Origin of the sequence: Vibrio sp. 10N.222.54.E6, from assembly GCF_041473955.1 — a bacterium.
GTDB lineage: Bacteria > Pseudomonadota > Gammaproteobacteria > Enterobacterales > Vibrionaceae > Vibrio > Vibrio tasmaniensis_A.
The window spans coordinates 212,389-270,059 of record NZ_JBFRTD010000017.1 but is presented as its reverse complement, the minus strand read 5'-3'; the positions used below and the strand labels follow the sequence as shown (position 1 = coordinate 270,059).

The 57,671-nt window shown below is 43.7% G+C and carries 51 protein-coding genes (1 of these 51 running past the window's edge); 31 read left to right on the top strand and 20 right to left on the bottom strand.

The window, feature by feature from the left end; genetic code table 11:
• Positions 1-667 precede the first annotated feature (667 nt).
• Positions 668-862 carry a hypothetical protein gene (locus AB4513_RS11730; protein ID WP_009846501.1) on the top strand — a complete coding sequence of 65 codons (195 nt, stop codon included), beginning with the start codon at positions 668-670 and terminating at the stop codon, positions 860-862.
• A 229-nt stretch (positions 863-1,091) separates the two neighbouring features.
• A complete protein-coding gene (locus tag AB4513_RS11725) occupies positions 1,092-1,442 on the top strand; it encodes a hypothetical protein (RefSeq protein WP_009846499.1) in 351 nt (116 codons plus the stop codon).
• A 244-nt stretch (positions 1,443-1,686) separates the two neighbouring features.
• Here the strand turns inward: AB4513_RS11725 and AB4513_RS11720 are convergent, their stop codons facing one another.
• Together AB4513_RS11720 and AB4513_RS11715 are read right to left on the bottom strand one after the other, a co-directional pair.
• Positions 1,687-2,502, bottom strand: coding sequence for a tetratricopeptide repeat protein (locus AB4513_RS11720; RefSeq protein WP_009846498.1), 816 nt, complete (start codon positions 2,500-2,502; stop codon positions 1,687-1,689).
• A 160-nt stretch (positions 2,503-2,662) separates the two neighbouring features.
• Positions 2,663-2,956 carry a hypothetical protein gene (locus AB4513_RS11715; RefSeq protein ID WP_009846497.1) on the bottom strand — a complete coding sequence of 98 codons (294 nt, stop codon included), beginning with the start codon at positions 2,954-2,956 and terminating at the stop codon, positions 2,663-2,665.
• Positions 2,957-3,259: 303 nt separating this feature from the next.
• On the opposite strand from AB4513_RS11715, the gene AB4513_RS11710 reads away from it, so the two are divergent.
• Positions 3,260-4,243: a DUF3187 family protein gene (locus tag AB4513_RS11710; protein WP_009846496.1), complete on the top strand. Its 984-nt coding sequence runs from the start codon at positions 3,260-3,262 to the stop codon at positions 4,241-4,243.
• Positions 4,244-4,361: 118 nt separating this feature from the next.
• On the opposite strand, the gene AB4513_RS11705 is transcribed toward AB4513_RS11710, so the two are convergent.
• Positions 4,362-5,105 carry a sporulation protein gene (locus AB4513_RS11705; RefSeq protein WP_009846495.1) on the bottom strand — a complete coding sequence of 248 codons (744 nt, stop codon included), beginning with the start codon at positions 5,103-5,105 and terminating at the stop codon, positions 4,362-4,364.
• A gap of 181 nt (positions 5,106-5,286) precedes the next feature.
• Between AB4513_RS11705 and hutC the strand changes: the two genes are divergently transcribed.
• From hutC to AB4513_RS11670, 7 genes are all read left to right on the top strand, one after another.
• Positions 5,287-6,000: a histidine utilization repressor gene (gene hutC / locus AB4513_RS11700; protein WP_009846494.1), complete on the top strand. Its 714-nt coding sequence runs from the start codon at positions 5,287-5,289 to the stop codon at positions 5,998-6,000.
• Between the two features lie 113 nt (positions 6,001-6,113).
• Entirely contained in the window at positions 6,114-7,364 is a 1,251-nt protein-coding gene (hutI, locus tag AB4513_RS11695; protein WP_009846493.1) for an imidazolonepropionase, read from the top strand.
• Positions 7,351-8,415 (top strand): formimidoylglutamase, encoded by a 1,065-nt coding sequence (gene hutG / locus AB4513_RS11690; protein WP_009846492.1) that lies wholly within the window; start codon positions 7,351-7,353, stop codon positions 8,413-8,415. The genes hutI and hutG overlap by 14 nt, the downstream gene beginning before the upstream one ends.
• A 78-nt stretch (positions 8,416-8,493) precedes the next feature.
• Positions 8,494-10,188 carry a urocanate hydratase gene (gene hutU, locus AB4513_RS11685; RefSeq protein WP_009846491.1) on the top strand — a complete coding sequence of 565 codons (1,695 nt, stop codon included), beginning with the start codon at positions 8,494-8,496 and terminating at the stop codon, positions 10,186-10,188.
• A 14-nt stretch (positions 10,189-10,202) separates the two neighbouring features.
• Complete coding sequence (gene hutH / locus AB4513_RS11680; RefSeq protein WP_032555189.1) at positions 10,203-11,735, top strand: histidine ammonia-lyase; 1,533 nt, start codon at positions 10,203-10,205, stop codon at positions 11,733-11,735.
• 124 nt (positions 11,736-11,859) lie between these two features.
• Complete coding sequence (locus AB4513_RS11675) at positions 11,860-12,909, top strand: histidine ammonia-lyase (RefSeq protein WP_102257341.1); 1,050 nt, start codon at positions 11,860-11,862, stop codon at positions 12,907-12,909.
• A 169-nt stretch (positions 12,910-13,078) separates the two neighbouring features.
• Positions 13,079-13,804 carry a DUF3581 domain-containing protein gene (locus AB4513_RS11670; RefSeq protein WP_009846488.1) on the top strand — a complete coding sequence of 242 codons (726 nt, stop codon included), beginning with the start codon at positions 13,079-13,081 and terminating at the stop codon, positions 13,802-13,804.
• 138 nt (positions 13,805-13,942) lie between these two features.
• Here the strand turns inward: AB4513_RS11670 and AB4513_RS11665 are convergent, their stop codons facing one another.
• Both AB4513_RS11665 and AB4513_RS11660 read right to left on the bottom strand, forming a co-directional pair.
• The gene (locus AB4513_RS11665; RefSeq protein WP_009846487.1) at positions 13,943-14,404 is read right to left on the bottom strand and encodes an isoprenylcysteine carboxylmethyltransferase family protein; all 462 of its coding nucleotides are present in this window, start codon (positions 14,402-14,404) and stop codon (positions 13,943-13,945) included.
• Between the two features lie 66 nt (positions 14,405-14,470).
• The gene (locus AB4513_RS11660; protein WP_009846486.1) at positions 14,471-17,506 is read right to left on the bottom strand and encodes an FAD-binding and (Fe-S)-binding domain-containing protein; all 3,036 of its coding nucleotides are present in this window, start codon (positions 17,504-17,506) and stop codon (positions 14,471-14,473) included.
• A gap of 219 nt (positions 17,507-17,725) precedes the next feature.
• Here AB4513_RS11660 and AB4513_RS11655 point away from each other — a divergent pair, with 219 nt between their 5' ends.
• The 7 genes from AB4513_RS11655 to AB4513_RS11625 all read left to right on the top strand — a co-directional run bounded on the left by AB4513_RS11655 (position 17,726) and on the right by AB4513_RS11625 (position 23,871).
• Positions 17,726-18,409 (top strand): DUF3334 family protein, encoded by a 684-nt coding sequence (locus AB4513_RS11655; RefSeq protein ID WP_009846485.1) that lies wholly within the window; start codon positions 17,726-17,728, stop codon positions 18,407-18,409.
• A gap of 220 nt (positions 18,410-18,629) precedes the next feature.
• Positions 18,630-19,319 (top strand): DUF2786 domain-containing protein, encoded by a 690-nt coding sequence (locus tag AB4513_RS11650; RefSeq protein WP_009846484.1) that lies wholly within the window; start codon positions 18,630-18,632, stop codon positions 19,317-19,319.
• A 105-nt stretch (positions 19,320-19,424) separates the two neighbouring features.
• Positions 19,425-20,093: an OmpA family protein gene (locus AB4513_RS11645; RefSeq protein ID WP_009846483.1), complete on the top strand. Its 669-nt coding sequence runs from the start codon at positions 19,425-19,427 to the stop codon at positions 20,091-20,093.
• A 156-nt stretch (positions 20,094-20,249) separates the two neighbouring features.
• The gene (locus tag AB4513_RS11640; protein ID WP_009846482.1) at positions 20,250-21,350 is read left to right on the top strand and encodes a tetratricopeptide repeat protein; all 1,101 of its coding nucleotides are present in this window, start codon (positions 20,250-20,252) and stop codon (positions 21,348-21,350) included.
• A 165-nt stretch (positions 21,351-21,515) separates the two neighbouring features.
• On the top strand, positions 21,516-21,704 hold the full coding sequence (locus tag AB4513_RS11635) for a hypothetical protein (protein WP_048659540.1): 189 nt from the start codon (positions 21,516-21,518) through the stop codon (positions 21,702-21,704).
• Positions 21,705-22,089: 385 nt separating this feature from the next.
• On the top strand, positions 22,090-22,497 hold the full coding sequence (locus AB4513_RS11630; RefSeq protein ID WP_009846480.1) for a SulA-like leucine-rich domain-containing protein: 408 nt from the start codon (positions 22,090-22,092) through the stop codon (positions 22,495-22,497).
• 270 nt (positions 22,498-22,767) lie between these two features.
• The gene (locus AB4513_RS11625) at positions 22,768-23,871 is read left to right on the top strand and encodes a phosphoribosylaminoimidazolesuccinocarboxamide synthase (RefSeq protein WP_009846479.1); all 1,104 of its coding nucleotides are present in this window, start codon (positions 22,768-22,770) and stop codon (positions 23,869-23,871) included.
• 174 nt (positions 23,872-24,045) lie between these two features.
• On the opposite strand, the gene AB4513_RS11620 is transcribed toward AB4513_RS11625, so the two are convergent.
• Together AB4513_RS11620 and AB4513_RS11615 are read right to left on the bottom strand one after the other, a co-directional pair.
• On the bottom strand, positions 24,046-24,423 hold the full coding sequence (locus tag AB4513_RS11620; protein WP_009846478.1) for a hypothetical protein: 378 nt from the start codon (positions 24,421-24,423) through the stop codon (positions 24,046-24,048).
• A gap of 203 nt (positions 24,424-24,626) precedes the next feature.
• Complete coding sequence (locus AB4513_RS11615) at positions 24,627-27,011, bottom strand: helicase-related protein (protein WP_009846477.1); 2,385 nt, start codon at positions 27,009-27,011, stop codon at positions 24,627-24,629.
• Between the two features lie 184 nt (positions 27,012-27,195).
• On the opposite strand from AB4513_RS11615, the gene AB4513_RS11610 reads away from it, so the two are divergent.
• From AB4513_RS11610 to AB4513_RS11600, 3 genes are all read left to right on the top strand, one after another.
• Positions 27,196-28,884, top strand: coding sequence for an NAD-dependent malic enzyme (locus tag AB4513_RS11610; protein WP_009846476.1), 1,689 nt, complete (start codon positions 27,196-27,198; stop codon positions 28,882-28,884).
• A gap of 171 nt (positions 28,885-29,055) precedes the next feature.
• The gene (locus tag AB4513_RS11605) at positions 29,056-29,892 is read left to right on the top strand and encodes an ElyC/SanA/YdcF family protein (protein ID WP_102257342.1); all 837 of its coding nucleotides are present in this window, start codon (positions 29,056-29,058) and stop codon (positions 29,890-29,892) included.
• Between the two features lie 198 nt (positions 29,893-30,090).
• Positions 30,091-31,461: a DASS family sodium-coupled anion symporter gene (locus tag AB4513_RS11600; RefSeq protein ID WP_009846474.1), complete on the top strand. Its 1,371-nt coding sequence runs from the start codon at positions 30,091-30,093 to the stop codon at positions 31,459-31,461.
• A gap of 314 nt (positions 31,462-31,775) precedes the next feature.
• On the opposite strand, the gene AB4513_RS11595 is transcribed toward AB4513_RS11600, so the two are convergent.
• Positions 31,776-33,071: a GGDEF domain-containing protein gene (locus AB4513_RS11595; protein ID WP_102257343.1), complete on the bottom strand. Its 1,296-nt coding sequence runs from the start codon at positions 33,069-33,071 to the stop codon at positions 31,776-31,778.
• 302 nt (positions 33,072-33,373) lie between these two features.
• Between AB4513_RS11595 and AB4513_RS11590 the strand changes: the two genes are divergently transcribed.
• Positions 33,374-34,198: a DUF2797 domain-containing protein gene (locus tag AB4513_RS11590; RefSeq protein ID WP_102257344.1), complete on the top strand. Its 825-nt coding sequence runs from the start codon at positions 33,374-33,376 to the stop codon at positions 34,196-34,198.
• Between the two features lie 151 nt (positions 34,199-34,349).
• Here the strand turns inward: AB4513_RS11590 and AB4513_RS11585 are convergent, their stop codons facing one another.
• Positions 34,350-35,600: a diguanylate cyclase gene (locus tag AB4513_RS11585; RefSeq protein ID WP_372071046.1), complete on the bottom strand. Its 1,251-nt coding sequence runs from the start codon at positions 35,598-35,600 to the stop codon at positions 34,350-34,352.
• Positions 35,601-35,847: 247 nt separating this feature from the next.
• The gene (locus tag AB4513_RS11580; protein ID WP_102257346.1) at positions 35,848-36,732 is read right to left on the bottom strand and encodes a LysR family transcriptional regulator; all 885 of its coding nucleotides are present in this window, start codon (positions 36,730-36,732) and stop codon (positions 35,848-35,850) included.
• Positions 36,733-36,971: 239 nt separating this feature from the next.
• On the opposite strand from AB4513_RS11580, the gene AB4513_RS11575 reads away from it, so the two are divergent.
• Positions 36,972-37,643, top strand: a complete 672-nt coding sequence (locus AB4513_RS11575) for a type 1 glutamine amidotransferase domain-containing protein (RefSeq protein WP_009846469.1) — start codon at positions 36,972-36,974, stop codon at positions 37,641-37,643.
• A gap of 193 nt (positions 37,644-37,836) precedes the next feature.
• On the opposite strand, the gene AB4513_RS11570 is transcribed toward AB4513_RS11575, so the two are convergent.
• The 3 genes from AB4513_RS11570 to AB4513_RS11560 form a co-directional block, all read right to left on the bottom strand.
• Complete coding sequence (locus tag AB4513_RS11570) at positions 37,837-39,072, bottom strand: cysteine desulfurase-like protein (protein ID WP_009846468.1); 1,236 nt, start codon at positions 39,070-39,072, stop codon at positions 37,837-37,839.
• Positions 39,056-39,712, bottom strand: a complete 657-nt coding sequence (locus AB4513_RS11565) for a 2OG-Fe dioxygenase family protein (RefSeq protein ID WP_009846467.1) — start codon at positions 39,710-39,712, stop codon at positions 39,056-39,058. Before AB4513_RS11565 ends, AB4513_RS11570 begins: the two co-directional genes overlap by 17 nt.
• A gap of 799 nt (positions 39,713-40,511) precedes the next feature.
• A complete protein-coding gene (locus tag AB4513_RS11560; RefSeq protein WP_371727407.1) occupies positions 40,512-40,661 on the bottom strand; it encodes a DNA circularization N-terminal domain-containing protein in 150 nt (49 codons plus the stop codon).
• 429 nt (positions 40,662-41,090) lie between these two features.
• Here AB4513_RS11560 and AB4513_RS11555 point away from each other — a divergent pair, with 429 nt between their 5' ends.
• Both AB4513_RS11555 and AB4513_RS11550 read left to right on the top strand, forming a co-directional pair.
• A complete protein-coding gene (locus tag AB4513_RS11555; RefSeq protein WP_009846464.1) occupies positions 41,091-42,455 on the top strand; it encodes an MBOAT family protein in 1,365 nt (454 codons plus the stop codon).
• A 14-nt stretch (positions 42,456-42,469) separates the two neighbouring features.
• Positions 42,470-43,558, top strand: a complete 1,089-nt coding sequence (locus tag AB4513_RS11550) for an alginate O-acetyltransferase AlgX-related protein (protein WP_009846463.1) — start codon at positions 42,470-42,472, stop codon at positions 43,556-43,558.
• A gap of 52 nt (positions 43,559-43,610) precedes the next feature.
• On the opposite strand, the gene AB4513_RS11545 is transcribed toward AB4513_RS11550, so the two are convergent.
• Positions 43,611-43,703, bottom strand: a complete 93-nt coding sequence (locus AB4513_RS11545; protein ID WP_232281805.1) for a winged helix-turn-helix domain-containing protein — start codon at positions 43,701-43,703, stop codon at positions 43,611-43,613.
• Between the two features lie 650 nt (positions 43,704-44,353).
• Between AB4513_RS11545 and trxB the strand changes: the two genes are divergently transcribed.
• The 3 genes from trxB (at position 44,354) to cydC (ending at position 48,973) form a co-directional block, all read left to right on the top strand.
• Positions 44,354-45,313 (top strand): thioredoxin-disulfide reductase, encoded by a 960-nt coding sequence (gene trxB, locus AB4513_RS11540; protein ID WP_004733400.1) that lies wholly within the window; start codon positions 44,354-44,356, stop codon positions 45,311-45,313.
• A gap of 161 nt (positions 45,314-45,474) precedes the next feature.
• The gene (gene cydD / locus AB4513_RS11535) at positions 45,475-47,259 is read left to right on the top strand and encodes a heme ABC transporter permease/ATP-binding protein CydD (protein ID WP_009846461.1); all 1,785 of its coding nucleotides are present in this window, start codon (positions 45,475-45,477) and stop codon (positions 47,257-47,259) included.
• Positions 47,252-48,973 (top strand): heme ABC transporter ATP-binding protein/permease CydC, encoded by a 1,722-nt coding sequence (cydC, locus tag AB4513_RS11530; protein ID WP_009846460.1) that lies wholly within the window; start codon positions 47,252-47,254, stop codon positions 48,971-48,973. Before cydD ends, cydC begins: the two co-directional genes overlap by 8 nt.
• Before the next feature lie 154 nt (positions 48,974-49,127).
• On the opposite strand, the gene AB4513_RS11525 is transcribed toward cydC, so the two are convergent.
• Positions 49,128-49,994: a LysR family transcriptional regulator gene (locus AB4513_RS11525; RefSeq protein ID WP_009846459.1), complete on the bottom strand. Its 867-nt coding sequence runs from the start codon at positions 49,992-49,994 to the stop codon at positions 49,128-49,130.
• Positions 49,995-50,136: 142 nt separating this feature from the next.
• Between AB4513_RS11525 and AB4513_RS11520 the strand changes: the two genes are divergently transcribed.
• Entirely contained in the window at positions 50,137-50,511 is a 375-nt protein-coding gene (locus AB4513_RS11520; protein WP_009846458.1) for a nuclear transport factor 2 family protein, read from the top strand.
• 171 nt (positions 50,512-50,682) lie between these two features.
• Here AB4513_RS11520 and proX read toward each other — a convergent pair whose 3' ends face one another.
• From proX to proV, 3 genes are read right to left on the bottom strand one after another with little or no spacing between them, the layout of a single operon-like run.
• Positions 50,683-51,690, bottom strand: coding sequence for a glycine betaine/L-proline ABC transporter substrate-binding protein ProX (gene proX / locus AB4513_RS11515; protein ID WP_009846457.1), 1,008 nt, complete (start codon positions 51,688-51,690; stop codon positions 50,683-50,685).
• Positions 51,683-52,777, bottom strand: a complete 1,095-nt coding sequence (gene proW / locus AB4513_RS11510) for a glycine betaine/L-proline ABC transporter permease ProW (protein ID WP_009846456.1) — start codon at positions 52,775-52,777, stop codon at positions 51,683-51,685. Before proW ends, proX begins: the two co-directional genes overlap by 8 nt.
• Before the next feature lie 3 nt (positions 52,778-52,780).
• Positions 52,781-53,968, bottom strand: coding sequence for a glycine betaine/L-proline ABC transporter ATP-binding protein ProV (gene proV, locus AB4513_RS11505; protein ID WP_009846455.1), 1,188 nt, complete (start codon positions 53,966-53,968; stop codon positions 52,781-52,783).
• A 680-nt stretch (positions 53,969-54,648) separates the two neighbouring features.
• Between proV and AB4513_RS11500 the strand changes: the two genes are divergently transcribed.
• Positions 54,649-55,386, top strand: coding sequence for an HAD-IIB family hydrolase (locus tag AB4513_RS11500; RefSeq protein WP_009846454.1), 738 nt, complete (start codon positions 54,649-54,651; stop codon positions 55,384-55,386).
• Between the two features lie 38 nt (positions 55,387-55,424).
• On the opposite strand, the gene AB4513_RS11495 is transcribed toward AB4513_RS11500, so the two are convergent.
• Positions 55,425-55,637, bottom strand: coding sequence for a TIGR02450 family Trp-rich protein (locus AB4513_RS11495; RefSeq protein ID WP_009846453.1), 213 nt, complete (start codon positions 55,635-55,637; stop codon positions 55,425-55,427).
• 190 nt (positions 55,638-55,827) lie between these two features.
• Here AB4513_RS11495 and AB4513_RS11490 point away from each other — a divergent pair, with 190 nt between their 5' ends.
• Both AB4513_RS11490 and AB4513_RS11485 read left to right on the top strand, forming a co-directional pair.
• Entirely contained in the window at positions 55,828-56,103 is a 276-nt protein-coding gene (locus AB4513_RS11490) for a nitrogenase-stabilizing/protective protein NifW (RefSeq protein ID WP_009846452.1), read from the top strand.
• 152 nt (positions 56,104-56,255) lie between these two features.
• On the top strand, positions 56,256-57,380 hold the full coding sequence (locus AB4513_RS11485; RefSeq protein WP_029223162.1) for a M14-type cytosolic carboxypeptidase: 1,125 nt from the start codon (positions 56,256-56,258) through the stop codon (positions 57,378-57,380).
• A 164-nt stretch (positions 57,381-57,544) separates the two neighbouring features.
• On the opposite strand, the gene AB4513_RS11480 is transcribed toward AB4513_RS11485, so the two are convergent.
• On the bottom strand, positions 57,545-57,671 hold the 3' end of the coding sequence (locus AB4513_RS11480; RefSeq protein WP_009846450.1) for a hypothetical protein. 230 nt of this gene lie beyond the right edge of the window; 127 of the gene's 357 nt are visible here — the last part of the coding sequence; its start codon lies off the right edge, out of view — the gene reads right to left on this strand; its stop codon occupies positions 57,545-57,547.

The following is a 57,671-nucleotide window of genomic DNA, read 5'->3' as shown; positions in this document are numbered from 1 at the left end:
GTCCAGCTACACTCTTCTTGATAGTGATAATATCGACTTTCACAAAGCTGTTTATCTACAATCGCTTGTATCTCACATTGGTAAGTCACTTCTTGAAGCAATGAAGAACCTAAAGGAAGTGAGAGAGACTGATGCAAGTAAGCATGGTTTATCAACTCAATCAGAATGGAGTCGGTTTTTCCAGTTTATCTACTCCCCAGACTCGAAGAATAGGATTCTGAGCTTGGTTATTTACCTAATTAGTCTTATTGCTCTTATCACCGTTTCCAAATCGGAGAGTGATACAGTGTTATATGAATTATTGCAGAATGTTACTTGGGACAAGGTACAAAGCTTCGCTTTTTTTAGCATCATATTAATAGTTACAATGTACGCGTTGGTGGTGCTACCAATTTCGTTTGTATATAAATATTTCGCTGTACCGATCCTGTTAAAGGCGTCATCGGTAGATACTCTTTCAAGATTCTTTATATCTGAGTTAAATCGGTATGCGTACCTTGAATGTCGTGCTAATCGGAGCTGCTGACAAACGACTAAGAGTTATTCCCCACGCTCGGTATTTTTGGTTTGGGTGTAGTCCAGTGTTTATGGTGTTCTGGTTAAGTGTCTTGGCAAACATGACTCACACCTTAATATAGTGTTAAGTATACAGGAGATATTTTGAATTATGAGTGATGGAATAGTGGGCAAAGCAAAATTTCGCTGCTCAAAGTGTGGGGAGTTTTACGAAGAAGAAGTTACTTCTTTTGAAGTTACTGGTGGTTCAAGTAGGCAGATGGGGGATGAGAATGAATACACCGCAATAATCTCTGAAGAATGTCATAACTGTGGTTCCAGCTATGAGGTAGAGATGAAGGTTTGATAATACCCTATAGGTATTATCAATTACACATCTGAAAAATCGAGTGGCGTTGCAGAACTCGAAGCTGATTATGAGCTTTATGATACACCAGTACACGATAGCTCTAGGGTCATGGGGGCTGCAGCTGGAGGTGCAATATTTGGAGCATCAATTGGAGGCCCATTTGGCGCTATTATAGGTGGCATTTTAGGAGGCTTAATTGGAGACTCTGTAGCGAAAGGGGATAAAAATGGATAAAGCCATATATATTCCATCGGCTATATTGGGAGCTATCTTGATCTTAATATATACATACAGGTGTCACAGAGCGAAACGCGAGTTCAATCAGGCTGTAATGGTAAACGCCATACTTCAATCCAGTGGTATCATATGCGGTTTTTTGCTCATTCTAGGAACGTTTAATGATGATGCTAAAAAACTACTAAATGAAATTGATCTATACATATTAATCGCTGGTTTTGCGGTGACTGCAGCTTCAGTGAAAGGAATCTACAAGGATATATTCCTATCCACTGTAATCAAACCTCAAGAATCTAAAGCATCGCTAAAGCGTCAAGAGGAGGTCAAAACGAATCAGTAAACATAGCAAACTATTCAAGATTGATTTGCAACGCTTTGCATTTTTACCATTCGTTTGTTAAAGCAAACAAGATGGTTACAGCTTAGCGTTACGCATCACGCTCAAAACCTAAGTTCGATATTGGCAATTCAGTGTCATGCCAGTGGTGGTGGCTATATGACCCGAAAAATTTTTATTTCGCGGGGTGTAGCCGCGTTTGCGACCTTATAGGCTGCAGAAGAACCTAGGTTACTGAATTTACTGACTAGCTAGACAATAAAGATAGATGATATTTTGCGTAACTATTACCTTTAGATGCTGACGATTGTAACAGCAATATTGCTTTTTCTTTATCAACAGCTCCACCCTGCCCTCTCAAATAAAGCAATGCTAAGCGCAACTCACCTTTAGCATCTTCTAATTGTACAGCTTGTTTATAATACCGCTTCGCTTGCTCGTAATCCTGACCCACACCGTAACCATATTCATAGAGATACCCTAAGTGAACAAAAGCTAGGCTGTAAAACTGATTAGAAGATTTTTCAAACCAATATTTAGCTTTAGTGAAGTTCGTAGGTGTCCCATGCCCACGCTCATACATTTGAGCCAAATTATTTTGAGCATACATGTGGTTCTGTTCCGCAGCCTGCTTATACAAAGAGAAAGCCATCTCATAATTACCAAGCGTTGGAGATTGGCTATCATAAGATAATGCTAAATTATATATAGCATCCAAATTACCCTGAGCTACAGCCTGCTTGTACCACTCTTGTGCTTTGGGGTAATCCCTTTCTATAAAGTGGTATATCCAACCTATATTATTCATGCACGCTGGGTTGCTCACTTCAGGTGAAGTTAGATGCCAATCCAACAAGCTATTCAACGCTTTAGGGTTGCTATAATAATCAGAAGCTTTGATATCTTTACTGCAGCTTTTTTCTTCAAAAGAATAAATGGGTTCATGTTCAGTGCTCAAAATACTCACAGATTTTGGGCTACTTACACAACCCATGACTTGCTGGGTTAGCAATACGATGACTCCGGCTTTAAAAATGCTCTCCAAACCTATAACTTTTCCCACGAACCACAACTCCAAATTAATTATTCAGCAACGATACTATTGATCTCATCAATCTCTGCCATTGTGCCGCAAAAGCTGAGGCTTATTCAATCGAAATGCCGAAGATTACGATTCAACTTGAGTATAATTTCGATATGCAAGACGGCTGCCTTTAGAACATTCAATTATTGTAATGTTGATAACCAAATTGCACTCCTCCCAAATCTAGCCCTACACTCGATCTCGTTAGATAGCATCTCAGATATAAACTTCTCAAAAGAGAACTGGCCCAACTTGGTGACAAATCACATCGCTCAGCAATAAGTTGCGCTGTCACTTCTTCACCCTGCTTTATCGAATTAAATACCTTTAATTGGGTCTTGCTTAACTTCACCCATTTCACCTGGTGCGGGGCAAGTCGCGCAGCAGCCACTAAAGCGTGACTCACCTCACCTTTTTGCTCAAAATTACCCATACTAATACTGTCCTCTGCAATTATGATCTAGATGGTTTTTACTTGTTGATCTAATAGATCATTTTCAATGTGAACGTTTTTTAAAAATCAGCAATAAGACAGTCTCGCCAGCAATTTTTTAGCCACGAATGATAGGTTTCATATGCTAGCGGTAACTTCCCTGCCCCTCCTCTTTCCAGTCAAGCTGTATCAACTCAACTATTTGTCCTATCTCTTGTGAGTACGCCCTTCCAACTTATCTCTTACAAACGAGTTATTTAGAACTAAGCTATATAGAGGCAACGGAATGCGAATGAGGTGCATATGGGAAAACAGGCTGTCTTTATATCGTTCATACCACCTTTATCATTACTAATAGCAACTGTTGTTTTTACTCCAACCGCATGGGCCAACAAAGATTACGGCCCGCTAATCAGTTATACCCAAGCACCATTGCAGTCAGTTCGTCTTACTCCAACGCTCCGCTCTGGCTTTCCGCTCGAAGAAAACAAGCTTGAAGTATTTGCTTCTTTAACCGCCGCGAGTATATGGGCTAACTCTCACGACTATCATTTAGACTATTATCAGAATCAACTTCAAACAGGGCTGAAATGGCAACTAACAACAGCATGGCAAATAGAGTTCAACTACCGCTGGTTATACGCCGCCAACAATCACCTTGATAAAGTCATCATCAATTACCACGATCTATTTGGCATCGACCAAGCAGGGCGGGAACGTAAAGACAGACACCAATTTGATGTTTACGCGCCAAGCCATGGCATCAATATCAGTGACTTCTCTGGCGACACGCTGACAAGTGCTTTCACACTCTACACTCAATACCAAATCATAGACCTTGAAAACCACGGACTATCTTTTGGTGTCTCCCTCTATCATAACAACGTCAGCCACGGTGCATTTAAGGGAAACAGCACCGAACAAAGCGCTCAACTCAACTATGCATACCAACTCGACATCAATACCTTCTATACAAGCTTAGGGTTAGCGAATCAGTCCAGTAGAGAAGCAGAGAATAGCTTTTCGCATAAGAAGACGACATGGTCATGGATGGGCGGCTATCAACTCACGCTATTTGAAAACCATGAATTGCATCTTGAATACCGTTGGTATGAAGGCGCAGAAGATGGTGACACTGAGTTTTCAGAAGCCGCGAATGAAATGATGTTTGGCTATCGCTATCTCATGCAACGCTCGGCAGTTGAGATATCCATAATCGAGAACATCTTCAATATGGACAACTCCACCGATGTTGCCTTTCAATTGTCCTATCGGCACCAGTGGTAAACCCATTTCAGGACTGGACAGATAGTAGAATCAAAAAAGCCGAACGGTTAAGTTCGGCTTTAGAAATCGTATTACCGTCTCTCTATTAATAGACAGAATGACTACTAACAGAGACCGACTACGCACTCATGATTCTTGAGACTGCGTTGCGAATGTCAGAATCGGCCGCGTTTGCAGGCATGCTGAATGAGATGTATTGGTCGCCACGGAAGCTCATTGAGCGATCGATTTCTGCTAAGCAGTGAACCATTGAGCCTTCAACGATGAATGATAGCTCGATCTCTTTGTTATTCATGAAACCGCCGCTACGAAATTCAATCTCTTGGTAACAGCCAGAGCGAGAAGTAAAGCTGTTGCCTTTCAAGAAGCCCTTCTCTACGTCTGCTTTCACCATTGCCATTCCCGATGCTTCCACGCCTTGGATGATTTTAGCAACTGTTGGCAATGGGTGTACGGAGATGAAGTCGCGGTCTTTAGGATCAATCGCAAAGCCGATATCTAGGTTGGTTTCAACCCACACATGACACTGATTCATTTGCGCGTTCAACGCGGTGACTGGCGTTTCATCATTTAACTTAAGACGGAATGGCACCAATTTGGTTTCACCCGGTTGGATCACGAAAGGCTCTACGGCTTGAATACGACCTAACGAAAATGTTTCGTAGCTGGTGCTACCTTCCGTTTCGACTTTTACTTCTGTGTTGAGAACCAAGTTGATCAGGTCGATTTGTTGCTCAACGTCGCCGCCAACAATGTGAACATTGCCAGACAACTCTCCACCTTGGAAAACTTCAATATTATCTAAGACGGTATCAACTTTTGCTGCACCGATGCCCAAGGAGGCCTTTAATTTCTTAAACATATTATTTCCCTTTCTAATTATCTGATTTACGAATAGTTATTGCGTGACAATTTGCGACACTTGCCTCACAGAATCAAGCAATTTGCCCCATCTATGTTGAATAAGGTCACATTGCCCGAGGAAATGTTGAAATCGTGAAAAATTCCGTTACTCTATTTGTATAGTCAAATAAGGTTTCATTATGTCGAAAGCGCCGCTCTACCTTCAGATAAAACAGTTCATAGACGACAATATCACCAGTGGTCACTGGCCAGTGGGTTACCAGATAACCACAGAACTCGAACTCACCGAGCAGTTCAATGTGAGCAGAATGACGGTGAATAAAGCCATTCGAGATCTGGTGTCTGAAGGCAAGCTCATCAGGAAGCCAAGACTGGGCACTTTTGTTTGTGAGCCTGACGAAAAAGCGCAATCTCCTCTGCTTGATATCAACAACATCGCGCAAGAGATCAAAGACCGTGGCCAAACGTATACTAGCCAAGTTATCAAACACAAGAGCATCAAGGCTGATGAAAGCACGGCTACACGGCTAGGTGTGATGATCAATGCCGAAGTATTCTATAGTGAAATCATCCACTTTGCTGACAACACACCGATTCAATTAGAAGCGCGCTGGGTGAACTCTCAAACCGCTCCAAAATACCTAGAGCAAGACTTTTCAACCTCGACACCCAATGAATACCTTTCAAAAAGCTGCCCGTTGAGTGCTATCGAACACACGGTTGAAGCCATTATTCCTGACTCTCAAATAAGAACGTCACTAAAGTTATCAGAATCAGAGCCTTGCCTTCTTTTGAATAGAAGAACATGGAGCAAAGAACGCCTCATCAGCTTTGCATTGCTCTACCATCCCGGCTCTAAGTACAAATTAAGCTCCAAGATACTTCTAGATTAAAGAACATCATCCTGATCGCCGATCACATTTTTGCAACATCAACTTGATTCGGGTCAGCGTTTAGCCTATTTATTTGTATATACATTTAATGTTTAGCAAAGATCTAGGTGATTATGAATTTGATCCTCAAAAACGCACGAGTGGTCTCCATGAGTTCGGGAACCGATGGTTATCAGCCCACTTCCCCTCAAAATATCGTTATCGAAAACGGTAAGATCGTGTCCATCTCTTGTTCAAACCACGAGGCACTTGCTTCTGAATTAGAACAAGTAAGTGTTGATGGTTCTTTGGATTACGTCACCTATGACTGCAAAAACAAACTCGTCACCCCTGGGTTAATTGATTGCCACACTCACCTTGTATTTGCAGGTAATCGTGCCAATGAATTTGAGCAGCGTTTGAATGGTGTGTCTTACACCGACATCGCCAAGCAAGGCGGCGGCATTCTGGCGACAGTAACCGCGACCCGCGCAGCGCAAGAATCCGAACTGGTTGAAATGGCTTTGCCTAGACTCGATGGCCTGCTAAGAAGTGGCGTAACCAGCATCGAAGTAAAATCTGGCTATGGTTTAACACTTGAAGATGAGCTCAAGATGTTACGCGCAGCTAAAGCGTTAGAGAATCATCGCCGAATTAAGATCACCACCACTCTCCTTGCAGCGCATGCTGTGCCACCTGAATATAAAGAACAACCAGACAGCTATATCGATCTGGTTTGCCAAGAGATCATTCCTAAAGCCGCAGAGCAAGGACTCGCCGATGCAGTTGACGTGTTCTGCGAATCTATCGGCTTCAATTTAGAACAAACCGAACGTGTATTTGCAGCAGCCAAAGAACACGGACTAGCGATTAAAGGCCACACAGAACAGCTTTCAAATATGGGCGGCAGTGCGCTCGCAGCTAAATACGGTGCACTCTCTGTCGATCATGTTGAGTACCTTGATGAAACCGGAGTCAAGGCACTAGCGGAATCAGGCACAGTTGCGACCTTGCTACCCGGAGCTTTCTATTTCCTAAAAGAGACTCAACAACCGCCCGTTGCCCTACTTCGTGAACACGACATTCCAATGGCAATCGCGACCGACCTAAACCCCGGCACTTCTCCCTTTGCTGATTTAACTCTAATGATGAACATGAGCTGCACCCTGTTTAGTACGACGCCTGAAGAGGCGCTGCGCGGTGTAACTTGTAACGCTGCGGCTGCCATTGGCGACTCACAAACTAAAGGCAAAATTGAAGTTGGTTATGCCGCTGATTTAGCTATCTGGAATATCGAGCACCCTGCCGATCTAAGCTATCAAGTCGGTGTTCCTCATCTTCATAAACGCATTGTTAATGGCGAGGTGTGTCATGACTCAATCTAATTCCAACGGCATTCAAAAGAACTCAGAAACCGTACATAACTTCGTGTGGACGGGACGTAATGATCTTGAAGATGGCGCACTAGGTACACGCGTTCATCACATTACCAAACAAGTTCAAAGTAGCGATTTAGGTAACGAGCTTACTGATAGCGCTATCGCCTTAGTTGGCTTTGCCAGCGATGCAGGCGTTGCAAGAAACAAAGGACGAGTGGGCGCAAGACAAGCACCCAACCTGATTCGTCAAGCGTTGGCTAATATGGCTTGGCACAGTGATACACACATCGCGGACCTTGGTGACATCGAATGTAACGATGGTCAACTCGAAGTCAGTCAAAAACAGTGTGCTTCTGTTATTGCTAATGCTTTATCAACCAACAAAGTGATTACCCTTGGCGGTGGTCACGAAGTTGCTTGGGCATCTTTCCAAGGCCTCGCGGAACATTTACATAAAGCAGAACGCCTTCATAAAACTGAACGTATTGATAAAGATCAGCCAATACACAAACCTAAGATCGGCATCGTTAACTTTGATGCTCACTTTGATCTTCGTGAATTTGAAAGCGAAATCGCCGATGTTAAACCGAGCTCAGGCACGCCTTTCAACCAGATAAGTGATTACTGCCATACACATCAATGGCCGTTTCATTACGCTTGTCTTGGCGTGAGTGCTGCTAGCAATACCAAAGCGCTGTTTAACAAAGCTGACCAACTGGGTGTTTGGTATGAACACGACCGCAACATGACCCAAGTTAACCAAGTCGCTCAACTGGTTACGTTGCAAAAATTCATCGCTGAATGTGATTACCTCTATCTCACCATTGATCTCGATGTATTCCCCGCAGCGACTGCGCCGGGCGTAAGTGCACCAGCGGCAAGAGGCGTGAGCTATGAAGCACTCGCTCCGTTTCTAGAACAGATTTTCAAACACAGTGAAAAACTCATTATCGCGGACATTGCGGAATACAACCCAGACTACGACATCGATGGCCAAACGGCTCGATTGGCGGCACGTTTGTGTTGGGATATAGCCAGTGCAATGGCCAGCGACTAATCCAGCTATACCGATAACTACAACTACAACTACAACTACAACTACAACGATATAACGTGAAACAGAAGGAATTCCAAAATGACGGAACACCACAACAGTGACCCTCGTCTCGACACGACTCGCGAAATTCGCGCACCTCATGGCACCACTTTGCGCGCTAAATCTTGGTTAACAGAAGCACCACTGCGTATGCTGATGAACAACCTAGACCCTGATGTGGCAGAACATCCACATGCACTGGTTGTGTATGGCGGTATCGGTCGCGCGGCACGTGATTGGAAATGTTATGACAAGATTGTTGAAGTATTAGAGCGTTTAGAAGACGACCAAACGTTGCTTGTTCAATCAGGTAAACCTGTGGGCGTGTTCCCGACACATAAAAACGCACCTCGCGTACTGATCGCTAACTCGAACCTTGTTCCACACTGGGCGAACTGGGAACACTTCAACGAGCTCGATAAAGAAGGCTTGATGATGTACGGCCAGATGACCGCAGGTAGCTGGATTTACATTGGCTCACAAGGCATCGTTCAAGGCACTTATGAAACGTTTGTCGCTATCGCGAAGAAGCACTTTCAAGGAGAAGCAAACGGCAAGTGGGTTCTAACGGGTGGTCTTGGCGGTATGGGCGGTGCTCAACCTCTCGCAGCGACTATGGCTGGCTTCTCGATGATTGCGGTTGAATGTGATGAATCACGAATCGATTACCGCTTGCGTACAGGCTATGTCGACAAAAAAGCCACCAGCATAGATGAAGCGATGGCAATGATTAAAGAATCAGACACACCAATCTCTGTTGGCCTACTCGGTAACGCAGCAGATGTATTCCCAGAGCTTGTTGAACGCAATATCACGCCTGACGTAGTGACTGACCAAACCTCTGCCCACGATCCGCTGAACGGCTACTTGCCGCAAGGTTGGACGATGGAGAAAGCAGCACAAGAACGTACTATTGATGAAGCAAAAGTGGTGAAAGCCGCTAAGCAATCTATGGCTATTCAAGTTCAAGCTATGCTAGATCTTCAGTACCGTGGCGCTGCGACCGTAGATTACGGCAACAACATTCGCCAAATGGCACTTGAAGAAGGAGTGGAAAACGCATTTGATTTCCCAGGTTTCGTTCCTGCTTATATTCGTCCTTTATTCTGCGAAGGCATCGGCCCGTTCCGTTGGGCTGCTCTTTCTGGCGACCCTGAAGACATCTACAAAACAGACCAAAAAGTAAAAGAATTGATTCCAGATAACCCGCATCTACACAACTGGCTAGATATGGCGCGTGAACGTATTCAGTTCCAAGGCCTACCAGCTCGTATTTGTTGGGTTGGCTTGAAAGATCGTGAACGTTTAGGACAAGCATTCAATGAAATGGTGAAAAATGGCGAACTGAAAGCACCAGTTGTTATCGGTCGTGACCACCTAGATTCGGGCTCAGTAGCAAGCCCGAACCGCGAAACAGAAGGCATGATGGATGGCTCTGATGCAGTTTCTGATTGGCCTCTTTTGAATGCCCTTCTGAACACAGCTGGTGGCGCAACATGGGTTTCTCTGCACCATGGCGGCGGCGTTGGCATGGGCTTCTCACAACACTCAGGTATGGTGATTTGTTGTGACGGTAGCGAAGATGCATCACAACGTATTGCTCGTGTACTTCACAATGATCCGGCTACTGGCGTTATGCGTCATGCTGATGCGGGTTACGATATTGCCAAGCAGTGTGCTAAAGAGCAGAAGCTTGATTTACCTATGCTAAACGAAGAACTTCGTCGCCTTTAATGTCTGGAGAAAACATGTTGAATTTATTACTTAAGCCAGGACTTCTAGGCCTGCCTGAACTGCGTAAGATTAGCCGTAGCCCTGTGAATTTATCTCTCGATCCTGCAGCGATTCCTGATATAGAAGCGAGCATGCACGTTGTCGAACAAGTGATTGCTGAAGATCGCACTGTGTATGGCATCAACACGGGTTTTGGCTTGTTAGCAAATACCAAAATCGCCCCTGAGGATTTAGAAGTACTACAGAAAAGTATCGTGCTTTCTCACGCGGCGGGCATTGGTAAATTCATGTCTGATGAAACTGTTCGCTTGATGATGGTGTTAAAGATTAACAGCTTGTCTCGCGGTTACTCTGGTATCCGCCTCAAAGTGATTAATGCCCTTATCGATCTTGTGAACGCACAGGTTTACCCATGTGTTCCACAAAAAGGATCTGTGGGTGCTTCAGGAGATCTTGCTCCCCTCGCCCACATGAGTACGGTACTGCTAGGTGAAGGCCAAGCACGCCACAACGGCAAGATCATCACTGGCTTAGAAGCAATGCAGATCGCAGGCTTGGAGCCAATAACACTCGCTCCGAAAGAAGGCTTAGCTCTGTTAAACGGCACACAAGCATCGACAGCATTTGCATTAGAAGGTCTGTTTGCAGCTGAAGACTTATTCGCGTCTGCAACCGTGTGTGGTGCAATGTCTGTAGAAGCCGCGCTAGGTAGCCGTCGTCCGTTTGACCCTCGTATACACCGCGTTCGTGGTCATCGTGGCCAAATGGATGCAGCACTTGCTTACCGCCATATGCTTGATCAAAAGAGTGAAATTGGCGAATCACACACTTGCTGTGAAAAGGTTCAAGACCCTTACTCACTGCGTTGCCAACCTCAAGTGATGGGTGCTTGTTTGCAGCAGATTCGTAACTCAGCAGAGACTTTAACGATTGAAGCGAATGCCGTATCCGACAACCCGCTTGTTTTCGCTGACGATGGCGACATCATTTCAGGTGGTAACTTCCACGCAGAGCCCGTCGCAATGGCAGCCGATAACCTTGCACTAGCGATAGCTGAAATCGGTAGCTTGTCAGAACGTAGAATGGCGCTGCTGATTGATAGCGCACTAAGCAAACTTCCACCTTTCTTGGTCGATAACGGCGGCGTGAACTCTGGCTTTATGATTGCTCAGGTTACCTCTGCAGCATTGGCAAGTGAGAACAAAACCTTGGCTCATCCGGCGTCAATAGACAGCCTACCTACTTCTGCCAACCAAGAAGACCACGTATCAATGGCCACCTTTGCCGCGCGTAGGCTTAGATACATGGCTGAAAACACCCGTGGGATATTGGCAGTAGAATATTTAGCAGCAGCACAAGGACTCGACTTCCGAGCGCCTAATCTATCTTCCCCTCGTGTGGAAGAAGCGAAGCAGATTTTGCGTGAGAAAGTGAGCTTCTACGATAAAGACAGATATTTTGCTCCAGATATTGAACAAGCTAACCTGTTACTCAAGTTATCCGTTCATAACCACCTAATGCCAGAAGGAACACTGTCAAGTTTTTAGTACTTTCCGTATACTGGGCTGTACTCTCGTTACAGCCCACTTGTCCATAAAAAATGAATACACTTATTGATAGGAGTGAGACTATCCGAAAAATCATCACTCACCGTCGGAAAGTTCATTACCAATGATAACAAAAAAATCCCCAATCCTGCTTACAACAGCCCTTATCAGCACCTTATTCTTAGCCGGCTGTGGATCAGACTCAAGCAATAAAGCACCAGCAAAACCAACGACTCCAACGACTCCAACGACTCCAACGACTCCAACGCTAACGAAAGTCGCGACCTATACCAGCATTAAAAACTGTTCAACAGCAGCTGAAGTGCCAAACTGTGCTTTTGAAAAAGGTATTTACATTCTGCCGATTGGTCCAAACATTACTCAAGTTCAGCAAGATGCCGTAAAACTGCAAGTCGAAAATTTGCTTAAATGGGCTCATGATGATGTAAGAAAACAGTTTAGCCAGAAAAAAATACTCATTGGCATTTCCGAAGAAGAGCCAAATCCATCAACAGCCCACGGTAAGTTCATTATTGCACTTGCACAAAACATCTATGCGAGCAGCCCTAATATCAATGGCTTAGAATTGATTTACACTACAAGATCGGGGATGGATGAAACACTAAGTACCACGACATATCAAAAGCTTATGCAAGTTTTCGATTACTACGTTGATGGTGACAACAATACAGCCGTAGGTGCCGAGTTAACTAAGAGCTACGAAGGCTTCAAGACTCTTGTTAATAAGAAAATAGGAACCGGTACACAAGCTCTAGGTTACCTAAAATATAACGAATGTAATTACGGTAACGGACAATTAGGTTCAGATCGTATTGATGGCACTCCGAGTAAATGTCTGGCCGATAATGGTACGAGCATTAATGACGAAGGCGATGAGATTTCAAACGGCAAGTTAGACTATACCCACACTATCAAAAAGAACCTCAACCCTGGTGCATTTTTGGGGTTAGTTTATGAATACAAAGTAAACCCTGCTAACGGTAAATACCCGAACGAGCTGAAAGACGCAAACCAACCAAAAGGTTTTACGGCAATTGGTAAAATTGCAAGTGGTGAAACAACAACCGCTAATTACCCATTTAACTACGCAAACCTTGCTTTTGCACCGATGAGTGATTACTTAGATAAGTGGTTCTTCCCTAATAAAAAATAAGCTTATATAAATAAAGGTCTAGATTTTCTAGACTTTTATTATTTTTACGGCACCAAAAGTCCCGCTCACCAATCTCCCTCCTTTTTCGGCCCTCGTAAACTGGATAGACCATTAAAACCAAGTTAGTTAGCTATAATCCCCGCCAGATTTGATGACTAATAGCGATACTATGTTTCTGATACCTTACTTTTCTACTGAAGACAATCAATTTCAATTCACTCGTGAACAAGCTAGCCACTTTGCTAAAAAAGTAGCCGCTGACTTCAACCCAATTCACGATGAAGACAACAAACGCTTCTGCGTGCCTGGCGATCTTTTGTTTGCAGTACTTCTGCAAAAAGAAGGCATCAGCCAAAAAATGCGTTTTGATTTTTCAGGTATGGTGGGTAACGGTATTGCGCTAAGCGTTGACAACAAGTGTGAGAAAGAAAGCTCACTGGTTGACGAGAAAGGCAAAGAGTACCTACACATGTCTTGTGAAGGTGAAAAGAGCCACGATCAAGCATTCATCGAACACGTAGTAACAAACTACGTTAAGTTCTCAGGCATGAACTTCCCACACATCATGGTTCCTCTTATGGAAGAACAACAAATGATGATCAACTGCCAACGTCCTCTTGTGATTTACGAGAGCATGGAAGTTGAATTTACTCGCCTAGACCTATCTCACCCAGAAGTTGAATTCTCTGGTGCGACTTTTGATGTTGAAGGCAAGCGTGGCATCGTGACACTGAACTTTGATTTCAAAGAAGACGGTGAAGTAGTCGGTAAAGGCGTAAAGCGCATGGTAGCAAGTGGTCTTAAGCCATACGACCAAGCTTCTGTAGACGACCTAGTAAACCGCTTCAACGAACGTAAAGAGATGTTTCTAGCTCAGTTCGCAGCTGCCGCTTAATCAGCACTCTTATTTACATCACTTGATGTAAATAACTAGAGACAAGATCAATAAAGCCCAGCTTGGTATCACAAGCTGGGCTTTTTTATTTCGATGACTAATGACATCAAGTCACTCAAGCCTGTATTCAAGTCAGAACTAAATCCAGCGCCTAACCTTTTGTTTGTAATCAACATATTCCGCACCGAATAATTGCTCTAGAGCGCGTTCTTCTGGCTTAATTTGGAACTGATTCATGTAGATTACGAATACAAAACTGAGTAAGACACTGAACAGGTTTTGGAAGAAGTAGCCAAAACAAAACAGTAGGATAAATAGCCCTAGATACATTGGGTTTCGCGTGTAGCCAAAGATTCCACTGTCCACAACTGCAGAAGCGGTGTCGACTTTGATCGGATTAACGGTGGTTTTCTGTTTGCGAAACTCCCATATGCCTGATATCCCAATAACACCACTCAAGACAATCCCGATACCGAGCACAACCATTCGATAAGGCATTGCCAATGTTCCTTGGCTCAACTGCTGAGCGCAGAAGTATGATGCTACGAATACAATAATGAACAGTGCAACGGGTGATACTTTTAATTCTAGAAAATTCATACTTTTCCTTATTAACATTCCTTTGTTAGTTTAGAAAAAAGCCCAGCAATTGCTGGGCTAAATGTATTAAAGAATTTTTGCTAGCGCTTGTAATGGGTGAGCAAGCTTCTCACCTTCAAAACGCTTCACTTGGCTACGGCAAGAATAACCCGTCACCAAACAACGATCTTTTGGTAAGTCCTGCATTTGAGGCTTCCAGCTTAAACCGTATATGTCTTTCGACATTTGTAACTTATCAACTTCATGCCCGAAGGTGCCCGCCATACCACAACAGCCAACCGGAACGCTGGTTAACGCAGCACCAAAGTGCTTGAAGATAGTGCCCCACTCTTTTTCAGCGTTCGGCATTTTGGTTTTCTCAGTACAGTGAGCAAACAAGTACCACATATCTTCACTTGCTGAACGTGCTTCGAACTCACCTAACGATGGCATTAACCATTCATGCACGGTAAGCACATCAAAGTCGCCACGTTTGTCACCTAAGATCTCTACGTATTCATCGCGGTAACAAAGCACAAGAGCCGGGTCCACACCCACCAAAGGAATACCGATATCCGCCACCATCGACAAGAAATCCGATGTTGATTTCGCTTCACGCGCAAAACGACTTAAGAAGCCTTTAATGTGCAGAGCTTTACCATTTGGCTTAAACGGCAGCAACACCGGAGTTTTACCAAGTTTTTGAGCCAGAGTGACGAAGTCTTCAATCACCTCCGCATCATAAAAGCTAGTGAACGGGTCTTGAACGATCAGCACATGCTGTTTCTTCTCTTCAGAAGACAAGCCTTCTAAGTACTGTAAGTCGAAGAGTTGCAGCTCTTTGCTCGCCAGACGATTTTTAAGTGTAGGTACCGACATCAAAGGAGCATCAACATAACCGACCGTCCTAGCCGTTGCCGTTTGTATCCACTTTTGACCCAATGCAGCGTTCACTACTTTTGGCGCTTTCGCCATCAGCGGCAGCATGGTTTCAATGTTAGCGACTAAATAGTCTTTTGCTGGGCGCTGGTAACGCGAATAGTAGATGTTTAAGAATCGAGAACGGAAACTTGGTACATCAACTTTAATAGGACACTGGCTCGCACACGCTTTACACGCCAAACAACCGTTCATCGCTTCATGAACTTCATGTGAGAAATCGTACTCATGGCGTTTGTTCATCGTGTTACGAACACGTTCCACCATGGTTTTAATCGGAGTATTGTCCTTCAGCGCTTCTTGCTCTAAATCGAGAATATCGACGCCTTGTTCCGTTAACTGACGCAACCATTCACGAACCAAGCCTGCACGGCCCTTTGGTGAATGACGACGGTCAGCCGTGACTTTCATCGAAGGACACATTGGCGAACTCGTATCGTAGTTGAAACACAAGCCGTTACCATTACATTCCATCGCTTGCTTGAAGCTATCACGGACTTGTACGTCGATCTGACGATCGTAGAAACCACGCTTGGTATCAGTGACTTTCACCAACTCAGCATCGCTTTCTAACGGCGTACAGATCTTGCCTGGGTTCATCTTGTTATGCGGGTCAAATGCCGCTTTAACTCGTCTTAATTCGGTAAACAGCTCTTCACCAAAGAAGTCAGGACCATACTCAGAACGGAAGCCTTTACCGTGTTCACCCCACATCAAGCCGCCGTATTTAGCCACCAGCTTAACCACTTCATCAGAGACTTCATGCATCAATGCTTCTTGCATCGGATCACACAAATCTAAAGCAGGACGAACGTGCAGTACGCCCGCATCCACGTGACCAAACATGCCGTAGTTCAACTCTTTTGAATCGAGTAATACTCTAAATTCAGAGATGAAGTCGGCCAAGTTTTCTGGTGGTACACAGGTATCTTCAGCAAAAGCGACTGGCTTAGCTCGGCCTTTCGCCGCACCTAATAGGCCTACCGCTTTCTTACGCATGTTGTAGATTCGGCCAATGCTCGCCAAATCACTGCACACTTGGAAGCCAATCACACCGGCTTCTTCAGTTTCTACCATGCTTTCAAGCTGTGCGGTCAGCGCTTGAACTTGTTGTTCAACTTCCGCTTCATCTTGGCCTGCAAACTCAACCATGTTGATGCCAAGCATCTCTTTATTTGGAACATCCATCAGCAAATCGCTCACGGTGTGCCAAACAATGTCTTGTTTCGCTAGGTTCAATACTCTTGAGTCAACGGTTTCAACAGACAGCGCTTTCGCTTCTACCATGAACGGCGCATTACGCAGTGCAGAATCGAACGTATTGTATTTCACGTTAACCAACGTTCGTGCTTTTGGAATCGGCGTGAGGTTCAGCTTTGCTTCAGTGATGAATGCTAATGAACCTTCTGCACCACATAGAACACGAGTCAGGTCAAAGCTATCGTCTTCTTCGTTGATTGCGTTCTTTAAATCGTAACCAGTTAAGAAGCGGTTCAATGGTGGGAATTTATTAAGAATTTGAGCGCGCTTATCTCGACAAACGGCTTCAGTTACTGCAAGGGCATGGTGAGCAAATTCACCTTCAGCAGGTAAGCCGTGTGATAAATCGGATTCGAGACATGAACCATCTGCGAAGACCGCTTGCAGCGACAACACATGGTCAGACGTTTTACCGTACTTCAATGACCCTTGGCCCGAAGCATCGGTATTGATCATGCCACCTAAGGTTGCTCGGTTACTGGTAGAAAGGTCTGGAGAGAAAAAGTAACCATACGGACGCACAGCATCGTTCAATTGGTCTTTAACGATACCTGACTGAACTCTTACCCAGCCTTCTTGCTCGTTAATCTCAAGAACCTTGTTCATATAACGAGACAGGTCAACCACGACGCCTTTTGTTAAAGACTGTCCGTTAGTACCGGTACCACCGCCACGAGGGGAAAAGGTCACGCGTTCGTAAGCAGATTTTGCACCCACTTTACCGAGCAGCACAACGTCTTGGGTTGTTTTAGGGAGAATAACTGCCTGCGGCAATTGCTGATAGACACTGTTATCAGTCGCCACAGCCAAACGGCTAGAATATTGAGATTCAATGTCGCCAGTAAAGCCCGCTGTTTTTAGTTCATCTAAAAAGCGTACGACTACTGGATCGACATCAGCATTGAGTTGAAGTCTTGGTAACATTTGCTTCCTGCCCCTACTTCGCTGATCCTATCAGCATTGGGTTATCTGAGATTTTTAATATTTTTCTTTGAATTTCGTCACTTTACTACTATTAAGATCATATAAAAAGGTGATCAAATAAGAATCTCGGTGCAAGAATGGAGAAATAGTCACTTTCGTCTTAATTCAGTAGTAAGATAGTAGATAACTTTTTTACGACATCTCCATGAGCAAATAACAATGAAAAAAAGCAAAACAGTCACAACTGAAGATATTCTTCTTAAGCTATGCCAATCAGTCTCAAACGTACTTACTTCAGCGACGGCTTCACAGGTGTCCTACTCAGCCATGGTTCAAAAGATCAACAAGACAAGTCTTAAGCCAGATTTTGGTTGTTTCGTCTTGTTCGACGGCGGGTTTTCAGGTCTTGTTGTGATCAATTTTACGTCGAAAGCAGCGCTAGAGATCTACACAAATTACATGCGTAATATGGGCATGCCTGAAGACGAACTCGCTGTACTTCATACTTCAGACGAAGTAGGTGATGTATTAGGTGAGTTGATGAACCAGTTGGTTGGCGACTTTACCAACAAAATCCGTAAAGAACTGCAGACTAACATCACACAAAACCAACCGAAAATGCTGGCATTGAACAAGCAAGTGAACCTTTCTGTTGATACTAACTTAGATCGCCCGCAAGCTCGTCGTGTTACTTTCTCTACTGCCGACAACAACATTTTCTACCTTGAGCTTGCAATGGACAAAACAGAATTCATCCAATTGGAAGAATTCGAAATCGCTGAAGACGAATGTCCAGACAGCATTCTTGAAGCGACTCAGAAAAAAATGCAAGAACCAAAGCAGCCAGAGCAAAGTTCAGGCAACGATTCTGCAGCTGATTTACTCGATGAACTTGGAATCTAGGTTACAAATACTCTAGTTAATCAAGAAAATCGTGTCACTAACGCCATCAATCCTCTTGATGGCGTTTTGTTTTGTCCGGGACCCGCCGCTTCCTTCCTATGTCCTTATCTTCCATAATCGTTCACCACATTCCTACAAATGACTTTTGACTTTGCTGTTACTCGCCAAAACATGTAAAATGTTGGACTTTTAAAAATTTGCGGTAATGATTAAGTTGTCGATGGATAAGAAAAAAGCCCTAAAGAAAATTGCCAAGTGTCTTGAGCTTGGAAACTCTGCGAACGTCAATGAAGCTGCCAATGCGATAAAAATGGCGCATAACTTGATGCTGAAATATGGTCTCGAAAAGGACGATATTGAATTTATCAAGATGGGAAAAACTCAATCCAGTCACCTGTTACCTGCAAATATCAGCTCTACACTGCTGCGTGTTATTCGTGGTATTAACACCAAGTTTGGCGTAGAAGCCGTGTTACTGAATCACAAAGGCCTTAAACGCGTTGAATTCATTGGTGAAGCCGATCGCGCTATCTTCGCGGCTTTTGCGTTCGATATTATTTATCGCGAACTGAATGAGCACACTGGCCAATTCAGAAACAGTTTTGCGGGCTCGGGAACAGGGACACTAGAAGTAACACGTCGCGTAAACTCTTACGTTTCGGGTTGGGTAGAAGGTGCACTTGAAAAACTGCCTGTTATCACCCCAGACGACGAGTCAAACAACAAGATCAATAACTACATTGATAAAGAGTTCCAAAACATCGACCGCGAAACGTTCAAACAACAACTCAGAGAAGCGATGAAAAACCTCACCGCAGACTATGAAGTTGGTTTGAAGAAAGGTCGAAAACTGTCTGTAAATCGACCAGTTGGCGGAACTCAAGCCGTTAAAAAGATAACTAAATCATAGAGCCACTTTACATTGCTTCAGCGTATTGATAAAAACCACCAATAGGACTTATTGTTGTCTTTCGTAATTCATGCGTTTGACAGAAGTACATGATGGAGAAATACGTTGAAAAAAATCACACTAGCCCTGGCACTCACTGTTGCTCTAACGGGCTGTCAAGCGACACAACGCCAAAACGCGACAACCGGCGAATCTGAGACTAATTCCGCAACTCAAGGCGCTTTAATTGGTGCAATCGCCGGCGCTGTTGCTGGTGCTGCTACGGGTGACGACTCTAAAGACCGTCGTAAGCGTGCACTCATCGGCGCAGCAGGTGGCGCCGCAGTTGGCGGTGGTATCGGTTACTACTTTGACCAGCAAGAAGCTGCACTTCGTGAAGAACTCATGAACTCAGGCGTTCAAGTAGAGCGTGTTGGTGAGAACCAACTTCTACTTCGCCTAGAGAACGGCATTGGTTTCGATTCTGGTTCTTACGCTTTAGAATCAAGCATCCACAAAACACTTCGCGGCGTTGCGCGCATCTTAGTTGAATACCCAGACACTAGCCTAGTGATCGAAGGTCACACTGACAGCACGGGCAGCGAGTCTTCTAACCAAGTTCTTTCTGAGCGTCGTGCTGAATCGGTTCGTGCATTCTTGATCTCTCAAGACGTTGCTGCAGGCCGTGCCATTGCTCGTGGTAACGGTGAACGTTACCCTCTATGTGACAACAACACCTCTCAAGGTCGCGCTTGTAACCGTCGCGTAGAAATTCAAATCTTGCCGCTTAAGTAGCACGATTAAAGCCCAGTTCGTCTTTATCTATTGAATTAACCTCTATATAGTTGCTTATCGTCGTGTTGCTTGTTCAAAGTCACACGACTAACTAACAACCGTAAATCGTATTCATACTGATATACCAACTCTGGGCTTTTTTACGAGACTTATCTATTGTTTATCCTATCCAACTTTCTGCCATCATCAATTCTCAGAACTCTATTTTTTGCCCTCATCTTTTCTACAATACAGTTCTCTACTGCACACGTCGTTCATGCAGAAAGCAACGTTGCATTCTCGATAGAATCTCAACCTCAAGGTCCAGTTTCTCAATACCAACTAGCTCAAGCTTATGAATCAGGTAATGATGTCCCTTTGAGCACCAACGATGCATTTTATTGGTACTCGCAATCCGCAGAAAACGGCAATGCAGATGCGCAATTTAGGCTGGGTGAATGGTACTTGGCAGGATCAGGTGTAGAGCAAAGCAACAAGCTAGCTTTAGAATGGTTTATTAAATCAGCCTTACAAGGTAACCAACGCGCGCCTATCGAAGTCGCAAAGCTCTACGAATCCTCACTTGAGGAAGAACTCCTAAAACCATTAGATGAAGCACAGCTATGGTATGAAGCGGCCTTAAAAAACAATCCAACAGCCGAAGATGGCTATAACCGTATTCTGGAAGCGCAATTCAACCAGCAACGTGCCAAGCAGATCTCTTCGATTGAGAAGCTCAATGACAACGTCATTGCTGAAAGCAGCACGAATCAGAGGCTATCTAATCCAGAGCGAGCAAGTAGATCCCCTTCTTATCTGCCCTCTAGAGAGCAGGTAACACGTTCTAACCTAACGTATTCAGACTATCTAATTGGCACAGCCTTAGCCGTGTTGATTTCAATTGTCAGCATTATCATGACTCTGGTGATATCAAAAAGAAGACACGCTCTAAAATCGGGTGAATTGGGGCAACAAAAGCAGACACTTGAAGCACAGCTTAGCTCGAAGGACTTCACTATTAAGCAGCAGAAACGTCAGCTGCACACGATATTCCATGAGTTAAAAAAACAGAAAAATGACAACAGCCTGAACAATTTACAAGTAGCCTGCGCTCTATTTGGGTATACACCTAGCTCAATTCCGAATCAAAAAAGCATTAAAATTCGATATAAACAGCTATCCAAAATCTACCACCCAGATGGTTACGGGTGTGACGAAGAGATGAAACGTTTGAACAATTCGCTAAAAACCATCCTTAAGAGTGTTACAAAAACGTAAACAACCAAGCAAACTCGATTTCCAAAGTCGCAAAGATATCGATTTTATTAGTACTGCAATCGATCCCCCTCTCAAAAACAGGTAACAAACTATTAACTAATGAGTCTTACTTGTGTCATAATTTGCGCCGAAAATACACCTGACTTAAACAGGTGAGGAGAGAATATGTTCACAATAGAAGGCGTTTGTGATTGGTGCAAAAAGCCAAGCCTAGTTAAAAAGCACGACTACCTAGATGGTAAGTGTCATCATGCATGTCAAGAGTGCAATGATATGGCCACCATTGATGTTCGCCAGTTCAATATTGGTGAAATGGAAATGAGAGCAAAACTCTCCCAAGCGACATTGAGATAAGCAACACCGTTGAAATATAAGAAAGCGCCTAAGGCGCTTTTTTTGTATCTGAGATTTATCTTCTTATCTTCTTATCTTCTTATCTTCTTATCTTCTTATCTTCTTATCTTCTTATCTTCTTATCTTCTTATCTTCTATACAGGTGTATACAGTACTTTTCTGTCAAACCCACTGTATACACCTGTATAAAGCTCACATTTCTTCAACTTATGAGACAAAACAACAAATTCATTCAAATTTAATTTTTACCATATTTTCAACAGCTTAAATAAAAACCACTTACCCAACCAAGCAAGATCGGCCAATAATCCCTCAAAAAACGCTTGATCTTATAAGCAACAAAAACTACTGTATACACATACAGCATGTATATAAGGACAGCAAAATGATTCCAGCACACGTTAAAGCACAACACTCTAGCCCGCTAACTCACTGCGCATTTACATCCGTCTCTCGTGACACAAAAAGTTCAAACGAAGAAGCGTTGTTTGCCAAAATGGCGTTGCTGTCCAATCAACATCAGTGGTTACTGTTTACGGCTCAAACACCAAGACCATCGGCTAAACAACTGCAGCAACATAATGTTTGCTGTGATCGTGTTATTCACATGAAAGCCTCTAATCAAATGACAGAAGTAGAAACCGTCGAGAAAGCCATTCGATCTAAGAATGCGAGCGCGATTGTTGCGAGTGCTTCGATTGATCAATTCAGTCAGCAATACCTAAGAACATTAGGAATGCGCTTTCAGTGCGAAGTCTTCTTTATTGATGCCAATTCAGAGCGTATTCACTAGACCGCCTGACTTAATAACATTTTGGCTAGCAAACTTAAGTTAACTTGACAGCATGGCTCCAAAACACAGTCCAAATATACTGCCTTCCCCTGCCTACAATTCGCCAATTTTCTAGCGAATAGTTAGGCGGGGGTTTTTATTTGATCAATAGATTTAGCAATCGTTTGCTTTTTCTCTGGAAGCAAATAGTAGATTGGGTATAATGCCCGTCTAATCATGTGCACACCGCACTTCTCTGTATGACGTTTGATAAAAGATAGGAATGTCTAAATGAGCCTTGCTGATCAAGTTCTTGCCGTAAATGATGACCTACCAATCCGTACTGATAAACCTGTCCACAGTGGCAAGGTTCGTTCGGTCTACTGGTTAACTGAAGAAGATAGCCAACGACTAATTAAAGAGAAAGGCTACGATGTAGCACCAGATGCGCCATTAGCAATCATGGTGATCAGTGACCGTATCTCTGCATTTGATTGTATCTGGCGTGGTGAAGGGAATCTAAAAGGTGTCCCAGGTAAAGGAGCGGCTCTGAATGCTATCTCTAACCACTGGTTCAAATTGTTTAAAGACAACGGCCTTGCTGACAGTCATATTCTTGATATCCCTCATCCATTCGTATGGATTGTACAAAAAGCTCGCCCAGTCATGATCGAAGCGATTTGTCGTCAATACATCACAGGTTCAATGTGGCGTGCATACGAAAACGGCGAACGCGAATTCTGTGGTATCGAGATGCCAGAAGGCCTTGAGAAAGACAAGAAATTGCCTGAGCTACTGATCACACCTTCTACAAAAGGGATTTTGAAAGGTATTCCTGGCGTTCCAGAAGCTGATGATGTGAACATCACACGTAACAACATCGAAGATAACTTCGCAGCGTTCAACTTTACTCAAGCAAGTGACATTGCGCATTACGAGAAACTTCTAAAAGAAGGCTTCAACGTAATTAGCCAAGCGCTAGCAAAAGTCGATCAAACCTTTGTCGATACGAAATTTGAATTTGGTTACGTCAACGATGCTCAAGGTAATGAAAAGCTTATCTACATGGATGAAGTCGGTACTCCAGATTCATCTCGCATTTGGGATACTCAGGAATACAATAACGGCAACATCGTTGAGAATTCAAAAGAAGGTTTCCGCCAGTTCCTACTTAACTACTTCCCTGATCCGGACATTCTTTTGAACAAAGAGCGTATGCCAGAGCGTGAAGCGTTAGCTCGTGACAATGAACTTCCATTGGATTCATTAATGTCTCTGTCACGTACTTATCTTGATATCGCGGCGAAGATTACAGGTGCGGAAATCGTACTGAGTGAGAATCCTAAGCAAGAGATCATCGATGTATTGCGTGCTGACTATGGTCTAGTTGACTGATTGCATTCTAGAAAGCGAGTAAGCTCGTAAACACAAGTTCCAGATACTAAAAGGGCCTCATCATTATTGAGGCCCTTTTTCGTGTGCGATTTTTAATATTCTTTGAGCTCGCTCCTAAGCTCTAAGCTCTAAGCTCTAAGCTCTAAGCTCTAAGCTCTAAGCAATACTGATAGATTAAAGCTTAATAGTAAACTCTTCTCCAGTATTCTCGGCAATCACCAAATGACTGCGCGATTCAATGTACTCGATCTGCTCTTCTTCAAGAGAATATGGCATAGCAACTTTGAGTTCATTGATCCCCTCTAGCTTGGCTAGCTTGAGTAAGGTAACAATGTTTGACTCATCACTTTTACGCGTCGACATCGATTTCAATGCCATCTGCCATAAACGATCTTCAGGGCTGGCTAGCTCTTTAATGCTATCTCGCCAGACGGTACTAAATACTGGCGCAATCGTGGTTAGTGCTTCCAGAAAAGTCCATTTTTTACTGCATGAGGCGCCAAGAAATGTTGTGTAATCAAACTCTACACGCGTCTCTGTCTGTTTATCCATGATGTCCCCCGACACTTTGACAACACAATATACTCAATATCTATCAACTCTTTCTTTATAGCAATAGGATATAGAAGAATAGTCTTTTATGACCTTTTGATTGGTTAAAAAGGCATATAAAAATCAAACTTGTAACAAAATAAGTACTGAAAAAACATATATGCACCTATTTGATTAATATTTTAGAGATAAAACTAATCCATCTATTTGATATCAATTATCCGACTCGCTTTTTTGTACTGGATACGCCAGCCAGACCATGTAGGGAGCTCCCAGCGTTTTGGTGATAACTTTCGGCTACCCGATTGATAGTGAACGTAAATCAGCTTGCGTGCGGGCAAGTATTCTACATCAAGTTGTAAGTCGGCAAGGCTCAGTGCAAACGGGTATTTTTCAGAGAACTCTGAATAGAACCAACTTGGAATCCCATCGAAAGGTATGTCTGCATGGTCGAACATTTCCAATTCGCTCACATCAGTAACTCCTAGCACCTCAAGCTGCTCTATCAACCATAGCTCAAAGTTAATGTTCTCAATTTCTGGTGTGTATTGGGTTTGTTCATCGAGACCGAGTTTCACATACAGCTGCCAATGTTTGATTTGTTGAGTGCGAGCTTGTGCAAAACCCGGAAGTTGAACCCCATTCGATACAAGATCGACGATCGGCTTTAACGATAGTTGCCCTTCCGCTGCCACGAGCTTGGTCGTGATCGTGCGGCCAGCGTACACCAATGTCATCTCAGCAAAAACGCCATCATCATTGACCACGGTTTCACCTTGTTGCCACTCTCCCATCTCCGCTTCAATCATAAGATCCAAAGGAATAGGTGCAGTGACCGTCGCTAAGGTCAGTGTTTGCTTAACGCCTCTTCCCGGCAAACTATGGGTATCAAGCACCAACATCGCTTGTTCATTATCAGGGAAACGATTCTGACGGCCGAGTACTACCTCTAAAACTCCATTAGCAAAGGCTTCTTTTCGTTTCAGTCTGCGTACGAACACCAGTTCAGGGTGAAGTTGAACAATAGTGTTAAGCAGTTCAATACGCTGGAAACGGGACGCGACTTCTAATTGAGGAAGTTCAAACACCTCACGCATTTGCTTAGCCAGTCCCTGTGCTTCATTCAATGCCTGCTGATCGATTTCTAGATTTGGATACTCGCGACCGCGAACGATCTGAATCAACAGGCTTAGATCACACCCTTCCTTTTCTTGCTGAGCGAGTGCTTCCAAATGTTCTGCATTGTTCGGTAACTGATACAAGCGAGCCGGAACGGACAACGCAGCTGTGAGATCGACCATCGCTTCTTTTAATGCTTTGGTTTTGATTCGAGTAACGATATCGGCATACAAAGCATCAATCGGCAGCGGATACAGCTTTTTGCCATGCTCGGTAATTTGATGGTCGGCTTTAATCGCTTCCATCGTCAGCAAGGTTTGAGTAGCACTGTTTAGTGATTTTTCAGGAATAGGATCAAGGAAAGACAAGCTCTCAAGCGGAGCACCACAACAGGCCGCGGCCAACATCGGTGAGATCAGCTCTTCACGCTGCAATTCAGGCGGTGTGACTAACTCTAACGCCGCATGCTCACCATACAGACGCACACAAGCGCCGTCCATTACCCTACCCGCACGGCCAGCTCGTTGCTTGGCACTGGCTCGTGATATGGATTTAAGCATCAGAGTCGTTCTACCGTTTCGTTGAACGGTGCGTCTTTCTAATCCTGAATCTATCACCACACCAATATCGGGAATGGTTAATGAGGTTTCTGCCACGTTGGTTGCAAGAATGACCTTTCTCAGGCCATAACCGTTAGCATTGATATCGATATTACGACCCGATAACGCTAAATCTCGCTCCTTATCACTGACTGACGCATGCAATTTCACCACTTGGATATCAGGATTTTTCGCCAAGGCTTGTTCACATTGCACGATCTCTTTTTTACCCGGCAGAAAAACCAACATGTCACCAGAAGAAGCGATCAGCTGATGATTAACTTCTTCCGTAATGCGCTGCTCTAGATGTCGACTATCAGGCAGTGTTCTGGATTCGCTCGCTCTGTGCTCAATCTCAACTTGATAAGTTCGCCCTTCACAGCTTATTCGATTCGCATCCAAATAATGAGCAAGACGTTCCCCTTCGATGGTTGCAGATGTGATCACCAAGCGATGGCTCGCTTTTTGTTTCAGAATCGCCACCAGCAAATCGATATCCCAACGCCTTTCGTGAAATTCATCGACAACGATGACATCAAAGCCAGCGAGTCCATCTTCAGATAACCAACGCAGCGCGATACCGGGCGTCACAAAAACGACGTTAGTTTTCTCGTTGTATTCAGACTCAAGTTTGATCGCATAACCAATTTTGTCACCAAGCTTCTCGCCCGATTGTAGCGCGAGATATTTAGCTAATGAGGTACAAGCTATTCGTCTTGGTTCAACCACCAGCACTCGCCCATGTTGGCAAGCCCAAATTGGCAAGCGCGTTGATTTACCCGACCCGGTTTCAGCTTCTACTACTAGGTGAGAATTAGCGATTTGTTCGTGAAATACGTTTTGATAAGCATCGATGGGAAGTAATGACATAAAAAGGAGGCGTCGCGAAAAAGTGTGAGCAAAGTATAACGAATTATGGTGCTAAAATTCGATAAGTGTGGGACATGGGTAAGAATATCATTTTGTTTGCAAAGATCGGAGGTAAACTATTTACAATTGAATAACTAAACCGTTATCATTTTTCGGTTACCCTTTCTCCCATATTAGGCATCTAATGAACAACGATAAACGCCCTCTATATATCCCTTATGCTGGTCCTGCTCTACTAAGTACCCCTCTTCTAAACAAAGGCAGCGCATTCTCTGCTGAAGAGCGCAGTTCTTTCAACCTTGAAGGCTTGTTACCGGAAACAACCGAAACAATCCAAGAGCAAGTAGGACGTGCATACAAGCAATATTGTAACTTCGAAAGTGATATGGATAAGCATATCTACCTTCGTAACATCCAAGACACTAATGAAACGCTTTTTTATCGTTTAGTTCAAAACCACATCTCTGAAATGATGCCTATCATTTACACGCCAACGGTTGGCGCAGCATGTGAGAACTTCTCAAATATTTACCGTCGTGGCCGTGGTCTGTTTATCTCATACCCGAACCGCGATCGTATCGATGATCTACTGAATAATGCGACAAACCACAACGTTAAAGTTATCGTGGTTACGGATGGTGAGCGTATTCTTGGTTTGGGAGACCAAGGCATCGGTGGTATGGGTATTCCAATTGGTAAGCTAGCACTGTACACAGCTTGTGGTGGTATTAGCCCAGCTTACATGCTACCAATCGTGCTCGATGTGGGTACCAACAACCCTCAACGTCTTGCTGACCCTATGTACATGGGCTGGCGCCATCCTCGTATTACGGGTGCTGACTACGATGCATTCGTTGAAGAGTTCATCCAAGCGGTTCAACGCCGTTGGCCTGATGCATTAGTTCAGTTCGAAGATTTCGCACAAAAGAACGCAATGCCACTGCTTGAGCGCTACAAAGATCGCATCTGTTGTTTCAACGATGACATCCAAGGTACAGCTGCCGTAACGGTTGGTTCTCTACTTGCAGCATGTAAAGCAGCGAACAGCAAACTGTCAGATCAACGTATCACCTTCTTAGGTGCGGGTTCAGCAGGTTGTGGTATTGCTGAAGCTATCATTGCTCAAATGGTGTCTGAAGGTATCAGCGATGCACAAGCTCGCTCTCAAGTTTACATGGTTGACCGTTGGGGTCTGCTACAGGAAGGCATGCAAAACCTGCTTGATTTCCAACAGCGTCTAGTTCAAACCAACGCGAACACCAAAGATTGGGAAAGCGACGGCACTGGTTTCTCTCTACTAGACGTTGTTCGCCACGCGAAACCAACAGTATTAGTTGGTGTATCTGGTGCGCCGGGTCTGTTCAGCAAAGAAGTCATCAAAGAGATGAACCTTCACTGCGAACGCCCTATCGTGTTCCCACTGTCAAACCCAACAAGCCGTGTTGAAGCAACACCAAATGACATTATTCGTTGGACTGACGGCCAAGCGCTTGTTGCGACAGGTAGCCCGTTTGAGCCAGTGGTTCACAACGGCACCACTTACCCAATCGCTCAGTGTAATAACAGCTACATCTTCCCAGGTATTGGCCTTGGTGTATTGGCTGTGAATGCTTCACGCATCACTGACGAAATGCTAATGGAATCAAGCCGAGCACTTGCAACGTGCTCCCCACTTGCTATCAATGGCTCAGGTGCTCTACTTCCACCATTGGAAGAGATCCACACCGTATCTAAAAAGATTGCTTTTGCCGTTGGTAAAAAAGCGATTGAGCAAGGTGTTGCTCTAGAGATCACTGAAGAAGCACTACAACAAGCGATTGACCAGCACTTCTGGCAGCCGGTTTACCGTCGCTACAAGCGTACTGCATTCTAATAAACGTGCTGCGCTTGGAATAAAGAGCGTTAACTACTCTTACAAGAGCCTCTGCAACTGCGGGGGCTTTTTTCTTTACACTGTCTTGTCTTTTTAACTGATTTTTCTCATTTTTATTTGGTATTATCGAGCACTCAAAAATTATTGCTCAGTCAAAGGACCATACCGAGAGTGAAATTTGATTCTCACATTTTCCGTAGCCACTTATTAAAAGCTTACAAAAAACTGCAAGGTTTTCTGTTTGGCGCTTTCCTCGTGTTCTTAATAGGCAGCGCTGCGGTTATTGCGATCGATTATTGGGTTTCATGGCAAGCAGAAGATCGCATCATCTACGATATAGATGAAGTGCCCGAGCTTGAGGTCGCCGTAGTGCTTGGCACAAGCAAATATTTAGGTAGAACACTCAACGACTATTATAAGCACCGAATCGAAGCGGCAATTGAGCTGTTCGATCGTGAAAAGGTAGACCAATTTCTACTGAGTGGCGATAACGCTCATCGCTCTTACAATGAGCCGTGGACGATGAAACGCGACTTGTTAAAAGCGGGCGTCCCCGATGAACGCATCAATCTAGATTATGCGGGGTTCAGAACCCTAGATTCGATTGTTCGCGCCAAAAAGATATTCGATACCGATAACTTCCTAATCATCACTCAGAAGTTCCACTGTGAAAGAGCGCTATTTATCGCTAACTTTTACGATATTAATGCGCAGTGTTTGGCGGTTTCAGGACCAACCCATCATTCAGGAACCTCAATACGTTTACGTGAAGTGTTTGCACGTACCAAAGCGTTTCTTGATCTGTATATTATTGGTACTACGCCAAAATTCCTTGGCCCTAAAGAGCCGATCCAACCCAGTCCAAAACCAGAATCATTGCCGATTCCTAGCCCTATTACGGACCCCAATGTAAATCCTATAGCAGACCCCAATACAAACCCTACTGAAAATCCGATTGCAACTCCTTCAGTAAGCCCTATTTTAGAACCAGCAGAGACCGATGTGTAGAAAACTACACATTTTGAATTTGTTGCCTCACACTTCCCCATTGTTAAGCAAAAACACACCAACACTCCTTTATTAACTTGAGTAACATTCTCCCAACAAAGTCTGACCCTACATCAAGTCTATATACCTCGAAAATAATAAGCACCGCTCAACGAAGTCGTGCACCAATAAAACGAGGATAAACAAAAGGAGCGTCTTATGACGGCACTTGTTACTACACTGAAACACTGGTTGTTTACCCGCAACAGCATGATATTAATTGGTAATTTCACGCTATTTGCAGTTTTGCTCAATTCCCTGCCATTCGAAGCGCAAGTGAATACGGGTTTAAGTATTCTCGTGTTCGTTGCCATTCTATGGTTAACAGAAGCTATCCACGTCAGCATCACCGCTTTGCTCGTTCCCCTATTGGCTGTCTTGTTTGGTGTATTCAACACGCCCGCAGCACTGGCTAACTTTTCGAATCCCATCATATTCTTATTCATGGGCGGATTCGCGTTGGCAGCCGCACTGAACAAGCAAGAGCTGGATAAAGCGATAGCTGACAAAGTATTGCTCATAGCAAAAGGCAGAATGTCGGTAGCCGTGTTCATGTTGTTCGGTGTGAGTGCGGGTTTATCCATGTGGATCTCAAACACAGCCACCACAGCAATGATGCTCCCTCTTGTACTAGGCATCATGAACAAAGTTGACCAAAGTGAAGACCGTAACACCTATGTATTTGTGCTACTAGGCATCGCTTACTGTGCTTCAATCGGTGGTATCGCAACTTTAGTAGGTAGCCCGCCAAACGCCATTGCTGCCGCAGAAGTTGGCTTGAGCTTCACAGAGTGGATGGCACTTGGGCTACCTATCTCGATGATCTTACTGCCAATCACGATGATTATTTTGTACGTGATGACTAAGCCAAAACTTGACCACAAATTCGAGCTAGACCATGCACCTGTCGAGTGGACAAACAGCAAGAAAATCACACTGTCTATCTTCCTTTTAACCGTAACGCTTTGGATATTCGGCAAGCCGATCAACGCAATGATTGGCGGGTTCTCTAAGTTTGATAGTTTGGTAGCGATTGGCGCCATTGTACTGCTTGGCGCTTCTAGAGCCGTGGAATGGAAAGACGTTGAGAAGACAACGGATTGGGGTGTACTTATCCTGTTCGGTGGTGGTATCTGTTTAAGTAACATTCTGAAAGCGACCGGAACCAGCGTATTCCTAGCACACTCACTAAGCGGATTTTTAGAAACAGCAGGTATACTTCTTACGATTCTAGCCGTAGTAGCGTTCGTGGTATTCCTAACGGAGTTTGCGAGTAACACAGCGAGTGCGGCATTGCTTGTCCCTGTATTTGCAACCATTGCTGAAGCGCTGGGTATGTCACCTGTTATCTTATCTGCACTGATTGCGATTGCCGCATCTTGTGCCTTCATGCTACCAGTCGCGACACCACCTAATGCGATTGTATTTGGCTCTGGTCATATCAAACAAAAAGAAATGATGCGAGTAGGTATGGTGTTGAACCTAGTTTGTATCCTAGTTCTGACTCTGTTCGCTTGGATTTTCTGGTAAACACTAATGTCCTATAGACGTATGTTTATAGACAAGTGCTTATAGGAATGCCCCTTCTCAAAAAAAATCTGGTTGCAGCTTCCCCCGGCTCAACCAGTACAAAAATGCCCGCTCTGCTAACAAGATCCGTTTAACTAGCAAGATCAGTTTAACTAACAAAACCAGCTAAACGGGCACATACAAACAAGAAACGCTTTTCCCTTTTGGTGGCCCCGCGCCACCTTTTTTGTTTTGGCTATTGGGATAAGAACCATAAAAACGCCACACGTCACATATGCACGTGTGGCTTATAAACCAATAAACTCTACTTCCGATTAGTGGCTCAAGATCACCTGATTTCGCCCTGAATGCTTCGCTTGATATAAGGCTTCATCAGCGCGGGCAATGGTCTCTGTCACCCGCTCTTGTTTCATCTCGGCAATGCCGATACTGCAAGTGAGAGAATCCCCATGAATCCAAAGATGTTGGCTAACCAAAAGTCGGATTTTCTCTGCCTTTCTCTGCGCTTCGCCAGCTTCGGTTTCAGGGCAAAAAACAATAAACTCTTCACCACCCCAACGTACAAGTTTGTCCGTCGCACTGATAGAGCTGCCAACCACCATACTGAATTCACGCAAGATATGATCACCCATCAGGTGTCCGTATTTGTCATTCACACTTTTAAAGTAGTCAATGTCCAGGTAGATCATACTTAACTTGCCGTGGCCTTGCTTCACCTGTTGCGACTGCATTTTCAACCAATCACGAATCGCGTGTCGGTTAAGTATCCCTGTCAATTCATCACGATGAGCCTTTTCAGAAAACTCGAAGTTTTGCTCTCTCAATGCCCGATTGACGTTTTTTAAGTGATGGTGTCTTTTTTCAGCGATCGCGATACGTTTTCTTGAGCGGTGTAATTCTGAAAGCAGAAACACAGTGCCGGTACCCACCCAGATAAACAGCAAAATCAGGAACAGACTTTCAGCCGAAATATACGAACCCTCAAACTCAATACTTCGAATAATTATCCGATGGTGACCTAATTTAGCACCAGAAGCAGTAGCAAACTCAACCATGTTCACATTTGAAAACTCGGGGGCTGAATGCTCTAACGCAACCTCGTTATCCGCTAACCACCACGTCATGACTTGCAAGTTTTTGATCGGGATCTCGATCACGCCACCATCGATTCCTGGAGAGAACTCCATCCCATTGTACTTATGTGTGTACTCATCATCGGGAACCGAATAAGCAGGATTGTAATTACGTAGGTACGTTCTCAGACGACCACTAGAATCAGCCTTCGCATGGTAATCAATATTGACTCTAAAGGTGTGGTACTGCGAAAGGTCAAGGCCAGTGGTTATGTCTGGGCTAATACGAATCGATAGCCCACAATAAGGCCAAGGATATTCGGATTTTTTAAGCTCACAATCGAGAATATACTGCCCATTTTCATAGGACAATTGGGAGGTACTGACTCCTCTATCAACTTGATCGCTGGTCGCGATAAATTCATATTGTTCAGGAGTAATTGTTGTTATCACACGATTTCCACTTACCTGGTAATACTGCACAATGGCAAGTGTTGCGATAACTAGAAAGATAACAATTTTATGAATCCACTTCACATCTAAGCTTCCGGCTTTTGGTCCCTATAGTTGGGATTTGACGATATAAACAAGCAAAATTAATCATTAGATTGCATACTAACAATTGACTTAAAAACGTTATATCACACCTTAACAAAATGTCATACTATAATTTAGATGGCGGATTTCCACTCAATTATTCACTGCAATAATCAAGTAATATTGCGTATAAATAGAGGCTCTATTTGTTATACTCATCGCATAATCATCGTTAACCGTAGCGACTGCTTACAAGGCGTTCGAGTCGACGAAATAATAATCAAAATACAACGAGTAATGTCATGTCTTTATTAGCAAAAGGAACACTCAAGAAAATGAGTGCTTCCCTTGATGGTACGGTTACCTACCGTTTACCTGTAGGGGAAGAGTTTGTAGAGCTAAACCCTCTGATTGGAAAAACCATCAACCTTACCCACACTGGTAATATTTTTTGTTGTTCGTGTGGTAAGAAAACTAAGAAAAGCTACTCTCAAGGTCACTGCTTTGTGTGCATGAAAAAGCTAGCGAGCTGCGATATGTGCATAATGAAGCCGGAGACTTGCCACTACGATCAAGGCACTTGTCGTGAACCTCAATGGGGTGTAGAAAATTGCTTCGTCGATCACTTCGTTTACCTGTCGAACACATCAAGCCTTAAGGTTGGAATCACTCGCCATACACAAATCCCTACCCGTTGGATTGATCAAGGAGCCACTCAAGGCCTACCTATTTTGAAGGTAAAAACACGTCAGATCTCTGGCCTTATTGAAGTCGAATTAGCAAAACACATCGCCGATAAAACCAACTGGCGCACGCTGCTAAAAGGCGACGGTGACGATATGGAGTTGGTTGAAAAAGCCAAAGAACTATTGCCACTTGTAGAAGATAAGATTCAAGAGATCAGAGCGAAGTTTGGTGATGATGCTATCGAGGTGCTCAGTGAGAGCATTACTTCATTGAGCTACCCAGTTGAACAGCACCCTGTGAAAATTGTATCGCACAACTTTGATAAGAACCCTGAAGTGACGGGCGTACTTCAAGGCATTAAAGGTCAATACCTTATCCTAGATACTGGCGTGATTAACATCCGTAAATTTGGTTCTTACGAAGTGGAAGTGTCTGCCTAATTTATAGAACTTAAACGTTTCTTATAGTTAGAAGCGTTTCTTATAGTGAGAAGCGTTCAGTTAATAGCCAAAAACTAAAATGCCCTCAAGTGATGACTTGAGGGCATTTTTTGTTGTCGATTCTATTCGCTTTCGATGACGGTTTTAGGCGTTAAAGCGCGACTACATCTCCGTCTACACAATTCTTGCCATTGGCTTTCGCGCGATAAAGAGATTGGTCGGTTAAATTCACGAGTGCGTCAATAGTGACACCGTCTTCACACGCTCGGCTATCGCTGATTCCGATACTCACGCTAGAGTTAAAACGAATTTGTTCACCCACTTTGAACTCGACTTGATTGAACTGTTGGCGAATCTCTTCTGAAACTTCGAGAGCTGTTTCAAGAGACGTATTGGGGATAAATAGAATGAACTCTTCACCACCCCAACGGCCTGCTACTCCACCAACTTTCTCGGCATTACGCTTGGTTATGCTAGCTAAAGCACAAATTACCTCATCACCTACCATATGACCATAAGTGTCATTAATCGACTTGAAGTCATCGATATCTAGTAGCATACAGACAAGGTAGTTTTTAGAGAACATGTGCTCTCTTAACCATTCATAAATCGCCCTACGATTAAGCAGATCCGTCATTTCATCGTAATTCGCTTGGTGAACCAACTGCTTCTCCAACATCACCTTTTGAGTCACATCTTCGAGTACCACTTGAACGGCCCGCTGACCTTTCCAAGTAATTGCATTATCGTAAATATTAAAGAAGCGATGAACACCGTCAAAGCCAATGTTTTCAACCACGGTACTGGTTCCCGACAACTCACCCGACACGATCGCTTGATAGTGTTTATAGATGCCGTCGCTATTCTGCTGTGGCACTAAGTCAAGAATCGAATCCAGCGCTAAGACTTGATCTATGGAAGATCCACCTTGCAGTTTTACCCAGGATTGATTGACCATCAACGGTTTGAAATCTCGGTGAACCAAGATGCCCTGCCCTGATTGCATGATCATGTCGTGATACATCTTATCTTGCTCACGCACTGCATTTTGCAGCTGAATCGCAGGGGAAAGATCGATAACCGTGACTTGCAGTGCAGGTCTTCCCTGCCACTCCGTCACATGATCGATAGAAATCACAGTAAACTCTCGGCCATTGCGATCAACATTGGTATAGGTGTGAACCTGAGGATCTCGTTGACCACTGACCGTTTCGAGGTAATTTTGATAGGCTAAAACATGGTACTCTTCTGAGATGAGATCTAGAAAGCTATCGATATCAGAAAGTAGTTCTTCCGGTGATTGGTATCCATAGATGCGAGCATAGTTAGCGTCAACACTCACTACATTCATATCTTGAATCGTTATTACACCGTACGTGGATTCGAAATTTATTGAAGACATTGCCAACTCCGCATTCTCGCTACACTTCATAAGCCGAAGCATAACAACACATCCTGCCAACGCTTCCACACAATCTATCACGCGTTAGGGACATTAATATGATATCTAGTATATCGTACTGCTTTAGGCTTCTCTACAACTCAATCGTAAGCGTAAGTCATCAAAAGTAGACAAATAGCACCTTCTTATTACGCACATCAAAAAACAACAAGGATATTGTATAGCTATGTAAGCATTATCTATTCGGTTATTCATTCCAATCGGAAAAATAAGAAACTAAGAAGTCGATAGCCAGCCTTGCTCTCTGTGGAAGAAAGCGACGGTTTTGATATACGATCCAACTGCTTGTACCTGCTCCCCAATATTCTTCTAGCACTGGAACGAGCTTCCCATTGGCAAGACCGCCATTGAAGCTGCTTTTGGGAAGATAAACAATGCCAAGCCCTCCTTCACAAGCTTTAAGTACCGCACTCGAGTTATTGCTTTTCCAACGCCCATGTACGCGCACCGCGTTTAACGGTTTTCCATCTTTCTCAAACAACCACTGATCACTGTTGGCAATAATACAGCTGTGCCACTTCAACTGTTCAGGCTGTGTTGGAGAACCGAATTGATCGATGTAGTTCTGACTCGCGGCCGCTGCCATTGGCCGATCCACCAGCTTCCTTGCCACCAAACCAGAATCATCTAACCGACCATAACGAATCGCGAAATCAATACCATCTTCAATAAAGTTAACCATATTGGTATTGAAGTTCATTTCGATAGTGAGATCAGGGTGGTCTTTGGCAAATTCCATCAGCGCCGCGGCAGCATGATTTTCAGCAAACGCACCCGCAGCACTCACGCGTAATGTACCGCTCAACTGAGCTTGTTGAGATGTGACTTGTTCATTCGCCTGTTGCAGCCCAATAACCAGATCTTTGCATTGCTGATAATACGTATGCCCAGACTCCGTCAAACTTACCATACGAGTGGATCGAGCCAGTAAAGCCACGCCTACCCGCTCTTCTAATCTCGATACTTGGCGGCTGACATGGCTGGTACTGCAACCAAGTTGTTTCGCGGCCGCAGAAAAGCCGTGACACTCCGCTACGGCAACAAATTCATTAATACCTTCAAAGCTATCCATACTTCACCTGTTAACGTCTAACGAATTCACATTCGACTAATTCACATCCGACTATTGCTATATAGCAATAATGTTTTGCCTATTCGGCATATTATCACTCAAATGGTTTACTACTAGTATTACAGGTAACGAAACAGCGGAATCTCAATTGAAAACTTTGGTTTTCTAAATAAAAACCACGATGCCTAAAGCAAAACAACGACGCTGAAACCAAACAAACGTGCTCAAAGGGACGAATCATGAAAAAAATACTAATACCTGTAACTAACCACGCAACACTAGGCGATACAGATCAAGCGAACGGTACTTACGCGCCTGAACTGACTCATGCACTGAAAGAGATCATTGCTGCGGGTTTTGAGTACGACATCGCGTCTATCAAGGGTGGTAAAGGCCCATTGTACGGAACCGATATTGAATGTGATTCAGTAAACGCCGAGATCCTGGCTGATGATGACTTCCAGAACCGCATTAATAACACGATTCCTGTAAGCCAAATTAACGTAGAAAGCTACGATGCTATCTTCTACCCAGGTGGTTTCGGTTTGCTTTCTGACTTAGCAACCGACGAGCAATTCGCAGCTATTACGGCTAAGCACTATGAAGATGGCGGTGTGATCGCATCAGTATGTCACGGCCCAGCAGCACTGCTTCCGATTGTCCTGAGCAACGGGGAGAAGTTACTGAGCTCTAAATCTGTGACTGGTTTTACACGTGAAGAAGAAATCGACTTTGGCACCATCAATGACATTCCGTTCTTATTGGAAGAATCTCTTGCTCGTAGCGCAGCGCGTTTCAACAAGGTTCAACCTTGGCATGAGCTTGTAATTGTTGATGAGCGAGTGATTACCGGCCAAAACCCAACCAGTGCTCACGCAGTAGGTGCAGCTCTCGTTAAGCAGTTGTCTTAGTTAAGTCATGGAGTTAATCGATTAACGGTTTTAGTCTTAGTAACCGTCCTAATAGAATAACTGCCGTTAAACAGATATAAGCTCAATCAAACAAAAAAGAGCATACTTCCTACTCAATATTATTGAGAGAAGTATGCTCTTTTCTAATTTTGTCGCTATTAAAGTACTAGTGACTTCTTGCTAATTACTCCAGCTAGTGGCTTCGCAAGATCCCTTCAAGCACATTAAACAACAAGTCGATCTCTTCAATCGAGTTGTAATGCATACAACCAATACGCACCACGCCCTGCTCTTCAATACCCAATTGCTTTACCAATCCTAGTGCGTAGAAGTGACCATTCCACACACAGATATTATGCTCACCCAACTTCTTGGCGATGAACTCTGGAGAATGGTTCTCAAAGGTAATCGCAAAGGTTGGGGTTCTTAGGTTCGAATCAAATTCGGTTTTTCCGTAAAGCTTTGCCCCTTCAAGATCGGACAAGCGTTTAAGGAAGTACTCACTGAGTTGGCTTTCATGCTTATTATACAGCGCGTAGCTTTGCTCTAAACGAGAACGCAATGAATCGGCTGGATCACCTAACTGCGCCAAGTAATCTACCGCCGCAATCACACCGGCAAGGCCTTCGAAGCTTTGCGTACCTGTCTCAAATCGACCTGGGCCGATATTGGTTGCAGGCTCAACCTTGTAAGGCTTTAACGTGTGTAGCCATTGAGGCGCAACATAAGCAATGCCCACATGCGGGCCGAAGAACTTATACGCTGAACACGCTAAGAAATCACAATTCAGTTGCTGAACATCAATCAAATGATGCGGTGCGTAATGCACGGCATCGACATAAACCTGCGCGCCATGCTGATGTGCAAGCTCAATAACTTTTGCCATGTCGACAATCGAGCCTGTCGTGTTCGAAGCAAACGTCACCGCGACAAGCTTGGTTTTCTCGTTAAGCAGCGATTCAAAATGCGCCATATTCAAACTGCAATCCGACTCGTCTACGCGAACTTGGCGAACAATCGCGCCTTTGTCGTCTGCCGCTTGCTGCCAGCTCGAAACATTCGAGTAATGATCTAACGCCGTGACGATAACTTCATCGCCCTCTTTCCAATCGCGGCTGATCGCTCGGCTAAGTTGGAAGGTCAACGATGTCATGTTCGCACCGAACACAACGTTGCCAGAAGATTCAGCATTAAGCAGTGCTTGCGCCGCTTCTCGCGCTTTCTGCATTAAGCTCGTCGTCTTTTGGCTAGAAAAATAGTGGCCGCCTAGGTTTGAATTGAAATGTCCTAGGTATTCGGTCATCGAAGCTAAAACATTTTCTGGCACCTGAGATCCACCTGGCCCATCAAAAAAGGTCACAGGCTTGCCGTTATGATATTGGCCTAAAGCACTAAACTGTTGGCGCACATCATTAAGAGTGAAGGACATTGCGCGCATCCTTAGCTGTTAGAACAAACACATCCATATAGCCCATCTCATCGTGGTCTATGGTGCGAATCGGTTGTGCATTGTGCCAAAGCTTACTGTCTGCCAGCATCGCAACCTCGCCATCGCCCAACACCTTTCTAAAGAATGGCGCTTCATGTGAATCTTGATACAGCATGATTTCACCGCCCACAATGTTGTGACGGTTCACACCGATCAAAGCGATATGGTCAAAACCATCTTGGTGGACACCTTCAGGGGCAACCTGAGTTTCTTCAAAAATAGCGGCAATGCGGATCTGATGAATTTCGATTTCTTGCCCGTCTTCAAGCCCGTTGGTTTCAATAAACAGTTCACACATCTCTTGCATGCCTTCGCTGCTTAGAATATTCGCTTCAATCGGCTCGAACTGACGAACAACATCACCTTGAAAGTGATTAATGTTTTCAGACTGAACAAAGTTATGTTTGTCTAGCTCAACGACTTGTCCATTACTGAATTCAACCACTGAGTACCTTCTCAATCGGAACTGGCCATCTGCATGCTCTGTGCTTGGTAGCTTAGAGAATGAAGGTGACAACTCCTTAACTGCATGGTTACTGAGGTGGGTAATATGTAGGGTATTTTCGTGAGCATGTAACATCATCGACTCCTTAATGATTGTTAATTAACTTTCGATATTTAACGTTTTATTTACATAAAGGATACTTGAAGATCTTGCCAAATCAACATTAAACAATCATTTATCCCGTCAGATTTAATAATTCAGACACTAAATCCAATCTAGAAATAAAAAGCAGTGTATAACACCAGAATAAAAGATGACCAACTCTTAAAACTAGCACACTCCACTAACCAGTTATAAATACCTACAATTTAAATAATAACGATATTATTAACTAGAAAGACAAGTTTCATATTGTGTCGGCCCTTTCACTTCAATACGCCAGCCTCCTTGCATGAACTCAGGCACCACGGTTGCCACATTCATTTCTATGATTTGCACATCGAAATACGATCTACCTATCAGTTGCCAAACTATTGATTATTTACACAACAAACTGAAATTGGTTAATTTATCAGTAAGCCAGAAACCAAACGCCTTTGCTTACGCGTCTGGAACAGGTCGAGTTCGGGGGGAACTCGGCCGCCCTTAAATCAATTTGTGTTTTTTCGCTAGCATTACATTTAGGTATTCCACCTTAATTCCTTATCTTTTTAGTTCTTCAAATTTGTCGTTAAATGCGCTCAAGACACAATCTTAAATTTTATTTAACTCAGATACATCAACCCTTTCACTAGAAGAGTCTCTGGTTCTTGTAAAGCTCAATATAAAACGAGTCTATGCTTTAGTGCGAACACTCGTGTAGTAAATATGGTGATATGTTAAGGCTAATAAAATTTTTGTTCACAGTATGTTGATACTTCGGATTGCATCATTGCTAACCTAAGCCAAGAATAGTAAATTCGCGATCAGGTTTAGGCTCGACATCAAAGTTATTTATGAGGGCATTAACATCGACTAGATAAGTGGAACCAACAAACACCGCTTCAATCGTGTAGGTACGAGCTTTTGTTCCTATAACTTTAATGTGTGGTAATCGCTTACCACCATCAAAAAAGGTCGAGAGGATGTTGAGATTATGCCCGCTCCATATAGCGTACCTGGACTGTTATTTGCACGTCAAAAATCCACTAACTACAGAAAAATAAAAATTAGGCAATGACAATAAAATTAGTTATGGAATTGGACGCTCAGGCCCTGTTCGCACTCCACACCAAAATCATGCGATCTTAGAACCGCGTTTCATTCTGGTGGTTGATTTAGAGATCGTCCGAGAACGTTTATATACAAAAAATTAAAGACGTACAGCTCAAGTAGTGTATCATTCCCAGTTCGATTATCACCTTGTAACGTCCCTATGCTATTCAGTTCTATAAATTTCATATTCATCTTTTTACCCATCTGCTTTTGTATATATTTCATACTAGCAAAGTATCGACTATATACTTGTGCGAAGATGTGGTTAGTGGTTGCTAGTCTTATATTTTATGCTAGATGGGAGCCATCCTACCTTCCCATAATTCTCGGCTCGTTGGCATTCAACTTTGCTTTAGGAAGTCATCTAATCAAGAAAGATAAAGGCATTAAAAAGTCGTCTCTTTTGGCTTTTGGAGTGATAACAAACATAGCTTTACTTGGCTACTTTAAGTACACCAACTTTATTATTGGGAATGTGAATTTATTATTATCCCAGCCATTGGAAAATACTAACATCGCTCTTCCACTCGCTATTAGTTTTTTCACATTTCAGCAAATAGCGTACTTAGTTGACAGCTACAGAAAAGAAACTAAAGAATATGACCTCTTGAACTACTCGCTATTTGTGACTTTTTTCCCACAATTAATTGCGGGTCCGATAGTTCATCATAAAGAAATGATGCCGCAATTTAATTCAAAATGGAATCTTGCTCCTAGAAGAAAAAACATCTCGCTTGGTTTATTTATATTTTCTATCGGCTTATTTAAGAAAATTGCCATAGCTGATACATTTTCTATATGGGCTGATGCAGGGTTCTATAACTCCGCGACATTATCATTCTACGAAGCTTGGCTAACGAGCTTGAGCTACTCTTTTCAGTTGTACTTTGACTTCAGTGGTTACTGCGATATGGCGATGGGTGCTGCGTTGCTATTTAATATAAAGCTACCAATCAACTTTAACTCGCCTTATAAATCATTAGATATCCAAGACTTTTGGCGTAGATGGCACATAACATTAGGAAGGTTCCTTAAGGATTACATTTACATCCCTCTTGGTGGGAGTAAGAAAAAAGAACTAACGACTTACAGCAACCTTTTCATTACATTTCTAATTGGTGGGTTATGGCATGGTGCTAGCTGGATGTTTGTTATCTGGGGAGCGTTACATGGCATGGCTCTCGTATTGCACAGAATATGGAAATCTGTTGGCGGAAACATGCCAACATGGTTAGCTTGGCTGACAACGTTTATATTCATCAATATGACATGGGTCTTTTTTAGGGCGGAAAACCTTACAACCGCCGTAAACCTATTATCTAGTATGATCGGGCTCAATCTAATCGACAAACCAATAGAGGGAATACCTTCTAACAAATTGTCATGGATTGGCACTAATTTTGACCTTCTATTTGGTATTCTTCCTAATATGGTAGCCGTAAATGCAATCCCATTCTCTACCATCTCTTTTTCTTTTTATCTATTGTCTAAAACTAATTCATATGAATTGATACAAAGAGGTGTTGGGATCGGAAAAATGATTTCAGCGGCCTTTTTGTTTGCAGCATCCATTTACATTATCAGAAGCTCATCTTCAAGTGTGTTTCTATATTTCAACTTTTAATAAGGAAAATCTCATTGAACAATAGAGTCAACATTAAAATATTTTTCTTATTAATCAGTGTTATTTTATCAATACTGCCGATTGTAAATATTTTTTCAGGTGGATTTACAAAGGAAAATCTAACTAATACAAAGTTCCTTTATTCACTTGATGTTATTGAAGGGAAAATAAACCCATATTTAGTTCCTCTAGGGGTAAGCATCAAACCTAACTCCGTTGTTGTTGGGAAAGATGGGTGGTTCTTTTTAGGCGATGACCACCAAAAAACAATTTCAGCTTACCGTACAGGCTTTCAAACTGTAGAAGTTCAGGAACGCTCATCAGTAATCATAGAATCACAGACACTCTGGAAAAAGTACTTTCAAAAGAACGGTGTTACAGACTATAAAATATTAGTCGGGCCAAATAAGAGTACAATTTACAACGAATATCTACCTCTATGGGCAAAAACCAGTAGCGAATCGATATCGCATACGCTGTATGACAATGATATCTACATCGACATCAGGCATACAATATCTGACGTTATAAATACTCAAGATTTATACTACAAGACTGATACGCATTGGAATTATTACGGTGCGGGAGTTGCTTTCAATGAGTTTATGTTACGAATCAATAATGAAGGCCTAGTTTTACCTCCTCTTAATTGGAGTAATGTCATACGGAATGATTCATATATCCATGGTGACCTTACAAGATTTCTCCGAGTTGGCAGTCTATATTCTGATCCTAATCCAATAACAGAAGCAAACAATTTACAGTTAAGTCATATCATAAGTGATTACAACAAAGATTCGGTGGTATACAAAGGCACAGCACCATTATATGGGCATAGGGATGACCTGTACTTAATCACAACACCAAAGGCACTCAATAACAAAAAAGTATTATGGTTAAGTGATTCATACGGGAACGCTTTAGCTCCTTATATGACAGCTACCTTTAGCCATATCTTGAAGCAAAACTGGAGTAAACTTTTAGGTACACAAGCGCTCGAACAGTTAATTCAAGAATGGAAACCGGATTACGTTTTTGTCACAGTTGTTGAACGCTATTCACTTGATGATTTATTCCAAGCACCTCCACCAATACAACCGTAACCAATATTGACTGGTACTTTCACAAGCCCCACTTGTGGAAGTACCAGTCAAATCAACTTGAAGGTGATGGTTTGAGCACTTCATAAGCCTCAATAAATGCTTTCTGTTTATTTTCATCAAGCTTATGAGGCACGCCTTTCGGCATTTTGTAACTGATACCATTTATTCATCCCGACAACACTATATTGCACGCGATAAGCAGTTAAAACATGAGCAATAATCTTCTACGTATGATGATATGTACCCACGGTTAGGTGTCAAATCAAGCTTTGGGGTTGTTGCTCAGATAAGTAACTTCTTGAACCACCATTTTTAGGCTTGAGCTTCTTCGATAGTGAATTGTCTTTGAGATGCTGTCTAACCGTTGTTTCATGGGTAAGCAGTGCATCGGCAATTCCTTCAGGACTCTAACCGTTACTAGCATTGAATACAGCTTTGATACCATCGCGAGTTGTATCGTGTTGGTTAATCAACATAATTTTTTATTCATTGGATAGAGTTATTTTCATGTCACCGAGCATGATCTTGATTTTGGCTAAAATCAAGCAACTTCAGTGGTCACGGCTATATCTGTAGTGGCCCACTAATATTGACTACGATCTTAGAATTTAACCAGAACAATCTTCTGACTCATTGGGTGTCAAACCACCGTTGTATTGGTGCGAGCAGAGCTGACAATAATAAACTATAACGATTAATTACACTTCAGCCCTTGTTTAACCTTTTATTGCCTCCATATTTTCCATACAATCCTAAGCGATTATAAATAAAAACAATTTCAATTTCGGAGTCCTCATGAGCGACGTAAAGCACTGTAATTTATTGATTCTTGGTTCTGGCCCTGCTGGCTATACAGCTGCAGTTTACGCTGCTCGTGCAAACCTAAACCCAGTACTGGTTACCGGTATGCAGCAAGGTGGTCAGCTTACAACCACAACAGAAGTGGAAAACTGGCCGGGTGATGCTGAAGGTTTAACGGGTCCAGCACTGATGGATCGCATGAAAGAGCACGCAGAGCGCTTTGAAACAGAGATCCTGTTCGACCACATTAACGAAGTCGATCTATCAAACCGCCCTTTCCGCCTTAAAGGCGATTCTGGCGAGTACACGTGTGATGCATTGATCATCTCAACGGGTGCATCGGCTAAGTACCTAGGTTTAGATTCTGAAGAAGCATTCAAAGGCCGTGGCGTTTCTGCTTGTGCAACGTGTGATGGTTTCTTCTACCGCAACCAGAAAGTTGCAGTTGTGGGTGGTGGTAACACCGCTGTTGAAGAAGCACTTTACCTGTCTAACATCGCGTCTGAAGTTCACTTAGTTCACCGTCGTGACACGTTCCGCGCTGAAAAGATCCTAGTGAAACGTTTAATGGACAAAGTAGAGAACGGCAACATTGTTCTTCACACTGATCGCACGCTAGACGAAGTTCTAGGCGACGATATGGGCGTAACTGGCGTTCGCATTAAAGATACTCAGTCTGACAAAACGGAAGATATCGAAGTAATGGGCGCATTCATTGCTATCGGTCACCAACCAAACACTGAAATTTTCAAAGGCCAAGTCGACATGAAAGATGATTACATCATCGTACAGTCTGGTCTTGAAGGTAACGCAACACAAACCAGCATCCCAGGCGTGTTCGCTGCAGGTGATGTAATGGACCACAACTACCGCCAAGCAATCACTTCTGCTGGTACAGGTTGTATGGCTGCACTGGATGCTGAGCGCTTCCTAGATGGCCTTAACGATAAGTAAATCTGAGATTGCAGATTTGATTATCGGTGCTCTCGCCTCAGTAGATGCAGGGCGTCATCACATTTTGTTGTAAATCCCTAGAGCCCAGTGGTATATCCACTGGGCTTTCTTTTGTATACTAGCCGCCCTCAACAAATAATAATTATCATTAAGCCTTCATAATGGATAAGAAAAAACAACGCAGCTTGAACAAGTGGCTTAAGCAACAGAGTAAGTTAGCGAAACGCTGGCTTATGATTGCGATTAGCCTTGGCGTACTTTCAAGCGTGTTTTTAATTGCTCAAGCAGCTCTTCTCGCCTCTATTCTTCACCAGCTGATCATCGAGAATGTCGATAAATCTGAACTGGTTGGTCATTTCGCAGGCTTGGCATTATCGGTCGTTGGCCGTGCTGGCTGTACATGGGGACGTGAAATCGCAGGTTATCGCTGTGGTGAACAAATCCGCGTCTACATCAGGCAACTCATCCTAGATAAATTACGTGAGTTAGGCCCTGCTTACATTAAAGGTAAACCTGCCGGTACGTGGGCAACGCTGTTGTTAGAACAAGTAGAAGACATGCAAGACTTCTTCTCTCGTTACCTTCCTCAGATGTCTTTATCGGTAATGATTCCATTCATTATTTTGGTTGTGGTGTTCCCAATAAACTGGGCAGCAGGACTGATCTTCTTGATTACGGCTCCACTGGTGCCGATGTTCATGGCACTTGTTGGTATGAAAGCGGCCGATGCAAACCGTAAAAACTTCAAAGCGCTGCAGCGTCTTTCAGGTCACTTTTACGACCGTTTGCAGTCAATGACAACCATTCGTCTATTTGATCGCACCAACGCTGAAACAGAAGTACTTAAAGGTGCATCTGAAGTGTTCAGAACGCGCACCATGGATGTGTTGAAAATCGCTTTCTTGTCTTCTGCGGTACTTGAGTTCTTCACGTCGATCTCTATCGCGATGACCGCGGTTTACTTTGGTTTCACTTACATCGGTGAACTGAACTTCGGTCACTACGGTGTTGGCATTACTCTATTCGCAGGTTTGTTCATCCTTATCTTGGCGCCAGAGTTTTACCAACCTCTGCGTGACTTAGGTACTTTCTACCACGCGAAGCAACAAGCGGTTGGCGCAGCCGAAAGTATTGTCGAGTTCTTAGAAACCGACATCACTAAGGTTAAATCAGGCGACACTCAGCTCGATCCGGCTCAAGGCATCAATATTGAAGCTAGCGACCTAAAAGTGTTAAGCCCTGAAGGCGTTCAATTGGTTGGTCCTATCTCGTTCGCACTTAACACTCGCCAATCGACTGCGTTAGTTGGCCCAAGTGGTGCGGGTAAAACAAGTTTGATCAATGCCATCCTTGGTTTCATGCCTTATGAAGGAAGCTTGAAAATCAATGGCATTGAACTGCGTGACTTAGACTTAGCCTCTTGGCGTAAAACCATTAGCTGGGTGGGTCAAAACCCATTGTTGTTGCACGGCAGCATTCGTGACAACGTCACCCTGGGTAAGCACGATATTGCTGACCAAGTTGTCGAGAATGCACTTGAGCAATCATTTGCTAGCGATTTCGTTAACGAACACGGCTTGGATTACATGATTTCTGATCGCTCTGGCGGCCTGTCTGTTGGTCAATCTCAGCGTTTGGCACTAGCTCGCGCAATGATTCAAGATGGCCAGTTCTGGTTGTTAGATGAACCCACTGCCAGCCTAGATACTCGTAGCGAACAGTTAGTGATGAAAGGCATCAATAGCAATATTGAAAGCCGCACTGCCCTGCTTGTAACGCACCAACTCGCACCTCTTAAATCAGTCGATAATATTCTGGTGATGCGTGATGGCGGTCTGGTTGAACAAGGTCATTACTCTCAGCTTTCGACTGCGGGTGGTTTGTTTGAAGAGATGCTGAACGCGAACTTAGCTCAACAAGATAATAAGGGTAATTTAGATGCGTGATTTACTGCCTTACCTGAAACTCTATAAAAAGCATTGGTTTGGCCTATCGCTAGGCATGCTATTGGCTTTTGCTACTCTGTCGGCTTCTATCGGCTTGTTAACGCTATCAGGCTGGTTCATTTCAGCTTCTGCGGTTGCAGGCCTTACGATTGCACGTGAAACCTTCAACTACATGCTACCGGGTGGTGGTGTACGTGGTTTGGCAATGAGCCGTACTGCGGGTCGTTGGGGTGAACGTGTTGTCAGCCACAATGCAACATTCAAACTGTTAACTGATTTACGTATCTTTTTCTTCAAGAAGCTGGCTCCGCTGATCCCAGGTCGTATCTCAAACCTTCGTGACGCCGATCTACTGAACCGTTTGGTTGCTGATGTCGACGCGATGGATCACGTGTACTTACGTTTAGTAAGCCCTGTGACGGTGGGTGTGTTTGGGATTTTCTTCCTGACTCTATTCTTAATGTGGTTCGATAGTTCGCTTGGTTTGATCTTAGGTTCTATCCTTCTGATCATGCTGTTGGTTTGGCCAATCTTGTTCTACAAGCTGGGCAAGCGTAACGGCGGTGAGCTGACACAGAACAAAGCTGACCTTCGTGTGACTACGCTAGATTGGGTTGAAGGCTACAGCGAACTGACTCTGTTCGGTGCTGAAGAGCGGTACCGTAATGCGATTCTAGAAACGCAACACAAGCTGATGGCGAATCAGTTTGTGAATGCTAACCTAACTGGTATGGCGTCAGCTGCACTAATGCTGTTCAACGGTTTGACGTTGGTTCTTATGCTTTGGCTTGCGGCTGACGGCGTGGGTGGCAATGCACCAGACCCGTTCATCGCGCTAATGGCGTTCGCTACTATGGCAAGTTTTGAACTGCTGATGCCTATCACAGGCGCGTTCCAGCATTTAGGTCAAACTCTGTCTTCTGCTCGTCGCTTGAACGAAGTGATTCTGTCGGAGCCTGAAGTTCAGTTTGCTGAAGAGAAGCTCGACATCAATAAGCCACTTGATATTACGTTCTCAAACGTGACGTTCAACTACCCTGATTCTGAGCGCAGTGTTCTGAACGCTGTTGAGCTAACAATTCCGGCAACGAACAAGGTTGCGATTGTGGGTCAAACGGGTTCAGGTAAATCGACTCTGATTCAGCTTCTGACTCGCTACTGGGATCCTAAAAAGGGCTACATCTCAATCGCGGGTATTGAACTGACGCAGTGGAATGAATCACAGCTTCGTGAATCAATCAGTGTGGTAAGCCAGCGTGTCGACATCTTGAATGGCAGCCTACGCGACAACTTGTTGATTGCGAAACCAGATGCCAACGATGAGCACCTAGCTAACATCCTTAAAGACGTTGGTCTAGAAAAGCTGCTTGAGAATGATGGTCTTGATAGCTGGTTGGGTGACGGTGGTCGTCAACTGTCTGGTGGTGAGAAGCGCCGTATTGGTATCGCACGTGCCATTCTTCATGATGCCCCTATCCTGCTTCTAGATGAGCCAACAGAAGGCTTAGATAAGCAAACAGAACACAGTATCATGGCACTGTTCGAGAAGCACTTTGAAGGCAAGACGGTTATCTTCATTACGCACCGTTTGATTGGTCTGGAAGCGATGGATTCTATCGTTCTAATTGAACAAGGCGAGATTGTAGAACACGGCTCTCATGAATCGCTGTTAAACGAAGAAGGACGTTACTTCCAACTTCGTCAGGCAATCTAGCTCCTCATAAGTTATAAAGAAAACCATTCAAAGCCCGAGTTTATACTCGGGCTTTTTAGTGTCTTTATGTTTTTGTATCTTCACTCTTGAGCAATCTATTAGGCAAGTTTGGTTTTAAGCCTCTTTACTAAATCACTAACTTATCGAATTGGTTTTAAACAAAGTTCTGTTTGAGCTTCTCTTCTAACGCTTGAACGCACAGTTTGATGGCAATCGGTGTGTTTGAGGCGAATGAGTTCAACGCATAAACCGTGTTAGTGGGTAGTTGAAAACTTGGTAAGAGATCGACCACTTCATTTGATAGTTGATGAAGATAGAAGTCTGGGATCACACCAATGCCAACGCCAAATTTGATCAACGCGAGACAACTATGAAAGGAGTTCGTAGTGCAGCTTGCTTGTTGTTGGTAAATAAAGTCTTGATCTGTTTGAGAAGTAAAGCGATGAGAGACTTGCTTACCTTGCCATGAGTTAGCAATGTAAGGGATAGATTCAAGCTCACGAGAACGCATGCTTTCAACGCCACACAACACGTCTTTAAACTCGCCCAAGCGTTTCTGCTTTAGGTTGCTGTCACGAGAACTGCCCACTCGTACTGCGAGATCAATATCGTGTTCCATGAAATCTAAGTGCTGATCATCGCTGATCAGCTCTGGTTTTAACTTCGGGTATTGCTTCATCAAGTCTGCAATAACAGGCGCGACCAATAAATCCATCAACGCATTCGGTGCAGTAATACGAATCCGACCTTGTGGCTCTTCTAGCTCAGCTTTGGCCATATCCCAAGCCGAGTCAGCAATCACGTTGATGTCTTTGCAGCTTAAATAAAAACGCTCACCCATACTGGTCAGAGATTGCCTCCGTGTTGTGCGTTTGAGAAGTGAAGCACCTAGTTCTTGTTCCAGAATTTTGAGGTGCTGACTGACGACGGACTTGGATAACTCAAGCTTTTCAGCCGCAGCTGATACTGAGCCCTGCTCTACGATGTGAGCGAAAATCGACATCTGCTTTAGCTTACTCATCTTATTGTTCTCTTTTTACACACAGTATTTTCTATTATCTCTGTTTTTCAATTTAATTTCCAAGGCTAAACTGAATCCAACTTATCGAGATAACCAAATCAAAGACACAGTGTTTGAAAGAAGACTGATATGGAGAAAGACAATGTTAAACAACCAAATTTTAGAAGCATGTAAGCAAGGCATTAACGCATGGCAGAAAGCATTCAACAGCCAAGATGCGAAAGGTTGTGCAGATCAATATGCTGAAAGCTGTGTAATGGAAGCGCGTCCATTTGGTACTTTTGAAGGTCGTGAAGCGATTCAAGCATTTTGGCAAAACATCATCGACCAAGGTTTCAAAGACGTTGATTACACAGACGTTACGTGGGAAGAGCACCCAGAAGGCGGCTACATTTTGACGGCTAGTTGGACAATGAACAAAGCGTTTGGTGTTGTGCATCGTGAGCACTGGGCACTAGAAGCCGATGGTTGCGCTCGTTTAATCAGCGATGACTTTGAGGTTCAAGGCGAACGCTAGCCTACTCGCTTTTAAAAGAACAAGCCGCTTTAAAAAATAATGCGATAACAGTAGTTATGTCGCTAAAAAATAGTTATGTCGCTAGAAAAACAAAGGCCGGTAGTCTGAATCAGACTACCGGCCTTCTCTTTTTATTCCAGCCTGTTATCGACTGCTTACGAAAAACAACCGTTATAGTGCCGCTTTCTTCGCTTCTGTAATCCAAGCATCAAACGTATTTCGGTTCGCTTTGATCCAACCGTTTACGTGCGCTTCGATATCAGCCGAGCTGTTCTTACCTTTACTCATCATCATGTTCTGAGCACTTACATCATTGATGTTAAGTTTGATGATTTCAAAAAGCTTCGCCGCAGATGGGTTGTTCTTAGCAAACTCTTTGTTCGCAATAATACGCATCGAGTTCATTTCGAAGCCGTAGTTCTTACCGTTAGACAAAGTAGTATCAACATTCGCACGATCACCCGGAAGTGAAGAGAATGGAACTTCTAACCAAACTACGTCTTCGTTAGGAACCAATACACCACTTACCCAATAAGGTGTCCACGTGTAGTAAAGAACTGACTCGCCCTTTTGGTAACGTGAAATCGTATCTGCGATGATCGCTGCATAGTTACCTTGGTTGTGAGTAACGGTATCGTCCAATTTGAATGCAGAGATTTGGTGTTCGATGACCATCTCACAACCCCAACCAGGGTTACAGCCCGTCAGGTCTGCTTTGCCATCACCATCAGCATCAAACAGCTTAGCGATTTTTGGATCAGTCAATTGACCAATGTTAGTGATGTTGTACTTTTCAGCGGTTTTCTTATCAATAAGGTAACCTTGAGCGGCACCACTTACATACTGGCCTTCACGGTAGAATTTGTCATCGCCACCCGCCATTTTGTATTTGTCAGCGTGTAGTGGGAACCAACCTACTGTTAGGAACGTTGCGTCACCTTTTGCGATAGAAGTGTAAGCTACGTTATAGTCCACTTCTTGCGTTGATTTCACATCGTAACCAAGCTCTTCTAAAGCACGGTTAACAATCAGTGTTTGGAACGTTTCTTCAGCAACTGAAGATTGAACGGGCTGAACTGATACACCTTCACCCGGTAAGCTTGCAGCCCACACGTTCGTTGATACAGCCAGTGTCGAAACGATGCTAACGGCTAGCTTACTCTTCCATGAATTATTCATTGGTGTTTTTCCTTAGTTGTAGTTCTGATTGTTTACCGCGATTTAAAGCTTTTAGCACAAGGGAAACAGGCCCCATGTGATACCAGCGTAATTTTGTATTACCTGCATTTACCCCAAGAACTTGGGTAATGCGGTCAAGTAGGATTGCAAGAATAACAATGCCTAGGCCACCAACAGCGGCCAATCCCATATCCAGTCGGCCAATACCTCTCAGTACCATTTGACCTAATCCACCTACTGCGATCATTGATGCGATAACCACCATCGATAGCGACAGCATCAGTGTTTGGTTCACGCCCGCCATGATGGTTGGCAGTGCAAGTGGTAGTTGAATTCGGTAAAGCATCTGCTTTTTGCTGGCGCCGAATGAGTGACCCGCTTCGATCAACTCTTCCGGTACTTGCTGAATACCCAAGATAGTCAAACGTACAACAGGAGGAAGTGCGAATATGATCGTCACCACCACACCCGGAACGTTACCGATACCAAACAACATTACGATGGGTACAAGATAAACGAAGGCTGGCGTCGTTTGCATGGCGTCGAGAATTGGGCGTACGAATTTAGCCGCGGTATTGCTGCGGGCGAGCCATATCCCCATGGGTAAGCCGATCAGCAGACAGAAGAATACCGATGTCATGACCAGTGAAAGCGTGGTCATCGCTTCAGACCAAGCGCCAATCAAACCAATAAAAGTCAAAGAAACGGCTGTAGCCAAACCAAGCTTCAGGTTTGAAAACTGCCATGCAACTAAAAACAAGATGATCAACATGAATGGTGCAGGTGTCGACACCAACGCCGTTTCAAATGAACTTAGAATAAAATCGATAGGCACACGGATTGCTTGAAACAATGGACGTCCGTGCTCAACTAACCAATTCAGTCCAGACTCTACCCAAGTGTCGACGGGCAAAACTGCTTCTGCAAAAGGGTTAAGTGGATCAAAAGGTGTCGTTTCGACTGTTTCGCTGCTTAACCAATCTGCTGATGGTGAGGTATCAGCTGCTTGACCCCAAGGATCACTTGATGGCTGAGCTGCTGGAGCTGATTGAGACCATGGGTCATTATTTGTTTGTTCAGACGACATGATCTACCCCTTATCCAATGTTTGTAACAGTCGTGACTTAGTTACCACGCCAAAGTAATTACCTTGCTCATCCACAACAGGAACGGAGTAAGGCACACCGCCAACAAGGCCAAGCACATCGTTGATTGGTAAATCAGGGTTCAGCGTTAGGCCATCATCGAGCTGCGCACTGACGAGTGATTTGTTCTCTTTGTGTGCTTTACGAAGGGAATCAACAGAGACAATGCCGGAGTAACGACTGCTTTTCTCAACAACAATGCCGTATTCACGGTCGTTATCCATCAAGATTTGTAGAGCGGACGCTGGGCCGTCATGTTCTGATTTTTTAAATACCGCAGCTGGCTTCTTACGTGCAATGTCTTTCACCGTAAGAACACTTGCTACATTCACACCGCGGAAGAAAGCTTCGACATAATCGTTCGCTGGGTTGTTAAGAATTTCGTCTGGGGTACCCACTTGAACCACCTCACCGTTTTGCATAATGGCAATACGGTCACCGATTCGCATCGCTTCATCCAAATCATGGGAGATGAAAACAATGGTTCGTTTATCGTCATTTTGAAGGCGAATAAGCTCATCTTGCATTTCAGTACGAATCAAAGGATCGAGTGCAGAAAACGCTTCGTCCATTAACAGAATATCAGGGTCACATGCTAGAGCACGAGCCAAACCAACACGCTGCTTCATACCGCCAGACAATTCATCAGGGTAAGATTCTGAATACGGCCCGAGACCGACTCGTTCCAACGCTTCAAATGCTGACTGTTTTCTCTTATCGACTTCAACACCCGCTAGTTCAAGACCAAACGCGGCGTTTTCAATCACTGTCATGTGAGGCATCAATGCGAAGTTTTGGAAAACCATGGAGATGTTGTTGCGACGGACTTCGCGGAGCTCATCTTCTGAGGTGTGGGCAATGTCTTTGCCTCGAAGAAGCACATTACCTTTGGTAGGTTCAATCAAGCGGTTAAGAAGGCGTACTAGGGTTGATTTGCCAGATCCTGACAGTCCCATTATGACGAAAATCTCGCCTTCTTGAATGCTAAGAGAAACATCGTTAACGCCGATCGTTAACCCTGTTTCTTCGAAAACTTTATCTTTGTTCGCGCCTTCATTAATCATTGTAAAAGCACGGTCGGTATCTTCACCAAACACCTTGTACAGTCCCTTAACTTCCAGTATGGGATCCATGTAATCTAATCCTTTCTTAGTTATCTAAACTAATAGTTATTTAAACTCAAAACCGATTATTTAAACTTAAAAACGGTTATTTAAACCCGAAAAACGATTAGCACTCTAAGCAATTAACCCATGCAAATCAAGGGGCATCGTTCTGTAAAGCCGATGAAAAACCGTTAAAACCCCAGCCCAAACAAAGGTCAAATATCAAGCCCATACAAAGCAAAATATTGATAATAAAGAAGTTTAAATCACACTCAACACCTGCGGCATTATGTATTACTTACAGATAGATTATTGAATATTTATTTCACATCAGAACAATTAATAGGCTAAATAGACCAAGAATATGCACAAATAGTTCGTGTACAAATAATTCGAATACAAACCAATTAAGAGAGTTTAAACGCCACCAAGACTGGTAAATTAACACCATTACGAGGCGCGCACTCCCAATGACTTTTACACACATATGAAGGGCAATCTGGATAGAGTCCGTCCAATTAGGCACAGATCGGATTGATACCTTCATCTCCGATATAGAAGACATAACACCAACTGTGATACTTGCTGCAAACTGTCAAAAGTCGATTACCCAGGCCGAAAGACAACTTGTAGAGTACACATTGCTGTTCCATTCTTTATCTAAAGGTTGGGCACTCTTTCGGACGGATAAAAGGACAGGTATTAGAATGATAAAAATGCTGGTGTGTGACTTTGATGGCACGCTTGATGGCGGCTCGTCTCATGGGGTTGATCAGTTGTTTAACTACTTAACAAAGCAACCGGCTATCCGCTTTATCATCGCGACAGGTAGAACACTGCCCTCAATTCGTGTGGGTTTAGCTTCTGACAACTACCCGAAACCACACACGATTATCAGCGACGTAGGCACGAGAATTCATCACGAGCACTCCCAAACGCCGGATCACACCTGGCACAATCAATTAGAAGCATCTTGGAACAAGTCAAAGGTTGAGTCTGCACTTGCATCGCTCGATTTCATGGGAGAGCGCTTAGAGAGCCATCAAGGGGACTACAAGATCACTTTCGAAGGAAAACTCTCAGAGCCTCAACATGAGCTGATCGTATCTCGTCTGGAATCACACGGTTTAGATGTACACCTTACTTATTCCCACGATTGGTACTTAGATATCACGCCTAAGGGGGTCAACAAGGCCACAGCGATTCATCATCTACTTAAACAACATCAGTTAAGCATTGAAGAGGTATGCGTGGCTGGCGACTCAGCGAACGACACCTCGATGCTAACCATAGATGGCGTAAATTCAATATTGGTCGCGAATCATTACCCTGAGATCGCTCACCTGTCCGATCGAGATAATGTATACACCAGCAGAGCAACACATGCAGAGGGTGTGTTAGAAGGCCTTAAATACTGGCAAGGGCTTGCTGCGTCGGGTAATTAATACAAGTGTATCAAGCAGATCGCCTCGACTTGATACACTTATTTCCAACCAGGAAGCCAATGATCCTTATCGGTTAGATCGCGCCAGTTAATGTCTTCTTCTCGTTTCGTCATCACCGCTTCTATTAAGCAACGAATGACCTCCCCTTCTTCGAATTCGACCTCAGTGATCATAAAGTGCTTTTCTTTCTTTACTGGGCTAACGGCCGTCCATTTACTGCGAAGTAGTTTCTTTGGATTGATTCGATTCATTGATTCCTCTATCTGGTTGGGTAGTTGTCACTGTTCGTTAGTACTTTATCTATAATCCTCAAAGAGTTAAAAAGATCACTTCATGTTAAGAAAGCCTACGGTTCAACCCCTGGTAAGTCATAACTAAAATCAATAAAATAAATCGTGAACTCGGTACAATAGTTGCCACCAGTTCACAAACAAACTCCCCATGAGCCAAACAGAGTTCCAACAAAAAATAGCGAGCTTTACTTCGATTGAACAAGCGCTTGATTACTTCGAAATAGGCTTTGATAGCAAGTTCATCCACCAAAATAGAACCGAGCTTGTGAAGCGCTTCAATGGTTATCTGATCCTGTCAAAGCCGGATGATTGGTTTGCTGGAAGAAGAGCGCTGAAAAATGCGTACTGTAAGGTGCAACGCAGTAAACTCGATCGCTATACACGCTCTGCCTGTCGTGGTTGCACGACTTGCCAACGTCGATAGCTCAAAGTTAACCGTTAAATAGCTGTCGATTTAAAAGTAGGCAGCTAAAAAACAGATAGCTGAAATAACATCTCATTACGATTTAGTTAGTGGTTTGCTCGAAAAAAAGTGTGCTAATCTTACGGCAACTCAACTACGAGATAAAAACTACAATGAAAATTTTCAGCAACTTCGAAAGCGGCAACATTCACGTCGTTTCAGCAGATTCACCACAAAACATTCAACTAACTATTCCAGCGGATAATCAAACTGAAATCGCACAATGGTTTCATTTCCGCTTAGAAAGTGAAGCTCAACAAGCTCACCACTTTGAAATCGGCCAATTGGCAACATCTGCCTACCCTGAAGGCTGGAAAGATTATGATGTGGTTGCATCGTATGACCGTGAAGAGTGGTTCCGCATTCCATCTCAATTCGATGGCGACACTTTAAGCTTTGATATCATTCCTGAACACGATTCAATGTACTTCGCGTACTTCGCACCGTATTCATACGATCGTCATCAAGATCTCTTGCACAGTGCTCAAACGCACCCTGCTTGTAAGCTAGAAACTCTGGGCCATACGTTAGATAACAACGACATCACTTTGCTAACCATCGGTGAGCCAAGTGCAGAGAAGAAAAACATCTGGGTTATTGGTCGCCAACATCCGGGCGAGACCATGGCTGAATGGCTGATCGAAGGTCTGCTACAACGCTTGCTTGATGAAACAGACACAGTTGGTCGTTCACTTCTAGACAGCGTTGTATTCCGCGTTGTACCTAACATGAACCCAGACGGCAGCATCCGTGGTCACCTACGCACTAACGGTATTGGCGTCAACCTAAACCGTGAATGGCAGTCACCTTCTATGGAACGCAGCCCTGAGGTTTTCCTTGTTCGCGAGCGCATGCTAGAAACTGGCGTTGACCTTTGTCTAGACATTCACGGCGACGAAGCAATCCCATATAACTTTGTTGCTGGTAGCGAAGGCACACCTTCATACAACGAGCGCATTGCAAAACTAGAGAATCACTTCAAGCAAGCTCTTCTGACTATCACGCCAGAGTTCCAAGATGAATTTGGTTACGATAAAGACGAACCGGGCAAAGCAAATATGACCGTCGGCACAAACTGGATCGGCGAACAGTTCAAGTGTTTGGCATACACTGTCGAGATGCCATTTAAAGATCACATCAGCCACGCTGACGAACTGTACGGTTGGTCTCCAGAGCGCAGTGTTGCATTTGGTCACGACATGCTAGCAGCGGTTTGGGCAACAGTCGACGAGCTATAAGACGAAGCAAACTTGTTAGTTTGTCCTTAGAGACAGTTTGTCTTTAGAAGTAGTTTGTTCATTTTGTTCATATAGATGACAAAGCCCAGCACTCGTCAAAGTGCTGGGCTTTTTATATCAGATAACCATGAGTTACTTGGGGTTTAGGCGTTTAGATGCTTTGCTTATGCCACTCTAAGGTTCGCGAAGAAAACCGGGTACCTTTGCCTAATGTATCGTTGTTCAGCCACCATATCTTTGAAACTCGGGCCTTGTGATAACAGAACGATCACTTCATCGCCTTCTTGTCTC

Excerpts from the sequence above, each read along its gene's own strand:
- cydD (WP_009846461.1), top strand. The coding sequence starts at position 45,475 with ATGGATAAGAAAAAACAACGCAGCTTGAACAAGTGGCTTAAGCAACAG.
- AB4513_RS11620 (WP_009846478.1), bottom strand. The coding sequence starts at position 24,423 with ATGGATAAACAGACAGAGACGCGTGTAGAGTTTGATTACACAACATTT.
- AB4513_RS11570 (WP_009846468.1), bottom strand. The coding sequence starts at position 39,072 with ATGTCCTTCACTCTTAATGATGTGCGCCAACAGTTTAGTGCTTTAGGC.
- AB4513_RS11715 (WP_009846497.1), bottom strand. The coding sequence starts at position 2,956 with ATGGGTAATTTTGAGCAAAAAGGTGAGGTGAGTCACGCTTTAGTGGCT.
- proW (WP_009846456.1), bottom strand. The coding sequence starts at position 52,777 with ATGTCGTCTGAACAAACAAATAATGACCCATGGTCTCAATCAGCTCCA.
- AB4513_RS11555 (WP_009846464.1), top strand. The coding sequence starts at position 41,091 with ATGTGGTTAGTGGTTGCTAGTCTTATATTTTATGCTAGATGGGAGCCA.
- AB4513_RS11660 (WP_009846486.1), bottom strand. The coding sequence starts at position 17,506 with ATGTTACCAAGACTTCAACTCAATGCTGATGTCGATCCAGTAGTCGTA.
- trxB (WP_004733400.1), top strand. The coding sequence starts at position 44,354 with ATGAGCGACGTAAAGCACTGTAATTTATTGATTCTTGGTTCTGGCCCT.
- proX (WP_009846457.1), bottom strand. The coding sequence starts at position 51,690 with ATGAATAATTCATGGAAGAGTAAGCTAGCCGTTAGCATCGTTTCGACA.
- AB4513_RS11655 (WP_009846485.1), top strand. The coding sequence starts at position 17,726 with ATGAAAAAAAGCAAAACAGTCACAACTGAAGATATTCTTCTTAAGCTA.
- hutI (WP_009846493.1), top strand. The coding sequence starts at position 6,114 with ATGAATTTGATCCTCAAAAACGCACGAGTGGTCTCCATGAGTTCGGGA.
- hutG (WP_009846492.1), top strand. The coding sequence starts at position 7,351 with ATGACTCAATCTAATTCCAACGGCATTCAAAAGAACTCAGAAACCGTA.
- AB4513_RS11710 (WP_009846496.1), top strand. The coding sequence starts at position 3,260 with ATGGGAAAACAGGCTGTCTTTATATCGTTCATACCACCTTTATCATTA.
- AB4513_RS11485 (WP_029223162.1), top strand. The coding sequence starts at position 56,256 with ATGAAAATTTTCAGCAACTTCGAAAGCGGCAACATTCACGTCGTTTCA.
- AB4513_RS11610 (WP_009846476.1), top strand. The coding sequence starts at position 27,196 with ATGAACAACGATAAACGCCCTCTATATATCCCTTATGCTGGTCCTGCT.
- AB4513_RS11525 (WP_009846459.1), bottom strand. The coding sequence starts at position 49,994 with ATGAGTAAGCTAAAGCAGATGTCGATTTTCGCTCACATCGTAGAGCAG.
- AB4513_RS11615 (WP_009846477.1), bottom strand. The coding sequence starts at position 27,011 with ATGTCATTACTTCCCATCGATGCTTATCAAAACGTATTTCACGAACAA.
- AB4513_RS11650 (WP_009846484.1), top strand. The coding sequence starts at position 18,630 with ATGGATAAGAAAAAAGCCCTAAAGAAAATTGCCAAGTGTCTTGAGCTT.
- AB4513_RS11670 (WP_009846488.1), top strand. The coding sequence starts at position 13,079 with ATGTTTCTGATACCTTACTTTTCTACTGAAGACAATCAATTTCAATTC.
- AB4513_RS11730 (WP_009846501.1), top strand. The coding sequence starts at position 668 with ATGAGTGATGGAATAGTGGGCAAAGCAAAATTTCGCTGCTCAAAGTGT.
- AB4513_RS11545 (WP_232281805.1), bottom strand. The coding sequence starts at position 43,703 with ATGCCGAAAGGCGTGCCTCATAAGCTTGATGAAAATAAACAGAAAGCA.
- hutH (WP_032555189.1), top strand. The coding sequence starts at position 10,203 with ATGTTGAATTTATTACTTAAGCCAGGACTTCTAGGCCTGCCTGAACTG.
- AB4513_RS11575 (WP_009846469.1), top strand. The coding sequence starts at position 36,972 with ATGAAAAAAATACTAATACCTGTAACTAACCACGCAACACTAGGCGAT.
- AB4513_RS11675 (WP_102257341.1), top strand. The coding sequence starts at position 11,860 with ATGATAACAAAAAAATCCCCAATCCTGCTTACAACAGCCCTTATCAGC.
- AB4513_RS11665 (WP_009846487.1), bottom strand. The coding sequence starts at position 14,404 with ATGAATTTTCTAGAATTAAAAGTATCACCCGTTGCACTGTTCATTATT.
- AB4513_RS11500 (WP_009846454.1), top strand. The coding sequence starts at position 54,649 with ATGATAAAAATGCTGGTGTGTGACTTTGATGGCACGCTTGATGGCGGC.
- AB4513_RS11580 (WP_102257346.1), bottom strand. The coding sequence starts at position 36,732 with ATGGATAGCTTTGAAGGTATTAATGAATTTGTTGCCGTAGCGGAGTGT.
- AB4513_RS11590 (WP_102257344.1), top strand. The coding sequence starts at position 33,374 with ATGTCTTTATTAGCAAAAGGAACACTCAAGAAAATGAGTGCTTCCCTT.
- AB4513_RS11585 (WP_372071046.1), bottom strand. The coding sequence starts at position 35,600 with ATGTCTTCAATAAATTTCGAATCCACGTACGGTGTAATAACGATTCAA.
- hutC (WP_009846494.1), top strand. The coding sequence starts at position 5,287 with ATGTCGAAAGCGCCGCTCTACCTTCAGATAAAACAGTTCATAGACGAC.
- AB4513_RS11490 (WP_009846452.1), top strand. The coding sequence starts at position 55,828 with ATGAGCCAAACAGAGTTCCAACAAAAAATAGCGAGCTTTACTTCGATT.
- AB4513_RS11725 (WP_009846499.1), top strand. The coding sequence starts at position 1,092 with ATGGATAAAGCCATATATATTCCATCGGCTATATTGGGAGCTATCTTG.
- cydC (WP_009846460.1), top strand. The coding sequence starts at position 47,252 with ATGCGTGATTTACTGCCTTACCTGAAACTCTATAAAAAGCATTGGTTT.
- AB4513_RS11705 (WP_009846495.1), bottom strand. The coding sequence starts at position 5,105 with ATGTTTAAGAAATTAAAGGCCTCCTTGGGCATCGGTGCAGCAAAAGTT.
- AB4513_RS11520 (WP_009846458.1), top strand. The coding sequence starts at position 50,137 with ATGTTAAACAACCAAATTTTAGAAGCATGTAAGCAAGGCATTAACGCA.
- hutU (WP_009846491.1), top strand. The coding sequence starts at position 8,494 with ATGACGGAACACCACAACAGTGACCCTCGTCTCGACACGACTCGCGAA.
- AB4513_RS11600 (WP_009846474.1), top strand. The coding sequence starts at position 30,091 with ATGACGGCACTTGTTACTACACTGAAACACTGGTTGTTTACCCGCAAC.
- AB4513_RS11495 (WP_009846453.1), bottom strand. The coding sequence starts at position 55,637 with ATGAATCGAATCAATCCAAAGAAACTACTTCGCAGTAAATGGACGGCC.
- AB4513_RS11565 (WP_009846467.1), bottom strand. The coding sequence starts at position 39,712 with ATGTTACATGCTCACGAAAATACCCTACATATTACCCACCTCAGTAAC.
- AB4513_RS11630 (WP_009846480.1), top strand. The coding sequence starts at position 22,090 with ATGATTCCAGCACACGTTAAAGCACAACACTCTAGCCCGCTAACTCAC.
- proV (WP_009846455.1), bottom strand. The coding sequence starts at position 53,968 with ATGGATCCCATACTGGAAGTTAAGGGACTGTACAAGGTGTTTGGTGAA.
- AB4513_RS11625 (WP_009846479.1), top strand. The coding sequence starts at position 22,768 with ATGAGCCTTGCTGATCAAGTTCTTGCCGTAAATGATGACCTACCAATC.
- AB4513_RS11635 (WP_048659540.1), top strand. The coding sequence starts at position 21,516 with ATGTTCACAATAGAAGGCGTTTGTGATTGGTGCAAAAAGCCAAGCCTA.